Consider the following 56,981-nt stretch of genomic DNA (forward strand, 5'->3'; position numbering starts at 1 on the left):
GATGGCCGCAAGCGCGGCCAGACGCCGTTCACTGTGCTTCAGCACACGATCAGCGGCTCCGGGAACCTGCGATACGAGAACCGCGAACTGCGGGTGAAGGAGGGCGAAACCTTGCTGGTCCTCGTGCCCCACAATCACCGCTACTGGCTGGACGATGGGGATCGCTGGGAATTTTTCTGGATCTCGATGAACGGGGAAGAGGCGCTACGCATCCATCGTTCGATCCTCGCGGTGACCGGTCCGATTCTCAAGCTGCAGCCAGAGACGATCGAGCATCTGGCCGATTGCAGCCTGCGCCTGATCACCGGCGCGGAGACGCCGGGGCTTGCATCGGCGATTGCTTACGAGGCGGCAATGGCGCTCTATGACGACGTGTTCGGCTCGCACCCAGTGTTCAGCGAGGAATACCGGACGATGCAGCATGTGATCGACTACATCATGAGCAATCTGGAGCGTCCGCTGCCCGTGGAGGATCTCGCCCGGGTCGCGGGTCTCAGTCGCGCGCATTTCTCGCGCATGTTTGCCGCAAACGAAGGCCTGCCGCCTGCGGAATTCGTTCTGCAGAAACGCCTGAAGCGCGCCGTCAAGCTGCTGACGAAAACCGCCAACATGCCGGTCAAGGAAGTCGCGATCCGCTCGGGCTTCGAGGACGCGAATTATTTCTCCAAGGTTTTCCGTCGTGTTTACGGCACCAACCCGACGGAATTCCGCACCACCGGCATGTATGCGAGCGTCGGCAGGCAGCGCTGAAGCGCTGCCTCGAAGTATGGGGATGCTATGGCGCGGTGCCGTAAGACAATTTGGGATACCAGGTCGGTGGACGTCCTTCCGGCGTGGTGTCGAGCACCGTCCATAGCGGCATGAAGTCGGGCGCGCCGCGCTGATCCTGCCCCGGGTCGGACGTCTCCGGTCCCATTTCCTGGCTCCAGAAGTGGCGAATCGATCCGTCCTTGCGGGTAAAGACGTTATAGGCCGCATCGTCGCTACCGCCTTCACCGATTGCGTGGTAGTCGCGACTAAACTCGTCTTCGGTGTCGGAATAGAGCGGCAGATGATGCCAGCCACGTTCCTTCTTGAAGGCAAGCAGCCGTTCGATCGGCGAGCGGGCGACGACGGCGAAGGCGGCCTGCTGGCTGATGTCGGGAACTTCGCCGTCCAGCGCCGATAGCATCGACGTGCACATCGGGCATGGGCGCTCACGCTCCGGACCGAACATGTAGCTATAGATGACCAGCGTGTCCTTGTTTCCGAAGAGCTCCTCGAGACTGACCGGTCCGTCAGGGCCTTGGAATTGGTAGGTCTTCGTCACCTCGCCGCCCGGCGGCAAGGCACGCCGCATTTCTGCGACGCGTTCGATATGACGCCGCAACTCGATCTCTTCTGCAAGCAACGCTTCGCGGGCGCGGCGGTAACCCGCGCTTTCATTGGGAATGCGCACGCCATTGCGTCTTGCAAGTTCCATCGCGGAAACAAGGCTGGGGGCATCCATGGCAAGTCCTCCTTCTTGATTGGTCAGTTCCAGCAGACATGACCGCCCCTGCCCGGTGCGGCATGTTCTTCTAGAACGTTTGGGAAGCGAGAAAATCGACAGGGCCTGAGAAAAAATCGGCGCTCGATGCGCGTGCAGCTCATCTGTCCTGCTACAGTGAGACGCCAGCCGTTGCCGGTTGCCTTTTTCGGCCGCGGCTGGCGTTGCCGGGCGATAATCGTCGCCCGGTATGCATACTGTGGTCGGAACGTTAAAAGTTCATGAGTCGTCCCTAATTGTCAAAGATGGAATAAAGAATGCGCCCATCGCCCACCACTTTGTGCAAGGGATCGGGCGGACCATGAACTCCATCAGATCGCAGCAGGCTACGCGCTTCTTGTGAAGCTGGAATAACCGCAAGTCGCTCGTTTCGCGCAATCCGGAGGTTAGCTCGTTCGTGCTTGCTGCTGCACATCGATGCTCTGGTCACTTTTCTCTCCGGTCAGTTCCCAGATGCCGACCTGTTCCGCACGCCCCTTGAGGTGGACCATGCCCAATGGCCGTAGATCGAAGCGATTGGTCACGGCATCGCGTACGGCTGCGCTGACGAGGATCGACGTCTGGTAGTCCTTGTTCAACCCTTCCAGCCGCGAGGCGACGTTGATCGTATCGCCCATCGCCGTGTATTGCTGCCGCGAGATTGCTCCGAAACTACCGACGACCGCCGGCCCGCTGTGCAATCCAAACCGAGTGAACAGTTCCGGGCGGCCATCCTTTCGATTGGCGTCGTTCAAGTCATCGATCGCCTCTTTCATCGCAAGCGCACATCGACAGCCGTGTTCGGCATGGAGGGGGTCTTGAACAGGGGCATTCCACATGACGAAAATGGAATCGCCGAGATATTGGACGACTGTGCCGCCGTGCCGCTCGGCAATCGTGTTCAGCAGTTCGAAATAGGCCGACAGGATATCGACCACTTCTTCCGGCGAGTGCTGCTCGGATATGGTCGTGAAGTCGCGGATGTCGGTGAAGAGAACGGTCAAATCCTGCCGCTTCGCCTTGACGAAAGCCCCGCCGCCAGGATTGACGATACGGCGAACGACTTCGCGCGGGACATAGAGCGCGAACTGACCGATCGCACGGCGGCTTGCCGCCAGCGCACCCGCCAGTGTGTTGATCTCGGTGATCCAGGAATGCGAGACGGGTTTCTGGGTGATATCGAGATCACCGATCCTGCGCGCTTCCTCCGCCAGCCGGTTGAGAGAGCGACTGACCATGCGGGACAACAAGACAGATGCGGCGACACCCGCAACTAGCAATGCGGCTGCAATGAGAAGGTTGTGAACGAGTAGGCGATTTGCCTGCGCCACGAGATCCTCGAGCGGGACGACGATTGCGGCCACGTTTCCCTTGAACAGGCCTGACACATCGACGGGCGCAATCTGGACGAGGTAATTTTCACCATCAAACTGGAGCCGTGCCAACCCGCCACTTGCAAAGGCGGGATCTCGCCTCAGCCTGGCCACGGTTTCGAGGCTCGTATCGAGATTGCCTGCCTTGGTATCGACCGGGCCGTCACTTCGTGACCAGATATCGAGGAGCTTGGCCATGATGGTCGGATCAGAATGGGCGACGAGATTGTCGGCGTCATCCATGAGGTAGGCGCGCGCACGCGGCGAAATCCCCTGCGCGTCCAACAGGCGGCCGATGGTCCGCAGGTGGATGTTGATGCCGACGACGACCTTACCGTTTTCCTTCATCGGTGCGGCGACCGTCAGCGTTGGGACCTTGAGCGTGCCGGTGACATAGGGGCCAACCGAAACCGCTGCGCCTTCGCGTATAACGGATTGATACCAGGGTCTTTGCCGGGGATCGAACGAGCCATTTTCGACATTCCGCTCCTCTATCAGTCTCGCCCGGCTATCGAGAAAGCCAAGCGTAGAGATAGCGTCTGCGCTTTGTGGCCGCGCGATGGTTCTGATGGCGAAGGCCGTGCCATCTGGGGCGGCAAGCGTTTGGCGCACGTCACGCCTGGCGGCATTGATGACCTGCAGGTACGAACCATCGGGATAGCCCGCGTAGATGCTCGTCGCGTCGGGGAGGCTTCGCAGGACTTCCAGAAAGAAATCCTGCTTTGCCTGCAAGTCCTGTGGTGGTGGCGACGTGATCTGCGGCAAGGTGGCTGCCAACGCCACCGCTTCGGTGCCCCCTTGCAGCGTGTTGCGGTATCCTTCGATCAGCCGCAGGCTCATTTCGCGCATCTGCTGGACGCCGGCGCTTACCGCGGCCTCCCGCCCATGGCTGAATGCCATCCAGATGATCGGCATCGACGTGCACAATAGCGATGCGACAATCAGAACGCCGAGATGCAATCTTAGGGGCTTCGACCAATGCACGGGGTTTGCCTCGAAATGCGAACGCTTCACTATGCCATATACCTGTATTGCCGAGTAGAAACGAGAGTAACCCGGCGGAAGACTTGAGGCGCCCAGACGAACGGCACGGCAGACCGATGTCGTAGTCATTCAATACTCGACCTGCCTTCGCTTGAGTGGTATTTTAGAGAAATCTTTTGCAACGATTTTCGGTTTGCGTGTGGGGAGCTGCCGAGATGACCATCGTTTGCAGTTTCTGTGCGCTTGTGGATTTTCACGTCATCGGTTGTGCGCCGCGACCGCGGGCGGTCCGCCGCACCTCGGAGACCGTGACCTCGAGCCCCTATGCACGACAATTCCTCGGGTCCGCTATCTGTTTCCAAGCGACATCATTCAATTGGTCGAGGCGATCTCCGAATTGCAGAACGCAATCAAAGGCATCGATTTGGGGGAAGAAGATTCTGCGGCGACACGGTTCAAAGAAGACGTTTAGAGACAAGGGAGGAACCAACATGAAGCTATTACTTGCAGTGACATCGAGCCTTCTGACCCTTGCGGTCTCGCATTACGCCAATGCACAACAGATTACCGGCACGCCCGGAACACCGGGGGCGACGACGACCGTCGACGGGCGCTACCTGCCCAATCCTCCGGCGGCATTTGGCGGACAAATTGGGCTGACGGCAAAGGATTCAACGCCTTACTGGCCGCCGCAGGTCGTTCCACCCAAAGGTGCACCGAACATCCTGCTGATCATTACAGATGACGCCGGCTACGGAGTCGCGGGCACCTTCGGCGGTGTCATTCCGACGCCCGCTCTCGATCGAGTGGCGCAAACGGGGCTGCGCTATACGCAGTTTCACTCCACGGCACTTTGTTCGCCATCGCGCGCCGCCCTGATCACCGGGCGCAATCATCACTCGGTGGGTTATGGAGTCGTGTCCGAGCAAGCTACCGGATACCCGGGATACGATTCCATCATTGGTGTCGATAACGCTACGGTCGCCGAAATCCTGAAGCAGAACGGCTACGCCACGTCCTGGTTCGGCAAAGAACACAATACGCCCACCTTCCAGTACAGCTCGGCCGGCCCGTTTGACCAGTGGCCATCCGGCATGGGTTTTGACTATTTCTATGGGTTCATGGGTGGGGACACCAATCAGTGGCAGCCTTACCTGTTCGAGGATCATACGCAGATATTTCCCTGGGTCGGCAACCCTAAATACAATCTGATTACGGATGAAGCCGACAAGGCCATCGACCATATCCGGCAGCTCGACGCGGCTGCGCCGGACAAGCCGTTCTTCGTCTATTACGCACCGGGAGCAACACACGCGCCGCATCATCCGACGCCCGAGTGGATCGACAAGTTCAAGGGCAAGTTCGACATGGGCTGGAACGCAATGCGCGACCAGATTTTTGCCAATCAGAAACGTCTCGGCGTCATCCCTCCAAGCGCACAGCTCACGCCATGGCCGGACGACCTGCCGAAATGGGATACGCTGGACGCCGACAGCAAGAAGCTGTTTGCGCGCCAGGCCGAAGTCTTTGCCGCTTACGTCGCCTACTCTGACCATGAGATCGGGCGTGTCATCCAGGAAATTGACGACCTCGGCAAGCTCGACAACACGCTTGTCATCTACATCGAGGGCGATAATGGGACCAGTGCCGAAGGTTCCACACTGGGCACGCCAAGCGAGTTATTGTCAATCCAGGGCATAAACGTTCCAGTCGCGGATCAGCTCAAGTTTTATGATGCGTGGGGATCGGACAGGACCTATCCCCACATGTCCGTAGCCTGGTCCTGGGCGTTTGATACTCCCTTCAAATGGACCAAGCAGGTCGCGTCGCATTTCGGGGGTACGCGTCAGGGTATGGCTATGGCATGGCCGGCCCGGATCAAGGATGTCGGCGGTATTCGTACTCAATTCCACCACATGATCGATATCGTGCCGACAATTCTCGAAGCGACGCAAATCTCCGCACCGACCATGGTCAGTGGCGTGGCGCAAAAGCCGATCGAGGGCGTCAGCATGGCGTACACGTGGGACAAGGCGAACGCCAACGCTCCCTCGACGCGTCATACCCAGTATTTCGAGATGTTCGGCAACCGAGCCATCTACCATGATGGCTGGATAGCCTCGACAACGCCGCCGGCTGCACCCTGGTTGTTGGGGCTCGGCAAGATGCCGGACGTCGTGAACGGTTACAAATGGGAGCTATACAACCTCAACGACGATTACTCGCAGGCAAATGACCTAGCTGCGACCAACCCCGACAAGCTCCGCGACCTACAGGATATGTTTCTTATGGAGGCGGCCAAGTATAACGTCTTCCCGCTCGACAATGACGTGTTGAACCGCACCATGACGCCGCGGCCAAGCGCGACGGCTGGCAGGACAACATTCTATTATGCCGGCACTATTTCTGGCATTCCAACCGGAAACGCACCAAGCATCATAAACAAGTCCTACACGATCACCGCTGATATCGATATCCCTCAACCAGGTGCCGACGGCGTACTCGTCACTGAGGGTGGCCGGTTTGGCGGCTACGGGCTTTACCTTCTGAAGGACAAGCCGATATTTGTTTACAACCTGCTTGGAATGGCCCGCTTCCGCTGGGAAGGAGCGGATGCGCTCAAGCCTGGAAAGCATACGATCGTCTTCGACTTCAAGTCTGAAGCACCTGGCATGGGTAAAGGCGGGACTGGCGTGCTGACGGTGGATGGAAACCAGGTCGCCAGCGCGAAGGTGCCGCACACCATTCCCTTTGTGATGCCATGGGACGAAACCTTCGACATTGGCAGCGATACCCGCACGCCGATCGAAGATAAAGACTACCAAGTGCCGTTTGCGTTTACCGGCACCATCAACAAGCTAACCGTGCAATTGAACTGATCGCAAATGAGCTGCCGCGAATAACTCGGGGCAGTTCATGCACGGGGACGCTCTAAACTCCGCGCTATTGCTTGCAGGCTATTGTTGTCTGCCGGATGAGGCTATTGCGACCGTTGCCTCGTCGCACGCCACGCCCCGCGTGCGCAGATTCCGGCGTCCCTAGCGCGAGCCGAGATCGTAGACTTTTCCTGTCAGCCATGCTGGCCAGTCGCGTTCGAAGAAGGACTTCGCGGTTTCGTCGAATTTCCGGTTCGGGCGTGTCTCGACCGCCATGCGCTCGCCATCCAGACGGACGACGATCTGTTCCTCGCGGTGAGAGCCCCTTTCCTTGCGGAAACGGAACGCCTCGAGCGGACCCGTGCTGGATTGTGGAAGGGATTCACCCGCCGCATCGCAGATGGCACGGGCGCCGCGACTGCCGCCACCGTTGCGGATGAAATAGTCCAGCGCCTCAAGGACGGCCTCGGATGCGAGTGCCATCTGTTGCCATTGGAGCGCGCGGCCAGCTTCTGCCGCACGATCGTATGCAATACCGTGCTGGCGGATCTGCGCATTCAGGCGCCTCGCTTCCGCCAGGGCCGCCGACACGCTTTCTGCATCGCAGATGAGGCCGGCCTTGTCGCTCATGCGGGCCTGAACATCTGATCTGATGGCCTTCACGGTCAAGGGACTGTGGGTCTTGAGAAGGGCGAGCAGTTTGAGCACGCCCTCACCCGCCGAGGCACGAAGGTCTCGCCGCGAGGCGACTTTCGCCCGTCCGCTCGCGCCGATGTGTTCTCCGACGCGGGTGCCGAACACCTGGCCCGCATTCAACGCCGCGCCGCCGGGACGCGTGACACCGTGCGTCCCAGCAGCCTCGCCGATCGCGTAGCAGCCGGCGAGGCTGCTGCGCCCCCACGTGTCGACCATGATGCCGCCGTTCATGTGCTGGTTGTTGACGGCGAACTCCAGCGGTTCCGCGGCAATATCCACCTTGTAGCGTCGGTAGAGCTCGATCGCGAGCGGGTTCATGTGGCGCAGTCGCTGGATCGGGAGCGCCTGCCTTGCCCCGGCATTGGCAAGGTAGTGCTTCACGTCGTCATCAAGCCGTTCAAGATCGAACGGCAGGTCGCCGGGCACCGCCAAGGGATTGCGGTTGAAGTCCATGAACACGCGCCGCCCCGCCGCGCTCTCGCGGAAGATAGCCAGGTCCACCAGGCTCGATCCGAAGTCGAGCATCCGTGTCGAGTGAAACGGCCACTGGTAGCCTTTGCGAAAGACGTTCGACGCCATCTCCTGGGTCGTACGGTAATAGGAGGCGAGGAAATGATGCTCTCTTCCCTCGGCGTCGAGCGAATAGATATGCGGGATCGCCTGGACATAGGTTCCGGACAGATTCCAGGGAAACCCTTCCCTGCGCGTTCCGATACCAAACTGGCTTTCCGTCAGGTTCACGAGCGCGATACCTGCCTCAAGCGTGAGACCGAGCGATCCGAAACAGCCGTTGGGATAGACACTGTCACGATAGAGTTCGCCCGGACCACCTGCTGCAAGCACGAGCACCTCGCAGGCGAAGAGCGCGAGGCCAAACTGGTTGGTCTCGGTGCGATCACTCGCTCGGATGGCGAGGACGCCGACAATGCGACGATGCGCACCGTCGCCCTCGGTCAGGATCTTGACGGCGGTGGTGTGGTTGAAGAAAGGGATGCCAAGCCGGATCGCCTCTTCCGCCAGCACCTTCACCATAAGGCGAGATGTGCGCGGTCCGCAGCTCGTCGCCCGGCCGACCTCGTCATGGTCGGTCTGGTAGCGAAGCGTGCCGCCGAGGCTGTCCTGAGGGAGCGGCAAGCCGAGAAACTGCAGGGAGGCCATCATCCGGGCCGATCCCACGGCCTCCACATAGGCTGTGTCTTCATCCATGGCGCCGCCGGCGCGTATCGCACGCGCCATCGCCTTGAAGTTATCGCCCTGATCGGCGGTGTTCGCCGTATGCAGGGTCTGCTTGTCCGAGCCAGAACATGCCGAGGTTCCGCCCCAGGCGCTCTGGCTCATCACCACCACCTCATCGCCGCGACGCTTCAATTCCACGGCCGCGCGCAGCCCTGCCGCACCGGAGCCGACGACGACACAGCCGGCCCTGTAGATGGGAAGGTCGATGTCCGCCACCCGGATCGTCTCCGAAGATGCCGTTTCCGGAGACAGCCGTGGCATATCGACATCGGTCAGGGCGTCGAGAATATGTTGCGGTACATCGATGGTCATTGGTCCGGGTCCTTGGGCGTCGTTGTCAGGCGAGCGGAATGTCGACCCAGCGCTTGGCGCGCGAGGATTCCATGCAGGCATCGACGATCTGGCAGATGTGGTGGCCATTCTCGAAAGTCGGCCACATCGGCGTGTTGGTGGTGATCGACTTGATGACTTCCGCGGCCTCGATGATCTTGCTTTCATTGTAACCGAGCGCGAAGTTCGGCAGCGGTAGGAAAGCTCTGAACGTCGGGTTCTCCGGACCCACATCGATCTCGCGGAAGCCGGCACGGCCGGTCCGATCGTCGTTCGTATAGAAGCGAAGACGGTTCACCTCGTCGTAGGTGTAGGCGATGCTGCCCTTGGTGCCGTAGATCTCGTAGGTCTGCATGAACTTGCGACCAGTCGCCACGCGGCTGAAGTCAACGATCCCCGCCGCGCCATTCTCGAAGCGGCACAGTAGGTTGGTAGCGTCGGGATTGGTGATCTCCGCCCACGTCTCGTCGCCCTTCAAGGCGACCTTCTCGCCGTAGCCAAGTCCGCCGACGACGGGGCGCTTGGGAGTGATAATCAGGTTGTCCGCAATCAGCGAGCTGACCCTTCCGACGAGAAACTCCATGAAGCTGAAAATATGCGAACCGGTATCCCCGACGATGCCGGTCGGGGCAAGCTTGCCGTCGGCGCGCCACATGTAGGGGGCCATCGGATCGCCGTACATGTCGATGTGCTGGCAGCCCTTGAACATCTTGATCTCGCCGATCTCGCCTGCGTCGATGATCTCCTTGGCGAGGTCGTGAACCGGGTTGCGCGGGAACGCATGCCCGACCCTGGTGATGACGCCTTTTTCCCTGGCGATGTCTGCCAGTTCACGGGCTTCCGCAGCAGTGTTCGCGAGCGGCTTTTCGCAGTAGACGTGCTTTCCGGCGAGCAGCGCGGCTTTCGCCACCTCGTAGTGCAGGCCGTCAGGCAAGCAAATATCCACCAGATCGACGTCGGGATCATTGACCGCCAGCTTCCAGTCTTGAACGATCTTCGCGCCCGCAGCGCGTCGAGCCAGATCCTCCGCCACTCCAGGATTGGGGTCAGAGATCGCGACGACCCGCGCGGTTCCGCCGGAGGTGCCGAGGAAATGTGGGAATGTCTGGTAGGCCATGGTGTGCACCTTGCCCATCCAGCCCGAGCCGCCAAGAACAGCAACCTTTACTTCGGTCATTATCGTAGCCCCTTTGGAATTCGGCCCTCCTGGGACCGATGACATGTCGTCGCTCATCGGATGTCGACCCGCGCTCTCGGCCGGGTATCGTTTCGCTCGTAGGAGAAGATTGCCGACGGTAGCGGCGGAAGGCCCCGAATGATGTCGGCACCTTTTTCTCCGACCATGATCGTCGGGGCATTGGTATTGCTGGATGGAACGCGTGGCATGATCGAGGAATCGCAGACACGCAGCCCTTCGAGGCCATGAACCCTCAGGTCGAGACCGACCACTGCCTCCGGCCCGGTTCCCATCTTGCAGGTGCCGACGGGATGGTGATCAGTCTTTGCGTTGGCGCACCCGTACTCGAAAAGCTCCTCGTCCGACATCACCTTCGGGCCTGGCAGCCGTTCGGCGAGAACGAACGGTTTCAGCGCCGCCTGCTGCATGATCTCGCGAGCGATCTTCAGCCCCTCGAGAGACATCGTCTTGTCATGTGGATCGGACCAGTAGTTCGGATCGATCAGGGGAGCGGCGGAAGGATCCGACGATGATAGCCGCACCGTCCCCCGCGATCTCGGATGCAGATAGGCGGAGTTCAGGGTGACGCCTGCATTTTTCAGGCGTTCGACACCGGCCTCGATGCCCGAGCCCAGGCCTAGGTGGAACTGGATGTCGGGTGACCTCGCCTGCGGATCCGCGTACCAGAAGCCCCCGGTTTCAAACAGCGAGGATGCGACCGGACCGGATCGGAAAAGGACGTACTGCAGCCCAGCCCAAAGGGTACGGTGAAGTTTCGCGACGCCGTCGTAGGTGTGGTCTCCGGTGCATTCGGCGATCACGAAGAGATCGAGGTGATCCTGAAGATTGCCGCCCACACCGGGCAGATCGTGCAACACCTTGACGCCGACGGACCGAAGATGATCGCCCGGCCCGATACCCGATTGCAGGAGAAGCTTGGGCGAGCCGATGGCGCCTGACGAAACGAGGACCTCCCGCTCGGCCCTGACATTTTCCAGGCCATTCTTGCCGACGATTTCAACACCGACGGCGCGATTGCCTTCGAGCACGATGCGCGAGACGCGCGCGTTCATGCGAACCGTCAGGTTCTTCCGATCCCTGATCGACGACAGATATGCGAGTGACGCGGACGAGCGGCGACGGTTGCGCTGCGTGAGCTGATAGAAGCCGACGCCCGCCTGCTGCCGGCCATTGAAGTCGTGGTTATACGGAATGCCGAGCTCCTGGCCGGCACGGATATAAGCGTCGCAAATGGGGAGGGCTGAGACGGGCATCGATACGCCGAGCGGTCCACCGTAGGAGTGGTAGTCGTCGGCGAAACGCTGGTTGTCCTCCGCGCGCTTGAAGTAGGGAAGGATGGAGCGGTAGTCCCAGCCGTCGCATCCGTCCTCGCTCGCCCACATGTCGTAGTCGGCCGCATTGCCACGTGCGTAGAGCTGGGCGTTGATCGACGAGCCTCCGCCGATCACCTTTGCCTGGGTATAGCGAAGGACCCTGCCTTTCATGTGCTTCTGCGGGACGGTGGACCAACCCCAGCTGGCTACACCCTTCGTCATCTTCGCAAAGCCTGCGGGCATATGGAACAACGGGTTCCAGTCGCCGCCGCCCGCTTCGAGAAGCAGGACTTTGACCTCAGGATCTTCGCTCAATCGGTTCGCGAGCACGCATCCGGCCGGACCGGCACCTGTGATGATGTAGTCGAAACGCATTTTGCTATCCTGTCGAGGCAATGAACCGATGGAATGAAGAGAGCCGCTCATGATCGCAGGTCCGTGGATGCGATATGGTCAGCCACGCGAAGAGCCTGGCTGGCCACCGTGAGGGCGGGATTGACTGCTGCAGACGTCGGCAGGAAACTGGCGTCCACCACAAAAAGATTGCGGTGCTCGTGCGAGCGGCAAAAGGTATCGAGCGGCGCTGTCGCGGCGTCGTTGCCGATGCGGATCGTCCCGCACTGGTGCGAGGGCGTACGTTTGTCGAAGGCTCTTGCCAGGACGATCGGGAAGCCGATGGACTTCAAAATCTCCTTCAGTTTGGCGACCAATGCCAGATGCGCCGCCCAGTTGGTGCGCTGCCATTGCAAGATGATCCTGTCGCCATCCACCATCACACGGCTCTCGGGATTGGGGATGTCCTCGCTCATTGCGTAGAAATCAATCGCGTGGCCGGTAACGAGGTCGAGCATCCACTCTGGAACCTGCGGAAGCGAACCCTTGAGGATCCGGCCGGAGACGCGTCCAAGAAGCTGGACGTTGCCAAGCGGCGGTCCGCCCTTGCCGTCGGACAGGTAGAAGTCGTTGAAGGCAAATGTCTTCTGGTAGATCGCACTGTTCTTGAACCTCGGCGAGACACCGATCACGGCCGAGGCGTTGTGGTTCATGAAGTTTCGGCCGACTTGGTCGGAAGCGTTTGCAAGACCGGTCTTGAAGCGATCATTCGCCGACCGCAGCAACAGCACCGACGACTGAACGGCCCCGGCGGACAGAATGACGATCTTCGGGGAAACCGACCGCGTCTCGCCATCCTTGATATAGATGACCTTCGCCACCTCGTCCTTCGGTCCCGTCTCGAGCCTGACGACACGGGCATTCGTCTCGAGGATGACATTGGGATGCTTCATGGCGACCGAAAGGGCCGCTGTTTCGGCATCCATCTTGCCGTCGTTGGAATTCGGATGGGCGTCCCACGGAGTTTGCGCCTTGGCGAGCCAGGCGTCGATATCGATGCCCAGTGGCAGCGACGCCGGGTGGAGCCCCTTTCCCTTGAGCCGCGCGCGCACGGCAGCGATCGGCGCTTCGTCTGGGACCGGAGGATACTCGTAGCCCATCGAGTGAAATGGCTCGGTCGGATCTTCGCCTAGCGTCCCGCGCACGTTGAAAAGCCGTTCCGCGCGACTGTACCACGGCTCGAGGACCTCATAAGCGAACGGCCAGGCCGGCGAGACGCCTTCCTGGTGCTCGATCACATCGAAGTCTTCCTTGCGATATCGCGACAGCACCGCACCGTAGAACTTCGAATTTCCTCCGACATTGTAGTAGTTGCCAGGGTTGAAGCCGTTGCCGCTGGCGTCGTACCAAGTCTCTTTCGGCCGGAAATGTCCCCGTTGAAAGATCGCGCGCTGATCGCGATTGACCGGAAGGTCGGCGATATGATCGCCGGCCTCCAGGATCAGGATCCGTGCGTCGGTCGAAGCCAGCCCCGCGGCAACCGACGAGCCGCCAATACCGGATCCGATAATCACGATGTCAGGTGTGACGCTCATGTCTGCCATGCCTCAAGCAATCCGGACCTGGGTCTGGGGATCGAAGAAGACCGCCTTGTCGAGGTTGAACGCGAGTCGGGCGTTCTCGCCCGCCCTGATGCGCGCATCGGCTCGAAGCCGCGCCACGACTTCCTTTCCGCCGAGCTTCGTTACCGCGAAGGTGTCGGATCCTGCCGGTTCGACGACCTCGATCAGGCAATCGTTCTCGGAAAGGGAACGGGCGTTGCGGTCCGCTCCCTCGGGGTCCGTCAGCGCTTCCGGGCGAATGCCGAAGACGACATTGCGGTCCGCATATCCCGCAAGCGAGGCCATGCTCGGTGCGACCGGGAGGTTCAAGATTTCGCCGCCGGCACGTTCCAGCGCCACGTTGAGACCGCTGCCGTTCCTGGTGATCCTTCCGGAGAGCAGGTTCATGGCAGGAGATCCCATGAAGTCCGCGACGAACATGTTCGCCGGATTGTTGTAGATCTCGGCTGGCGTTCCGAATTGCTGAACGATGCCATCCCTCATGACGGCAATCTTGGTGGCGAGCGTCATGGCCTCGATCTGGTCATGCGTGACGTAGACGATCGTCTTGCCGGTGGTCTGGTGCAGGCGCTTGATTTCCGTGCGCATGTCGACGCGCAGCTTGGCGTCGAGGTTGGACAGCGGCTCGTCGAACAGGAAGAGTTTCGGATCGCGCACCAGCGCACGGCCCATGGCGACGCGCTGGCGCTGGCCGCCGGACAACTGGCTCGGCTTGCGGTCAAGGAGGTGGCCGATCTGCAGTACCTTGGCAACCTTGTCGATCGCCTGCTTGCGCTCTTCAGGCGGGACGCCGCGCATTTCCATGCCGAAGGCGATGTTGCCTGCCACCGTCATGTTAGGATAGAGCGCGTAGCTCTGGAACACCATGGCAATGTCGCGCTTCGACGGATGCAGGTCGGCGATGCTTCGATCGTCGACGCGGATGTCGCCCTCGGTGATCGTTTCCAGCCCGGCGATGGTGTTGAGCAAGGTGGACTTGCCGCAGCCCGACGGACCAACGAGCACCAAGAAGCCGCCCTTTTCCAGTTCGAGATCGATGCCCTTGAGGATTTCGAGCGCGCCGTAGCGCTTTCTGAGACCTGAGATGTTGAGAAAGGCCATTTGATTTATCCTTTGACAGCACCCGCCATCAGTCCGCGCACGAAGTAGCGGCCGGCGAGAATGTAGACGAGGAGGGTCGGCGTGGCGGCGATCATCGCGGCCGCCATATTGACGTTGTATTCGACGACACCGGTCGAGGTGTTGACGACGTTGTTCAGCGCCACCGTCATCGGCATGGATTCGCCCGAGCCGGCGTAGGCCGAGGCGAAGAGGAAGTCGTTCCAGATGTTGGTGAACTGGTAGATGACGGTGACGACGATGATCGGCAGCGAGTTCGGCAGCATGATACGACGGAAGATCTGGAAGAAGCTCGCGCCGTCGACCTGCGCGGCCCGCACCAGTTCGTTCGGGAAAGCCTCGTAGTAGTTCCGGAAGAACAGCGTCGTGAAGCCAAGGCCATAGATCACGTGGACGATCACCAGGTTGACCGTGGAGTTCCCGAAACCAAGCGAGACGCCGATCTCATTGCGAAGCGTGTTGCCAAAACGCCCGAGGCTTCCAAGGATCGTCGCCATCGGCAGCAGCACCGACTGGAACGGAATGAAGCAGGCAAACAGCATCAAGCCGAAGACCAGCGTGTGGCCCGGGAAGCGCCATTTTGTCAGCACGTAGCCGTTGAGCGCGCCTAAAATGGTCGAGATCGCAACGGCGGGAACCACCATCTTGATCGAGTTCCAGAAGTAGCCCTTGATCCCGGCGCAGGTCAGGCCGACGCAGGCCTCACCCCAGGCCTTGAACCAGGGCTCGATCGTCGGCGATTGAGGCAGCGACAGCATGTTGCCGTTCTGGATCTCGTCCATGGTCTTGAACGACGTGACCAGCATGACGAAGAGCGGCATCAGGTAGATGATCGCGAAGAATACGAGCAGGCCATAGATGATGGTGCGGCCGATCCAGCGCGAGTTTGCGCCACCTTTGGAAGGCGCGACCGAGGCGGAGATAGAGGTCATCGCGCCTTCTCCTTCAGTTCGGAATAGAGATAGGGAACGATGATGGCGGAGATCGTCATCAGCATGATGATCGCGCTCGCCGATCCGACGGCCATCTCGTTACGCTTGAAGGTGTACTCATACATGAAGTTCGACGGCAGCCAGGCGGAACCGCCGGGGCCGCCGGAGGTCAAGGCAACGACAAGGTCGTAGGACTTGATCGCCATGTGCGCGAGGACGATGAAGGCCGAGAGAAACACCGGGCGCAGGAGTGGAATGATGATGCGCCGGTAAAGCTGGCCCGTGGTCGCGCCGTCGATCTGCGCGGCCTTCATGATCTCGCCGTCGATACCCCGCAGCCCTGCGAGAAACATCGCCATGACGAAGCCGGAGGCCTGCCAGACACCGGCGATGACCACCGTGTAGATCACGAAATCCTTGTTCTTGATCCAGTCGAAGTGGAAGCTCGTCCAGCCCCACTGGTGCAAGGTCTGTTCGAGCCCGAGGCCCGGATCGAGGAACCATTTCCAGGCAACACCTGTGACGATGAAGGAAAGCGCCATCGGGTAAAGGTAGATCGGTCGCAGAAGCCCCTCACCGCGGATCTTCTGGTCGAGCAGAATGGCCAGGAACAGGCCGAGCGCCAGGCAGATGCCGATGTAAAGGAAGCCGAAGATCCCCATGTTGGTGATCGAGGTGTACCAGCTCGATGGCGGATCGTTCTCGAAGGTCCAGTGCCACAGACGCTGGTAGGCGCGGGCTCCCGTCAGGGTGTAGGACGGGAACGTCTTGGAGTTGGTGAAGGACAGGTAGGCCGTCCAGACGATGAAGCCGTACACGAAGATGATCGTGACGGCGAAGCTTGGCGCCAGCACGATTTGCGGCAATGCGTTCTGCAAGCGCGTGCGCATCGGCACCGATTTCGCGGACGTAAGAATGGGTTCGCTGGTAGCGACACTGCTCATGGTCGAGGTCCCTTCGAGGGAAGTAATCGATCGGGAATCTTCCCCGCCAATGCCGCGGGGAAGACTGTCATCCGGTCTTAACGTGCGTCGTCGATTGCCTTGACGAGTTCTTCGACAGCCTGGTCGGATGTCTTGATCTGGCCGTGCACGAACTTGGACACGACGTCCTTGTAGGCGTTGGCGACAGCAGGAGGGGCGCCGTAGCCCTGGGCGAGCGAGCCGAACAGCGTGCCGCCTTCGTTGGCAGCCTTGAGATCAGCGATACCCTTCTTGCCGCAGGCGTCGAAATCGGTATCCGGAACGTCGGTACGGGCCGGAACCGAGCCCTTGACGACGTTGAACGCCGACTGGAAGCTCTTCGACAGCGTGGCCGTCGCGAGCGCCACCTGGGCCGCCTTGCGATCGTCAGGCACGTTGAACATGCCGAACATGTCGGAGTTGTAGATCACGCTGCCATCCGTGCCGGGGAAGCGGTAGCACAGGAAATCCGTGTTCGGCGTCTTCTTCGCCGCTACGAATTCGCCCTTGGCCCAGTCGCCCATGACCTGCACCAGCGCGTCACCCTTGATGACCATGGCGGTCGCAAGGTTCCAGTCGCGGCCGGAGAAGTTCGGATCGACGTATTCCTTGATCTTGGCAAGGTTGTCGAAGGACTTCTTCATCGTGTCCGACTTCAGCGATTCTTCGTCGAGGTCGTTCATTGCCTTCTTGTAGAACTCCGGTCCACCGGTCGACAGAACGATGGAATCGAACATCGTCGCTTCCTGCCAGTTCTGGCCGCCCAGCGCGAGCGGAATGACGCCGGCTGCCTTGGCCTTGTCGAGCAACGCGATCAGGTCATCGAAGGTCTTCGGCTCGGTGCCGCCGATCTTGTCCATCACCGCCTTGTTGATCCACAGCCAGTTGACGGAGTGGACGTTGACAGGGGCTGCGACCCACTTGCCGTCATAGACGGAGAACTTCTGCAGGGCCGCCGGAACGGACTTGTCCCAGCCTTCCTTCTTGGCGGTCTCGGTGAGGTCGCCCATGACGCCGGCCTGGGCGTAATCAAGCACGGTATAGCCGAGCATCTGTGAAGCCGTCGGATAGGTGCCTGCCGCAACCATCGCCTTCAGCGCGGTCATTGCCGCGTCGCCGCCGCCGCCAGCGACCGGAACGTCCTTCCAGGCGTAGCCTTCCTTGGCCAGATCACCCTTCAGCACGTTCAGTGCCGCAGCTTCGCCGCCAGACGTCCACCAGTGCAGCATCTGCACTTCCTTGACGTCGGCAGCGCGTACCACTGTCGTCGCGCTAGCAATCGCCAGTGCGATCACAGCGGTAGATGTCAGAAACTTGCCCATTAAAACCTCCCAGTGCAAGTTTGAAGGTGCGAGACCATTCCCGCACCGATTACCCGCCCTCCTCAGGCGTAGTCTTGTGGCCGGCCATGCCGGTATTAGCTCTTCGGCATCCACCAGTTCGTGCGAGCGCCGATATGCATGTTGAGCGTCTTCGTCTCGGTGTAGTCCTCCACGGCGTGGCGCCCCAGTTCGCGGCCGAGGCCCGACTGTTTGTATCCGCCGAACGGCAGCTCGGAGGCGCCGTCCATGAAGGTGTTCATCCACACGGTTCCGGCGCGCACCTTGCGGCCGATCGTCAGGCAGGTATCGAAGTCACGGCTCCAGACGCCGGCCGAAAGGCCGTAATCGACGGCGTTGGCGATTTCGATCGCATCTGCGGCGGTTTCGAAGGTCAGCACCGAAAGGACCGGTCCGAAGACCTCTTCGCGCGCGACCGCCATGGTCGGCGTTACCGCTTCGAGGATGGTCGGGGCCATGAACTGGCCCATCCCGAAATCGAGCGCTTCCCCTCCATGGGCGACCTTCGCCCCATTGCCTTTCGCTGCAGAGACGTAGGCGCTGATCTTTTCGAGATGCTGCGGCGTGATGATCGCGCCGACCTGGGTAGTCGGGTCGAGGGGATCGCCGACCTTCACCTCCCTGGCGAGTTCGGCGACGCGCTTGACGACGTCGGAGGCGATGCTCTTGTGAAGGATCAGGCGGGAGCCGGCGTTGCAGCATTCGCCAGCATTGAAGTAGGCGCCGAATACCGCAGCGTCGATGAAGGCATCGAGATCCGCATCGGGAAATACGATCTGCGGGTTCTTGCCGCCGAGTTCGAGCGACACTTTTTTCAGCGTCTGGGCGGCATTGGTCATGGTTAGCTTGCCGACGCCCGTCGAACCCGTGAACGAGACCATGTCGACGTCAGGATGGGTCGTCATGATCGCACCGACTTCCGGCCCAGTCCCGGTGACGATATTGACTGCACCGTCGGGGAGCCCGGCTTCCTGCAGGATTTCGCCCAGAAGAAGCGTCGATCCCGAGGTGAGCTCGGACGGCTTGACGACTGTGGTGCACCCGGCTGCGAGCGCGAACGGCAGCTTCTGTCCGACGATCAGGAAGGGGAAGTTCCAAGGGGTAATGATCGACACGACGCCGATCGCCTCGCGAAGGACAACACCCAGAGTTCCATCGCCGAGCGTGTTGTAGCTCTCGCCGTGCAGATCGCGCGAAAGGGCTGCCGCATAGCGCCAGATGTCGACGGATCCCGCGATTTCACCGCGCACCTGGGAAATCGGCTTACCTGCCTCGATCGCATCGAGATAGGCGAGTTCTTCCGATCGAGCGGCGATAAGATCGGCGGCCTTGAGCAGAACGTTCGCGCGTTCGGAGGCCGTCATCCGAGGCCATGGGCCATGGTCGAAGGCCTTGCGGGCAACGGCGATTGCGCGTTCGGCGTTAGCCTTCGTTCCCATCGGGTAGCGGCTGACAACGACGCCGTGGCTCGGTGCGACGCGTTCGATGGGCTGGGACCCGCCGGCTTCCCATTTGCCATCGATAAACATCTTGAAATCGCGCGCCTTGTGGTCGGCAAGGGCCTTCGGCGTAACCAGAACCGTCATTACCATTCTCCTTTAAACTGTGCGGCACGCTTCTCCGTGAAGGAAGCAACGCCCTCCCTGAGGTCGCCGGTCTTCGCGACGAGGATCGATCCCAGAGCCTCGACGGCCGTGCCGTTGTCCTCGCCATTGGCGCAGGCAATCATGAGCTTGACGACTTCAAGCGCCGCTGGACCACGTGCCGCGATCCGTGCGACATAGTCGTTTGCAGCAGCAAGGGCGTTGCCGGTCGTGGTGACCGCATCGACAATGCCGAGCGCCTGCGCTTCATCCGCGCTGAAGATTTCGCCGCCGAGGGCCATGCGACGAACGACCTGCGCGCCGAAGCGCCTGACCAGCCGCTGGGTGCCGGACCAGCCCGGCACCATGCCGAGCCCGGTTTCCGGAAGCCCGATCTTGATCTGCTGTTCGGCGATGCGAATGTCTGCGACGCCGGCAAGTTCAAGGCCGCCACCAAGCGCATGGCCGTTGAGAGCCGCAATAAGCGGGACCCGAAGCGTGGCGAGGCGCTCGAAAATGCGGTGGCCGTGGCGCACCCACGCATGGCCGAATTCTTCCGGACGCATGCCGCCCCACGCCCTGATATCGCCGCCGGCCGAGAACCCCTTCCCCTCGCCCGTCAGGATGGCTACCCGGATTTGGGCATTGGCTTCCACCTCGTCCGCCGCGTCAGAGAGTGCGCGCAGCATGTCCAGATCGAGTGCGTTCAACTTCTCCGGTCGGGAGACCGTCATCGTTGCAACATGACCGTCGATCTCGACTTTTACGGTGCCGCTAGCCATTGAAGACGCCCTCCAGAACGCGGGCAGCCTTCTTGGGAAGCGAAAGGCCAATGGTCGCCTCGGCAAAGAGGCTTGCGTCCATGGTCTTGAGATTTTCGGACACAATCAGCGGGAATTCGGATTGATCAAGAATGTGTTGCTTGAGGTCGACGCCCGGAGCGATCTCCGTGAGCACGATCCCCTTCGGCGTCAGCTTCATCACACAGCGTTCGGTGACGTAGGTGATGTCCTGTCCTTGCTCCACCGCCCGCTTGCCCGAGAAGGTGACGTGCTCGACCTCGTTGACCAGCTTCTTGAGCTTGCCTTCCTTCTCGATGGCGAGCGTCCCGTTTTCGATGGCAAGCTTTGCGCCGGCGTTGAACATGCCGGAGAAGACGATCTTCTTCGCGCGTGCCGTGATGTCGACGAAACCGCCGGCGCCTGCGGTGACATGCGGGCGGAAGGAAAGCTTCGACACATTGACCGAACCGTCTCGGCCGATCTCGAGGAATGACAGAAGCGAGGCGTCGAAGCCGGCGCCCTGGAAGTAGGTGAACTGATAGGGTGATGGCATGTAGGCGTCGGCATTTGATGCGCAGCCGAACGCGAAGTCGAGCAAAGGCACGCCTCCCACCGCACCCTGCTCGATGACCCACGTCACGGCGCCATGTAGCCCCTCCTCCATCAGAATGCGGGGTACGTTTGCCGAAATGCCGAAACCGAGATTGACGCAGCTGCCGTCCTGCAATTCCTGCGCGACGCGGCGGGCGATGACTTTCTGTATGTTGAATTCAGGTACCCTGAACGTGTCCAGCGGCCGGAATATCTCTCCCGATATCGCGGGGTCGTAGAGGGTCTGGGTGGTCTGCTTCTGGTCGGGATCGACGACGACGTAATCGACAAGCATGCCGGGCACGCGAACATCGTGCGGCTTCAGGGAGCCTTCCTTGGTTATGCGCTTGACCTGGGCGATGATGATGCCGCCGTTGTTGCGGGCCGCAAGCGCCTGATCGAGGCCGCCGAGATAGGCGCCCTCATGTTCGTAGGTCAGGTTGCCGCGCTCGTCGGCGGTGGTGGCGCGAATGATCACGACCTGCGGTATGATCGACGGGAAGAAGAGATAGTCGTCACCCTCGAAACTGACACGCTTGACGACCGGCTCGCCTGCGCCGAGCTCGTTCATCGCGCAGCCCTGCCTGTTCGGGTCGACGAAGGTTTCCATGCCCACTTTCGTGAGAACGCCGGGGCGCTTTGCCGCTGCCTCGCGGTGGATATCGAACATGATGCCGGACGGAATGTTGTAGGCCGGGATCTCGTTGTTGGTGATCATCTGCCAGATCAGGGGCGGCTCGGCGCTGGACGGGCCGGACGGGTAGGAGCCGCCGATGATCTTCGTGAGAAGGCCCTTTTTCGCGATGTAGTCGACGCCCTTGATGCCGCTCATGTCGCCCGCGGCGATTGGATGAAGCGTCGTCAAGTCGCGCGGATGGCCGGTCGTCTCGAAACGTTCGCCGATCGCCTTCAGCATCAGATCAGGGCAGCCGAGGCCGCTCGAAGACGAAACGGAAACGATCGCACCGTCGGGAATGAGAGCTGCGGCCTGCGCCGGGGTGATATGCTTGCTCATGTCGCTTAAAGTCCTGTTTCAACTTTGATCGCCGCACCGCTCGCAACCGCTTTCTTGACCGCAAGCGCGGTGGCAAGCGACCAGATCCCGTCCTCGGCCGTGGCCGATGGCGATCCCTCGTTTATTGCGCTGTGGAAGGCCTTGATGACGCCTTCGTAGAGATTGCCGCCGTCGGTCGGCAGCTGGCGCTCGCCGTCGCCGTTGCGAAGCACGACGGTACCGACGGGGCGCTGGGTCATGACATTTCGGCCGATGAGCGAACCTTCGGTGCCGTGCACTTCCAATCCGGTTTCGACGAACCTGGTGGTGAAGCCATCGTGGAACTGGGCGATGACGCCGTCCTCGAAACGAATGACGCCCATCACGCTGTCTTCCAGACCCTCGCTGCCCATCCCGCCGGATTGCGCGATGGCTACGACCTCGGTCGGATTGCGGCCGAGCACGTAGCGCAAAGCGTCAACGTCATGCACGGTCAGGTCGAGGATCGCCCCTCCGCCTGCCGCAGGCTTGTCGAGCCGCCACCCCTGTAGGTGCGTCGGCAGATAGCCGGCATGAAAGACCCGTGCTGAAAGCGGGCGTCCGATCTTGCCCGCCGCGATGGCATCGCGGATCGCCGTGTGGGTGGCAGCGTTGCGCAGATGGTGGTTGGTCGCGAGAACAACGCCGGCGCGTGCGGCTGCGTCGCGCATCGCTCTCGCATCCTCGACGGTGAGTGCGAGCGGCTTTTCGCACAATATGTGCTTGCCGGCACGGGCGGCGGCGACCGTCTGGCCATGATGAAGGTCATTGGTCGTGGAGATGTATACGGCGTCGATGTCGGCGTCCGACAGTATGTCGTCGATGTCGGTCGTAAAGCTTGCGATGCCGTTGTCGGAAGCGTAGTTGCGCGCCCGCTCGGCGTTTGAGCTCATGACAGACGAGACCGTGCCGCCTGCAGCGCGGATCGCGTCAATGACCCATTCGTGTGCGATCGTGCTTGCACCGATCAATCCCCAACGGACGGTCATGCCTGCTCCCTCCCAACAGGGGTGCTGCTGCTTGCGCCGCAACTGTCCCGGACCACGAGCCGTACCGAGGAGACGATCGTCTCCGCTTCGGCCTTGCCGGCGCTTATCTGCTTCAGAAGGAGTTGCGCCGCCCGCCGCCCCATCCCCTGCGGATCCACCGAGATTGTCGTGAGAGCAGGAACGGCCGTCCTCGCCTCAATCACGTCGTCGAAGCCGACGATCGAAAAGTCCCTGCCCGGTTCGATGCCCTTCGCCCGAAGGCCGTCGCATACGCCGAACGCAACCGCGTCATTGAAGCATACGGCGGCGGTCGGCTTGTTGCCGATCGACAGCGCCCGCCCAATCGCCTCGGCACCGCCTGCCCTCGATGGCGCGGCGTCGACGATCAGATCATCGTCCTCTTCGACCCGGCACGCAGCCACTGCGGCGCGATAACCCTCCAGGCGCTCGTTGAAGACGGCGGTATCGCGGAACCCCCCAAGGAACGCGATCCTGCGATGGCCGAGCGATACCAGATGCTGGACGGCTGCAAAGACACCCTCGCGATTGTCCGATGCGATCGACGAGACTTTTGCGCCTGGTACGTTGCGAACCGCAACGACGACGGGGATGCCCGAGGCAACGATCGGTTTCAGGTCCGATGCTTCGGTGCCGCGCGCCGGTGAGAGGATGAGGCCGGAAATGCCGTGCTCGCGCATCGAGGCGATGACTTCGCGCTGGCGGTCCGGGCTTTCGCTTGTGTTGGAGAGGAACTGCACGAAGCCGGCCGACTGGACGACCATATCGACGCCGACGGCCAGTTCGGCAAAGAAGCCGTTGGTCAAATCATTGACGACGACGCCGATGATTTTCGATTTCGAGCCGGACTGCCTGAGGTTGGCGGCGCCGCGATTGTAGACGTAGCCAAGCTCGCGCATCACCGCGTTGACTTTCGTCCTCGTCGCCTCGTTGACCAGGGAAGAGCCCTGCAGGACCAGCGAGACCGTCGACTTCGACACCCCCGCAGCCTTCGCAATATCGATGACGGTAACCCGCCCTTTTGTCATCAGATCCTCCCATGGCCTTGGCCATTGCGCATCTTAATAATTGGAACGTTCCAAATTTGCAATGGAGATTCTTGTATGGAAGCCTATGTGGACGGAACTAAAATAGGTAAATGCCTGACAATAAATGTTAAAATCTTCACGCAGAAAATTCTGGCCTAGCCACTTCCGTCCAATTTTATTTGGAACGGTTTAAATTTGTGATGCGCCGATCGGGTTCCTGCGGCCGCGTGCGACCGACGGCCTTCGGTGTTTAACTCGGCGCTTTCCAGATGTTTTGTCCGCAGGGAAGCATCGCGATATGCGATCGGTGCCAAGGCAAACCATTGGCAGGTAAGCGATCGGTGGTCAGTTGGCTGCTGACGAGGTGAATTGACCCCACACGCTCTCGGAGATGTGGTCGGCAAGGCCAGCGGCGGCCGCGGTGATGCGCTGCGTTCGCGTCGATCCGAAGATGGCCGAAACGACCAGGGGGTCTCTCAGCGGGAATTGTACGGCCGCGGTCGCGATGTCTACTCCCGCGTCGCTTGCGATCCGGCGAGCGAGCGCGGCGTAGGACATGGTGTCTTCGGTTTCCGTGTCGTCTTGCGAGAGGATGCCGCCGTTGAAGAGGCTTCCGACGATGAGTGGCGTTCCCGATCGTCTGCACATTCCAAGCACGCGCGTCCCCGCCGTTCTGTCGAGCAGCGTGTAGCGGCCATTCAGCAGTAGGCAGTCGAGCTTGACGCGATGCATCACGTCGATGCATGCACCGACATCGCTGACGCCCAGCCCGAACGCGGCAATATCGCCGGCGGAACGCAACTCCTCGAGAGCTCGCATGCCGCTGTCGAGAAACTTCGGGAAGTGCTGGCGGTAATTCGCAAAGCCCAGCGTGGCTGGTTCGAGATCGTCCACGAACAACAGGTGGACCTTGGCGAGACCGAGCCGTGCCAGGCTAAACTCGTATGAGCGCATGATGCCGTCATAGCTATAGTCGAATTCGACTTCGAACGGCATCACGCCCGAAGGAGCCGACAGGGACGGGCGAAGCAGCTTCCCCACCTTGGTCGACAGGACATAGTCCTCAGATGAATGTCCTCGAAGAAAATCGCCAAGCAGACGTTCCGCAAAACCAGCGCCATAGGCCGGCGCGGTGTCGAAATAACGGATCCCGACCTCCCAGGCAGCGGACACCGCGGCCTCCGCTTCCGGTCGCGTTATGGGGCGATACATGCCGCCGATTGCCGCGCAGCCGTAGCCGAGTTCCGTGAGGTCCAGCGAGATGCTGCCCAGTCTGCGTCTGGCGATCAATGTTGTTTCCTCTTCCCGCGTCGAGGTCCTCGAGATAGCAGAATGATCTGCTGGTCCTCCAGAGCAATCAGGATTGAGATGAGTTTAAATTTCAATCCGTGCATCTGCATGGGGCAATCGCTTTCTTCATGGAAGCATTGAAGCGGCCGGTAACGATCGTCGCGGCGAGTGCTGGAACGCCACGCGCCGCCGAAGGGCTTCGCGCTGGCGCCCGCCCTGATCGCCTGATTCTGACGTCTGGTTTTCTCAGCAGGAAATCAGGCTCCGGCTTGAGCGTTGCGAGTATCCTGGGGTCACCGGCGGCGCTGCCGCCAACGCTGGTCATCCATCATCGCCAGGATGCCTGCCGGTTCACCAGCCCCGCAGGGGTCGCGCCCTTTATCGCCTGGTCAAAGGGTCGCGCTACGGTCGAGTGGTTGAGTGGCGGGACGGAGAATGACAAGCCCTGCCGCTTTGATGCGCACCACGGTTTTGCAGGGCAGGACGCGGAATTGGTGGCGCACATTGTCGACTTCGCCAGCCCCTGACGATAGCTGGTTCCGGTGCTTGGAGGAGAGGTTAGAGTTCTTCCAGCAGATCGCCGACGGCTTCGATACCACGCAGGCGCTTTCGACCGGCCGTGCTGCTCTTTTCAATGGCTCTTGTCACGAGCAGGTGGCATAGCGCCATGACGGCGACGTGATTGAAGAGCGGGCCCGGTGCCAGGGTCTGGCATCGGAGGTGCCATGTCGCGGTCGAGCGAGGCGAGACGCCTTCGTCGGTAATGTAGAGAAGCTTGGCGCCGCTCTTTTCGATCATTGCCAGAATGGCATCCATCTTGGCGATGCGGCGGCGCAAGCCGAACACGATGAAGACGTCGTCCGGTGTGACGCTGATCAGGTACTCGCCCAGGGTTTCCCCGCCGCCGGGTAGCGACACGATGTTTTCGATCACCTGGGTCATCTGCCAACGCAGGTAGTCCGCGAAGGCGTGGCTGCTACGAAAGCCAAGAACCCACGTTTTGCGGGCAGTCAAAATGGCATCCACGGCGGAATTGATTTGCCCATCCGTGATGGCCAGGAATGTGCCCTCTATATTTTCCATGCTTTGAGCGACGTGGGCCTGCAGCGACTGGATGCCTGCACTGTCGGCTGCCTTGGACAGAAAAAGTCGGGAGCCGGTCTGCGTCTCGGCGCGGGCGTGGCGGCGCGCTTCCTCGTAGTTCTCATATCCCAGCCGCTTGACGAAGCGCGAAACGGTCGCATTCGAAACCTGGGCCAGTGTTGCCAACTCGGACGCGGAATAGGCGGCAAGCTCTCCCGGAAAGTCGCACACGAACTCCCCGAGCCGGCGCTCGGCCGGATGAAGCGAGTCGAGAGCCTCGCGTGCGCGAGCCAGAAATGAAGGAGCATCTGCGTTCACGACATGCCTCATGAAAATGCATTTTCACAAAAATAGGACAAAACGATCGGATCTCGCAAGCGCCTTCAGCGCCTGAACTTCAGCCGAATGGCGCTTATTTGTGCATTGTGATAATTGCTGATTTTTTAGCAGAAAATCGTTGGACGAAGGGAAGATTTTATGTTTTCGTTTAATTCAGCATGAAAATCGATTTTCACAATAACAATAAGGTGGAACTCAAATGGCAGCGGAAACCATAGTGCAGGCGGGCAATTCGTCGCCTGCCGTCAAGGAACTGGAAGGTGCTCTCAGCCGTATCGGCTTGACCACGGCTCACAAGCAAATCATCGCGCTTATTCTTGTCGGATGCCTGTTTGACAGCTTCGAGCAGAACACCATTGGCGTCATCGGGCCAATGCTGAAAAGCCAATGGTCCCTGACGGGAACCGATATCGGCTTCCTCAACACCATCACCTTTGCCAGTGCGGCGTTGGGGCGGCTAATGTCCGGGATCATCGGCGACCGCTACGGTCGGCGTGTGATGCTTGCAATCAACCTTCTGCTTTTCACCATAGGCTCGGCTGCCTGCGCAATCGCACCCAGCTTCACCTTCCTTTGCTTTGCCCGCGCAATCGTCGGCTTTGGTGTTGGCGGTGAAATATCGACGGCGGTCACGATGCTTGCGGAGTTCTGCTCCCCGAAGTTCCGCGGGATGGCGGCCGGCATGGTCAATGTCGCAGCCGGCGGCTTCGGAAATTTCCTCGCTCCGGCATTCGGCTTGCTGGTCTTCACCATCTTTCCGGGCAATGACGGCTGGCGCTGGCTATTTGCATCCCTCGCGCTTCCGGCACTGCTCGTCGTCTTCTATCGGCGACTTGTTCCGGAAACGCCGCGTTTCCTCCTCTCGCAGAACCGGATCAAGGAAGCCAACGGCGTCTTGTCGCGCCTTGCGAGTGGTTCACTCGCCAATCGCGATGTTGCCGTGACCGCCTACCTCACGGAGACAGGGACGACCTCTCCTGCTCCGAAAAGCGCCTGGCGCGACCTCTTCAAGATGCCCTATCTCGGCCGCACGATCTCGGTCGCGATCGCCATCCTCATGAGCTATGGTGCGCAGCTCTCGGTCCTCACGCTGATGCCAAGCATCTTCGTGTCCATGGGCTATACCTATTCCGGCAGTCTTCTCTATTCGATGATCATCCAGAGCGGCAGCGTTCTCGGTGCGATTGCTGCGTCCTGCTTCGGATACTATTTCCCCCGCAAGAAGGTACTGACCTTGGGTGCGATCCTGGCCTGCCTTGCCGCGCTTTCCATCGTCTATCTGGGCGTCAACATCTACCTCGTGCTTCTCTTCGGCGCGGTGTTCCAGTTCTTCGTCCTGCTCCTCAACACCTCGATCTGGGTTTACGCACCGGAGCTTTATCCGACCCGCATCCGTGGCTTCGGTGTCGCCTTCATCCTGGCGACGGGATCGGCTGCGGGCTCGATCTTCCCGACGATCGCTGGTTCCTTGTTCGATAGCCATGGTCTGGTCGGCGTCTTCGTCCTTGCCGCGGTCATGTATGCTATCTTCGCCTTCTGCATCCAGCTTGGTCCAGAAACTTACGGCAAATCCATGGAGGACGTCACCAAGCCCGCCGAAGGGGACAATGCGCCTCTCGACGTGGCTCCGGCTAACGCATGATGAAACATATTCTGCTTATCAATCCGAACAGTTCGCAGGCGACAACGAGCATGATGCTTGCCATCGCCGAGACTGCAGCGGAGGGACGCGTCGCCGTGGTGGGAGCCACGGCGACGCGCAGCCCTTCGATGATCGTCATGCCGGCAGAGCTCGAGGCCTCTGCGGCCGAAGTGGTCGAGATCGGCCAAGCCCACGCCCCCGATTGCGTGGGCATAATCGTCAGTGCCTTCGGCGATCCAGGAGCGGTAGAACTGCGCCGGCGCGTGTCGGTTCCGGTCGTTGGAATCTGCGAGGCGTCGATGCTTGAGGCTGCTGCCGGCGGCCGGCGGTTCGGGGTCGCAACAACGACGCCCGACCTGCTCGATGCCATCGATCAGCACGCCTATCGGTTGGGCCTGGATGCGCAGTATTGTGGCATACGCTGTACCGCCGACGACCCGCGAACGCTTGTCGGTGATCCCCGTGCGCTCCATGACAACCTCGCAATAGAGGTGCAGAAATCCTTTGAGGAGGATCGAGCCCAGGCCGTCATCATTGGAGGCGGGCCGCTGGGACATGCCGCGGAAGTCTTGAAGGCGACGTTCGAGCATCCCGTATTGTCGCCGATCGCATGTGCCGTCCGGTATCTGCAAAATCGGGCAGCCTGATTGGCATGTTTCGACAACGGGCTTGCGAGTGGTCGTGGATGACCTGCGTGGTGTCCAGCTAGGCCGCTCGCCCCCGGGCGATGCCCTATTCGTCGCTGTCGTGCGTCTTGGGTGTTGTGCTGAACAGGTTCTTCAGAGCATTGGTCTTGGTCTTCTGCGCCTTGCTCATCTTCAGCGCCCGGTTCGCCGCCTTGGCCTGTTCCAGCATCATTTCGATCTGGATCTGCTGGATTTCGGTCAGTCGCTCCCACTGCCGGTTCAACAGGTGATCGACCTTTTCGTGCAGGTGGCGGATTTCCAGCTCGGCCTTGAGATTGACCTTGTAGTCGTTGAGCGCGCGCAACCGATCCTTCGATTCCTGGCGGCGCTGGCTCATCATGATGATGGGCGCCTGCAGCGCCGCAATCGTCGACAGGATCAGGTTGAGTAGGATGAAGGGATAGACGTCGAAGGCGCTTTTTTCGCCAAGCGCCAGATTGATCCCCATCCAGACGGCAAGGAACAGGCAGAAGGATATGATGAAGGTCCAGCTTCCGCCGAAGGTTGCGACCACATCGGCGACACGGTCGCCGAGCGAGCGGTGTTCCTCGTAGTCCTCCTCGATGTTCTCGGCGAGCGTGTCATGGCTCTTCAGGCTCTCGACGACTTCGTCTTCGAGGTTGGAAAGCTCGCCGCGTTCGTCGCGCAGGAGCTCGGCAATGTATTGGCCGCGATAGTCATCGACCACCTTGCGGCTGATGTAGTCGTCCGAGCGAAGACCGGGATGTTTCTGTCGCACGAAATCCGCGAGCGCGGGGCGCATATCGTCAAAATGGATGGCGTCTTTCTTCTTCAGCACCGCTCCCGTGATCGCGTCCACCAGCTTGACCGACTTTGCCTTCGCCTGGGCAAGGCTCTTGCTGTAGTCGTCCATCTCGACGGTTGCTGCCTCGCCGTGCCCGGCGTCGAAGTCCACGATTTCTCCCGCGAAATCCAGGGGCTTCTCTTCTGCCATCTGCCGATCCTCGTTGCCGATTTTTCGCCCGTCTAGCCGTCAATTCGAACAGGATTGTGACATTCATCTCCCCGCAAAATTAGGGGAGTATTGCTCCCGTTGCCGAGGCTCCGAAAGACCCTCGGCAGCGTGTCTTGTCGAACGAGGAAGGTCGAGCGATCGAAGATTGCCGCCAGCGTCCGGCTTGGTTAGTTATTGCGGAAAACAGTACGGTGGATTGATAATGAGCGACGAGAGACAACAACATGATGCAGCTTGCCACTGTGGTTCCGTAAGGTTCCGAGTTCGGCTGACCGATGAATTCAACACGATACGCCGTTGTTCATGCTCTTACTGCCGGATGCGGGGTGCAATCGCCGTCTCTGCTCAGCTCTCCGACATCGAATTTGTCCAAGGTGAAGACAAGCTGACGCTTTATCAGTTTCACACTGGCACCGCTAAGCATTATTTCTGCGGCACCTGCGGCATCTATACTCACCATCAGCGCCGCTCGAATCCGAGCCAGTTCGGTGTCAATGTCGCCTGCATCGCGGGCGTCTTTCACGAAGTCCAAGTGATGGATGGAATTTCCCATCCCTCGGATTCCGCAGCCGGCCCACGGGTGGCGGGAGTGCTGCGCTTCGAGCCGATCTAATGCTCGGCTTGGCCCGGGACACGGACAGATCACGTCCATGGGGCGATATCGGGCCGTGTTCCGGATCCAGCGCCCGTATGGGTCGCAGTACACGTTAGTGGATTCTAAATCGAGGATGACTAATATGGCCGCATGCGCGGTTTGCTTTTCGTTGTCGGTCTGTTGGCTGGCCTCTCTGTGATCGATCAGATTGCATGCAGGGGGCAATATAGTCATGCCGCCTGGTTGGAAACGCGCGAGCAGGCTAACGACTTCAGGCATCGGGTGGCATATTGGGTTGACGGCATCATGCCGCTCTAGGCGCCCCGGCGGCGGCGGCGGTAGATGTCAAACCCAGCCGCCGATTGGAACCCCGAATGACACAGGTGCTTGAGGTCGAGCATTGGATCCAATGCTTACAGGGCCGGCTCTACTCCAAGCAATGGACACCGACCGACCTCGCGTCCGAGCAGACCATCTTGTTGTTTCACGACTCTCTGGGATGTGTCGCTCTTTGGAGAGACTTTCCGAAGCAACTGGCCATCGCGACTGGCCGGAGGGTTTTGGCCTACGACCGATTGGGCTTTGGTCGCTCCGCAGCGCGAACCGACTCTCTCAAAGAGGGTTTCGTGCGCGAAGAAGCGGTGAGTTTCATTCCGATCCTGCTGAAGGAACTGTCGATCGGCGACTTCGTCGCCTGCGGTCATAGCGTTGGCGGCGGAATGGCTGTGGAGACCGGCTATGCTTTTCCCGAGACGTGCAAGGCGGTGGTTACCATAGCCGCTCAAGCCTTCGTCGAAGATCGGACGATCGAGGGAATCAAGAAAGCGCAAGCCGAGTTTTCCTCCACGGAAAGCTTCCGCCGTCTCGCGAAATACCATGGTGAAAAGACAGGCTGGGTTCTGCAAGCCTGGATCGATACGTGGCTCGCTCCCGATTTCGCCGGCTGGAGCCTCGACGCCGCGTTGGATGCTCTCAAATGTCCTGTGCTCGCGATCCATGGCGAACTTGACCAATACGGCTCAGCCGCCCACCCCGAGCGGATCGCAGGTCGTCATGGGATCTCCAAGATCCTCAGAGGGGTTGGGCACAACCCGCACCGGGAATCTGCAGAACTGCTTGGCAGCATCATTCGCGAGTGGGTTGCGCCCGGACTCAGCGAGCGTTAGCGGCGTAGACGCAATCCCGTTGCTCCCGACGAGTGCCTGCCCAAAGTAAGCTAACACGTCGTCCGATATGGGTTTACTGCTTGAGGCGTTAGGTATCAGCGCGATACCCGAGCGGGCCAAAACGTCTCCTGCCGATGCCTGCGACTAGCTGTGCGTAAGACGTCGACGCGCAATGCCGGCGTGGAAGCGCATGCCATGGACGAGGCCTTCATCGTTGAAGTCGTAGGTCGGATTGTGAAGCGGCGCTGAGTCCTTGCCGTTTCCGAGGAAGACGAAACATCCCGGAACCCGACTGAGAAACCGGGCGAAATCCTCGGATCCCGTCATGGGCTTGTCGGTGACCCGAACGTTTGCGTCTCCGAGAAGTTCTGCCGCAACGGTCATGGCCTCGTCGGCGAGGACGGGGTCGTTGAGCAAGGGCACAAACTCCCGTGTGTAGGTGACGTCTGCTTCGACATTGTAGGCGAGCGCAGTGCCTTGTGCGATCACACGCATCTGCTTTTCGATGCGCTCGCTGATATCGCTCTTAAAGCTGCGGGCGTCACCCAGGATCCTTGCAGTGCCGGGCAGCGCGTTTCTGGTACCATCGGTGATAAGCTCTGTCACCGAGACGACGCCGATATCGGCAGGATCTATGCGTCGTGCGACAATCGTCTGGAGGTTCGTGACCAGGGCGCACGCCGCGACCAGAACCTCGTTGCCCCAATGCGGACGGGCCGAATGGCCGCCGACGCCTGTAAGGGTGATCTCGAAATTGTCCTCTGCGGACATGAAGGCGCCTGCCTTGGTTTCGAAATGTCCAATTGGGAGGCCCGGCATATTGTGGATGCCGTAGACTTCATCGAAGGGAAACCGTTCGAAAAGGCCATCAGACATCATGGCGAGCGCGCCCCTGCCCCATTCCTCCGCTGGCTGGAACACAAACCGGACAGTGCCATCAAAACCACCTTCCTCGGCCAGCAGCTTTGCCGCGCCCAGGAGCATCGCGGTATGACCATCGTGGCCACAGGCATGCATGACGCCGGCGTTCTGGGACTTGTATTGCGAGACGCCTTGTTCTGTGATCCGCAGCGCGTCCATGTCGGCACGAAGCGCAATGGCGCGGTTTCCCGTGCCGCGCTTGAGCGTGCCCACGACCCCTGTGCCGCCAACGCCTTCAGCGACCTCGTCCAGACCGAATTCCCTGAGCTTGGCCGCAACGAACGCTGACGTCGCCTGTTCCCCGAAGCCGAACTCCGGATTGGCATGCAGGTGCCGGCGCCACTCGGTCATTTCTGCGTGAAGCTTCTGGATGTCAGTCATCGGTTCAATCCTCGGAGGTCGTCAGTTCGCGAACCACGTCCAACAGGATGTTGGCACCCGCGACCAGATCTATATCGGGCGTATGTTCTTTCGGGTTATGGCTGATGCCGCCGATGCTCGGGACGAAGATCATCGCGGATGGTGCGATGCGTGCGATCATCTGGGCGTCGTGCCCCGCGCCGGATGTCATTCTTCTCGATCTCAATCCGCGCATGCCTGCCGCCTTCTCGATCCTGTCGACGATGCCGCTGTCGAACGTCACCGGCTGAAATCGCGCCAAACGCTCCGTCGAGATGGTGACGCGTTCGTCGATCGCGAGCTTGCGGATATAATCTGCCAGAGCTTTCTCCTCCGTCAGCAGACGTTCCTCATCCGGATCGCGAAGGTCGATGGTCAACGTTGCCTTGGAAGGAATGACGTTGATCGCGTTCGGTTCGAATTCGATGCAGCCCACCGTCGCAACGGTCGGGGTATTCGAGGCGTGAGCCCGCTCGCGCAGGAAGGTAATGATGCGCGCTGCCGCAAGCCCGGCATCTCGACGCATCGAGATCGGGGTCGTGCCGGCATGGTTGGCGTCTCCTTCGATCGTCACCTTCTGCCAGGAAATTCCCTGGAGGTTCTCGACCGCGCCGATCGATGCGCCCTCGCGCTCCAGCACCGGGCCCTGTTCGATATGCAGTTCCAGATAGGCGTGAGGCTGCAGGAAGCCAGGTTCGTGCGTCCCGGCATAACCAATCCGGGCGAGTTCGGCGCCGAGGGTCGACCCGTCGGTGCCAACGGTTGCCAGCGCCTCCTCGATGCCCAATCCTCCCGAATAGACGAGAGAGCCCATCATGTCAGGCGCGTAGCGCACGCCCTCCTCGTTGGTGAACGCGCCGACCGCGATCGGACGTTTGGGAGTTACACCGCTTTCCATAAGGGTCTCGATGACCTCAAGTCCGGCAAGAACACCGTAGCATCCGTCGAAGATACCGGCGTTGATAACTGTGTCGATATGCGAACCCACCATCAGAGGTTTGACCGAGCTGTCGGCACCCGGCGGTGTCCAGATGCCAAAGATATTGCCGATGCGATCGACCGCGATCTCCAACCCGGCATCTTGCATCCAGCCGACCAATCGGTCGCGGCCGAGCTTGTCTGCATTCGTCGCGGCAAGCCGGACGAGACGCCCGGTGTCGTCCCGGCCGGTGGAGCCCAGTTCGCTAAGGCGTGCCAGCAGACGCTCTGTGTTCACCGATGATCCGGTCATGCCATCACTTTCGCATTTTGTTTCAGTACGTCGTCAGGGGCTTGCCCGACGATTTCTTCGTATTTGGCCGGATCCGTCGCACCCTCGGTGTTGATGACGAGAACCCGTGAACGCGGCCCGAGCTCCAGCGCAGCCTTGCTCACTGGATCGCTGATTGCCCTGATCAACCCCGCCAGGCCCACGCCGCCGCTTTCGCCCGCCACGACCGCCGGATCTCCCGGGGCTGGAAAGGCCAGCCGTTTCATCACGGCGATCGCATCGTCCTCGTCCACGGTCATGAAGGCGTCGGCTACCCGCGAAAGGACGCGCCAAGCCACGAGCGAGGGCTCGTAGCACTCCAGCATTGCCATGATGGTCGGTTCGCCATGCGCGATGACGACAGGATGCCCCGCCTTGGCGGTTTCGACAATGCAGGCGGCGCGACCGGGATCCACGACGGTGAACACCGGCCGCTGGTCGCCGAGGGCGATTGCGAGGTGACCTGCGGCCGCCGCGGCGATACCGCCGACGCCCGATTGAACGAAAACATGCGTCGGAGGTTCGGACATCTCCCGAAGCGCCTCCTGCACGAGGGCGGTGTACCCTTGCATGACAAGGCCCGGGATTCGTTCATAGCCCGACCACGACGTATCCGACACGATCGTCCAGCCACGTTCCGTGGCAACCCTCGCCGCTTCTTTCACCGACTCGTCGTAGGTTCCCTCAACTCGGATCATGTCGGCGCCGAACCGGGCAATCGCGGCGATCCGCTCGGCGCTGACGCCGGAATGAACGAAGATCGCAGCCTTCGCACCCACGAGCTGGGCGCCTTGGGCGACGGAGCGCCCGTGGTTGCCGTCCGTGGCACAGGCGACGGTCATGGTCTTTGCGACAGCGGCGACCTCAGGGGTGTGAAGTTCGGAGACATCAACCGACCGCGACAACCGTTTGCTGGCCTCTTCGAGGACAAGCCGGATCACGGCATAGGAACCGCCGAGCGCCTTGAAGCTGCCAAGGCCGAGCCTGAATCCCTCGTCCTTCATGTGAATGCTGGAGACACCAAGTTCGCGAGCAAGCGCGGACAAGGCGACAAGTGGCGTCTCCGCGTTGTTTTCCCGGAAGGAGAGGAAGCGCTGAACCGTTGCAACAGCGTCCATACCCAGCGTTTCGGCATCACGCGGATCGAGGGGAGCCTTGTATGCCGCATTCGAATTCTTGAGAAACATGGTGGACCTCGCTCTGTTCGAGTGGAAATATATTGCAGTCGGCATGCAAAGTGCGCTGTATTTCGAGGCTCAATTTGCAAGTTTGTTTCATCGAGGTTCGAGAAATGGCTGAACCAGCGCGCCGGTGGGCATTGGATGATTTCGATCGCCAGATCCTCGCCATCCTGCAAAAGGACAATCTGACGCCACAACGGAAGATCGGGGAAGCGGTGAACCTGTCTGCTCCGGCGGTTCAGCGTCGGATAAAGAGGATGACGGAGACCGGCGTGATCCAGGCGAACGTCGCGATCGTTGATCCGGCCGCGCTCGGCCACCCGATCACCATCTTCGTCGAGGTCGAGGTCATAAGCGAAACGGCGGAGCAGATCGAAAACGCAAAGCGCGAGTTCGCGGCCATCCCCGAAATCCAGCTCTGCTACTATGTGACGGGAGAGGCAGACTTTGTACTGGTCATCACCGTACCCTCGATGACGGCGTACGAAGCCCTAACCAGAAGGCTCTTTTTAGGAAACAACAATGTCAAAAAGTTCCGGACGTTTGTCGCGATGGACCGCATCAAGGCGGGCCTTGAGGTTCCCGTTTGATGCAACCTGCCAGACTGGCAGCGGGCATGGTCGCCCCATCCAAGCGAGTGGGCGCTGTCGGCGCAAAGCGCAAATCGAATGCAATTGTCCAATGCTGGCCGTTTGTCAGCGTTGTTGCTGATCGTGATTGGACTTCTGCCTGCGGCGCGGTCACCATTCTCACAGGGACCGCGAGGCATGGGCAGCAACCAACGTCTGAACGGAGTCCAAAAGATGAAACATCACACCATTGATGAATTGCGGACCGTCGCAGAAGTCCAACCCTGCAGCGCTCGGCCGATGTCCCGAGAGGAGCGGCTTGACCGCTGGGCGGAACTCCTGGAACGGAACCCTCATTGGCGTCTATCGACGTTGTTCGAGACCGAATATCAAGCGCCGGACGTTCTCGCCGCCATGCGGAACGATCACTCGCCGCTGTCGGTTGCTTTCGGCGATCCTGTCCTTCGCGCTGCCGGCCTGAGCGACGACACCTTTGGCGAAGCGAAGCGGTTCTTCGAGCTGGAAGACGCTCAGCTTCACGACGTCATCTGCTATTGCCATTTCGGAGCAACCGTTCCTGCCGCGTCTGCGGCGCGCCAAATCCGCGCGATGCTGGCGCCACCGCGCATCGGCCTCTTTGCAATGCTGCGGCAAGCGGTGTTCGGCTAACGGCCGCATGATGGTCGGCATCATCACGTGAGGGATACACACGCGCCTGATGCCGGCCGCCAAATCTCCTCTTGGGCCTCGCTGTTGCCGCACCGGGTAACCTGGGGGCGGTCTTCGTGCGTCTGGAAGCCGTACTGTGGCACAGAGTGTCATCACCCTACGCTGCCCATGGCACGAAAGGCCGACCGTCGATGTCGTCTTTCGGCGCTCATAGCGGACATTGACAGCCACCGTTGCTGATCACCGATTGCTGTCCAATTTAATGGCGGCTAATACCTCAGAAGCAGCGTACATCGATGATCAAGGCGAATATGTCGTGTCCATACTTCTCGTACCCGGCTTCATGCTCGATGCTGATCTCTGGCGTGATGTTGAGCCTGGCTTGGCCGACTTCCAGCCGATCGTAAGCGTGGACCTTTCGAAGGACAGCTCGATACAGGACATGGCTCGGCGCGCACTTCTTGGTGCACCGGAAGCTTTCATACTCGTGGGGTTCTCGATGGGGGGTTACGTGGCTCGGGAAATTGTCCGCCAAGCTCCCCATCGGGTGAAGGCTCTTGTTTTGGTCGCCACATCTGCCAGAGGAGACACTGACCTGCAACGGCAGCGAAAGGCTGCGATCACAGGGCAGCCGAACGGCCTCATTTTCAAGGGCCTGAGCACCGCCGCGGTAGCGTCCTCCCTGTATCCAGATAATGCCAGCCGACTCGATCTGATCGATCGTATCAAATCGATGGCGCAGCGGCTGGGCGGCGAGGTCTTCCGTCGACAATCTCTGCTCGACCGGGAAGACGAGCGAGCGTCGTTATCGGCAATCACATACCCCTGTCTCATTGTCGCCGGCGAGGATGACAAGCTCAGAAGTCGAGCGGAAGCAGAGGAACTCCATCGCGGCATCGTCGGATCGAGCTTACAAATCATCGAAAAGACCGGGCATATGATTCCGTTGGAAGCTCCGGATGCTCTTGCCACCATCGTCCGTCGATGGCTCAAGGCAATTGAAGCGTGATGGCCGCTTGTGGTGCTTTGCGGACGAGGCGCTCTCGTTTGGCTCCGCCCCTTTGCAGACACATGAATCGGCCTGTAGACTAACCAGTGCATATCGACGCAGCGGAGACTTGCATGAGCGAAATTGCCCTGACGTCCATCGTCCCGATCCTCTTTGTGCGTGATGTGCCGGTAAGCGCCCAATTCTTCAACGAGAAACTCGGATTTGACGTCGATTTCCTCCACGGTACGCCGCCGTTTTACGGCGCTGTGTCGCGCGGCGCGGCCTGCCTGCATCTTCGCTGTGTCAGCAAACCGAATTTTGCCAATCTGGCAGCACACGAGGTCTCGCTTATTCTCGCTACAATTGAGGTTTCGGACGTGCACGGGTTGTTTGAGGAGTTGCGGGGCCGCGGCGCGGAGTTTGCGCAGGAACCAACCCGCCAGCCCTGGGGTGGAACGGACTTCCATGTCCGTGACCCGGACGGGAACGTGATCTCGTTCGTCGCCTACGAGTGATGGAACCATAGCAGCAGTAGGGAAACGTCCGCTTCTGACAGTGGGTTCAATTGATCGCCGCAACACACTCTGCAAATCTTTCCGCGGGCGTCTGATAAAGCAAGGTCTTCCTTGGACGTTCGTTGAGCTGCCTGGCGATTGCATTAAGCTGGGCTTGGCTGTGTACGGACAGGTCAGTGCCGCGCGGTAGATATTGGCGCAGCAATCGATTGGTGTTCTCATTTGAGCCGCGCTGCCAGGGTGATCTGGGATCGCAGAAATAAACTTCGACGTCAGCGACTATGGCCAATCGTTGATGGTCAGCCAACTCCTTGCCCCGATCCCAAGTCAGTGATTTGTAGAGCTCGCCCGGCAGTTTCTGCGACTGCTTTATCAGCGCCGAGACCACGCTTTCGGTGTCCTTATTTGCGACCTTGATCAGCATGACGTAGCGGGAGTGTCGCTCGACCAACGTTGCGATGTAACTGTTCTTCGACCCGCCGATAAGATCGCCCTCCCAGTGACCCGGAACTGCACGGTCTTCAGCGGACGCGGGTCTCTCGCTTATGGAAATCGCGTCCTTGATCTGGCCTAAGCCACTTCGTTTCATGCTGGCGTGCCGGGAACGAAGGATTGTTCGGTTTGCCCTGAGGTGTTCACGCAACTCTTTCTTCAGCACCCCGCGAGCTTGGATATACAGGCTGCGATAGATCGTTTCGTGCGACACCTGTTTGAGTGGCTCCCCTGGGTAAGTACGTTTGAGCCAGGCAGCAATCTGCTCTGGCGACCATTTCCGGTTTAGCTTGGCAGACACTGTGCGGGCCAAGGACGGATAGCAAGCCAGCTTGCATGTCTTGGGACGCAAGGAGCGGTCCCAGGCAGCTTGGTCTGAGCGTGCGGCCCGATATCGGTCAGCTCCGCCGTTGCGACGAACTTCACGGCTGATCGTAGATGGAGATCGGCCCAATGTGTAGGCAATCGATCGTAGGGATCGTTGGCGATCTTGAAAGTCGTTTCTATGATTTGTGGCCAGCGCTCCACATCTCCATCCAGATAGGACACCAGATGGAATGTCATGCTGAGATCCGAGGTGCGGAAGATGCGGTCGCCCACGCGGTACCAGGCCCCCAATAGCCGGTCGAGGGGTCTTGCCAGGCATTCAGAAACTGGCGCACGTCGGCGCGAATTTGGGTGATCCCGCCGCTATCGCGGTCGCGCAGCAGCCCCTCCACCTGGTCTTCCAGATATGGTTGCCACTTTGCCTTGAACCCAAACTGCGTAGCCCCGTCGCTCAGAGCCGTCAGTTCGGCGCGATGGTCTACGCCGTCGCGTGCAACATCCGAGACTAGGTATGCGGAGATCAAGGCCACTGCATCCTTGCCTGAACGAAGGTCCGGAAACAGGTCGATCGAATAGTTTGGTGGGGTTTTGCGATGCGCGAGTTCCTGGAGGCCAAGGGTGGTCGCTTCCAGTTTCAAAACTGTCGAGTCATAACAGGCGCCCCAGCTGCCGTCCGACGGCGACTGTTGCATTGCATAGGTCTGATCATCCTTGCCCAGGCTCGTCTCAAGATCACGGAGGCGCTGCTCGATCTTTGTGAAATCGGCGGAGTAGATGGCGCGCCACTTCGTCTCCAGAAGGATCTGCGTGCTGCATTCGCGGCTCAGTCCCGCATTCTGGTCTTCCGCAAGGCGTCTGCCCAGCTCCTGGATGCGCGCCAGCGCTTGTTCGCGGCGTTCTAGCACATCAGGATCGAACTTCAGCCACTCCTGGGCAAGCATGGCTTTAGCGTCCGCGCCTGAGATGGGGGTACTCGTCTCGCTTAACCGGCGCACGTCATCAGCTATATCCGCCTTGGCGGATGTTATGCCGGCGGCGAGGCTTGACAGCACCAATAGACATGAACCTCTCATGGGAGAATCCTTTCTGCCGGCGCACCGTCAGCTCTCGGCGTGAGCCGACCGCTACTAGCAGCCTATGCGCGGCTGATGGCAAAGGCTACCCTGCAAAGATGTTCGATTTTGGCGGACAGTCGTGCGTCTATCTCGGGCGACTAGCTCGTTGCAGGCGGTTCGCAAGTGTCATCAAGGCATCGCACAGCGGCTTAATGCGTCGTCAACCATATTTCGCTAATTTGAGGGAACGGCGCGGGCCAGGTGCGTGGCATTAACCGCGAGTGCGAAGCGAGCGCCGACGCGAACACATGACTACTTGAAATGACGCATGCCGAAAAATCCTGCTGGCGACAGATCGCCCTCTACGCCCTTCTCTTTGCCGGTCTATTCTTCGGTGCGCTTTCGCTGCCGCGCGGGCCATTCGTCCTGGTGGTGACGGATCCGCGTCTGCCCCCCTCTCATATGATGGATGTTGTCGGCCAGGCGGGAGGAGCTTTTGTCCTCGCTGGTGCTCGACCCTGGCTCGCTGTTGCCTATTCGGACACCGCCGGCTTTCCCGCGCGCTTGCGTCGCGCCGGCGCCATTCTCGTTCTCAATCACATTCTGGCAGTCGGCTGCCGGGCAGGAGCCTAAGATGGATGCTTTGGAAAAACTGCGCGCGCGCGCCTCGTTCGGAATTGTTGGTTTGCTCTGGATCAACCTTGCCGCGCTGACTGTCAGAAATCTGGTCCGGCCGGAAGGCTTCGACCTTCCTTCGGTGGTGGCTGCCGCAATTATAACGATCGCCGCCAGCTTCACCTGGTGGCGCGACCGCTCCGGGCCAGCAACCCGAATTATCACCTCCCTGGCCATGGCCACCAGCGTCGGCTTTCTCGTCTATGGCTTCGAAGGCTCGTCGCTGCAGATCGACCTGCATATGTATTTCTTCGCGGCGTTGGCGATTTGCGCGGCGTGGGTCGATTGGCGCGCGATCGTCGCCTTTGCCGGGCTCGTGGCGCTGCATCACCTCGTTCTCTATGTCGCCGTTCCCCTCGCTGTATTTCCCGGGGAGTCGCATTTCAACAGAGTGGTTCTCCATGCCATCGTTCTCGTGTTGCAGGCGGGCGCGCTGATCGCTCTCACGTCGGCCATGGTCTCCGCCTTCGCGATAGCGGAGCGGTCCGTTGCGCAGGCCCAGGCGGCGGGCCGCAAGGCGACAGAAATGGCGGAAATGGCTCGGCACGCTGACCACAAGGCGGCAGTTGCGCGCGAAGCTCAGGAAGAGTTGCGCGCCAAGGCGCATGATTCTGTCACCTTCGCGGTTGCCTGCCTGCGCTCGGCGCTCTCCAAGCTGTCCAAGGGCGATGTGACCGTGCGTATCGCGGAGGAGCTCGAGGGTGATTTGAACGACTTGCGTCATGCCTTCAACGAATCCGTCGAACAGCTCGACGCTGTTTTGAGACAGGTGGGTGAGGTTGCAAATTCCGTGCGCAACGGTTCGGCGCAGATCAACCATGCCAACTCGGATCTCTCGCAGCGGACGGAAAATCAGGCGGCCTCGCTATCCGAAACCGCGACATCTCTTTCCCATGCGGTGGAAACGGTCCGCCAGACTTGCGCACTTGCGGAAACTGTCGGTTCAATGGTGCGCAAGGCGAAAGACGGTGCCGAAGATTCAAGCGCGATCGTTGCCCACGCCGTTGACGCAATGCTCAAGATCGAAGGCTCTTCGCAGGAGATCACCCAGATTATCGGCGTGATCGACGACATTGCGTTCCAGACGAACCTTCTCGCGCTGAATGCAGGCGTGGAAGCCGCGCGCGCAGGAGAGGCTGGCAAGGGGTTTGCCGTGGTTGCCCAGGAAGTCCGGGAGTTGGCCCAGCGATCTGCTTCCGCTGCCAGCGAGATCAAGACGCTGATCAGCTCATCGGCCGATCACGTCAAGCACGGCGTCGCCTTGGTCGACAAGACGGGCCAGGCGCTTCACGGAATTGCTGGAGATGTGGCGGCCATCAGCGGCCACATCGCGGAGATCGTTGAGCGTTCGCGCCAGCAGTCCACCGAACTCAACGGCATCGGCAATGCGATTTCCGACATCGACCGAAACACCCAGAAAAATGCGACAATGGTCGAAGAATCGGCGGCCGCGATTGGCTTCGTCGCCGGTGAGGCGAATGTTCTCGAGCAGCTCATCCGACGCTTCAAGGTCGGCGCAACCACATCTCACAACCGCATCCGCGCCGCGGCATAGCCGTGGCGGAGGCGCGCATTTGGGTCGCGTCCAGGCAAGTGTCCCCACTATCCATGGTGACACGACGCTGTCCGCTGGCGCAGCTGACGTCGATGTCTGACTCTTTCCGATTATGGTGGGGATGAGCGGCACATTCCGATCGCCCGACGGAATCTTCCGGCGGCCAACCAAATCCGAGCAAAGAAATGTCAGCGAGCGTCAGCCACCGATTGCATCGCTCACGCATTTCTTGGTGTAGGCGGTCTTTGCAGCGCCAGCCAGTGGCTTGCCGTTCTTATCCTTGGCGGACAGATCGCAGGCGGCAGCCGCATCCTTCTGACACTTGTTGACCGATGCGGTAAGAGCGGCTCCAGCAAGTGGCTTGCCATTCTTGTCGATTGCTTTCGCCGTGCATGTATCAGCGGCGTGAGCAGCAGCGGCGGACAGTACCACAGCTGCCGCAATGAAAACCATCTTCATCGTCTCGTCCTCACCGATATTGCCTTCATCGCCAAGCGGCGACGTAGGGCCGCCGTTTAACTCATTTTCAGGGAAATGGTTCCCTCGGGCCGCAAAGAAATGAGCGTTGCCTTCAGCGGAGGCTGCTGGCAGCGGCGAGTATTTCCGCCGCGTTTGGAAAAACGCAGAGGCCGTCAGGCCCGTCACGCGCTTCGATTTGTACCCAGCGAACAATGCCACTGCCATCGACGAGGAAGTGCCCAACAAGCTGTGTGGGGTGACTTGCGAAGATGGCATGATCGACTTCCGTAAACTGGAAGCCGTCTTGGGCGTTGAGAACGACATTGGCCGCCATCGGGTGTAACGCTTCCGGCAATTCCCCCGTCGGGTTGATGCGCGCGCCCTCGAATTGCTCCATGCTTGCCCGATAAGGCCATGATGGCTCCTCGCGGCTGCCCTCGGGTTGGAACTCGCCATGCGGCACGCCGAAGGCCCGGTGCGTGGAGCAGTCCTGGTCACATAGGAGCACGGCTGGCGTCGGCCGGTGCTCGAAGTATATGCGGGCGCGCTCGACCGGCGTGTTGATCACGGCAATTGTTTCCACCCCCTCCGCACGCAGGGCAGGCTGCAGACTGCCGAGTTGTCCCACCTGGCGCCGGCAGAACGGACAGTGCAATCCGCGGAAGAAAGCGATCAAAAAAGGGTGGCCGTGGAGGCTCGCGAGAGAAACCGTCCCAGCTTGGTTTGCCGACGGAAGTGCGAAGGCAGGTGCATATTGCCCTGGTTGGAGCGGGCGCTTCTGGTCTCCCATCGCACATGTCCTTTGTTAGGAGTTCAGGTGAATGCTGGGCTTGATCCAAGTCCAAGACCTATCACGCCACGGCACCACTCGCTATCTTCACGGTGCAATCGGCAGGAGAGCGAAGCTCCAGTCTTGCGACGGCGATATGTCCTCTTTTCGGCGTAGAGGCGGGCCAAAGGTGCCGATCTGACATCGGGTGAGCCAGATCGCAGGGGCGTCGCACGGGGCCCGCGACCTCAAGAGCAGCTATATGAGTTTACGACGTAGTCGAGACCTTGTAGGTCTTCCCTATGGCGCTCAAACGGATGGACAACATAGGGATTGTCGTCGCGGACCTCGAAGCGGCGATCGATTTTTTTCGCGAGCTTGGCCTTCAGCTCGAAGGGCAGGCCATGATCGACGGGGAATGGGCCGGACGTGTCACCGGGCTGGCCGATCAGCGGGTCGAGATTGCCATGATGAGGACGCCCGACGGCCACAGCCGGATCGAGCTTTCCCGCTTCCTGACGCCGGCGCCAATGGTCGATCACCGCGACGCCCCGGTTAACGCTCTGGGTTACCTCCGCGTCATGTTCGCCGTTGACGACCTCGAGGAGACGCTTGAAAGGCTGCGACTGCGCGGCGCGCAGCTCGTCGGCGAAGTCGTTCGGTATCAGGACGCATATCTGCTCTGCTATATCCGCGGGCCCGAAGGTATTCTCATTGGCCTTGCGCAAGAACTGAGCTGAAACCGATAGAGATCGGGCCGATGTGTTCGGTGCGAGGCCGCCAATGTGGTGATCGTCTCTCAGCCCAACTGAAGTCGACATGTCCGTGAGCACTTGTCGGGAATCACATTGCGCTCCAACTTGTTGCAATGAAGAATGGTACAACCCATTTGTCGCGCCTCGGTAAACCTATAGGGGCGATCCTGGATGGTGATGTCGCCGAGCAATGTGGTGCGCTTTGCATCCGCACGACAGCCGACGGTCATCTGGAAGTTCTGCTGATAACCACGCGACAGACGCGCCGCTGGTCGATTCCCAAGGGATGGCCGATCAAAGGGCTGGCGCCTCACGAAGTCGCAGAGCGCGAAGCTTGGGAGGAAGCGGGCGTCAAGGGACGAGCGAAGAGGCGCGTTTTTGGCTACTACACCTATATCAAGGTTCTCGACGATGGCCGCAAATGCCCCTCCGTCGTCGAGGTTCATCTTGTCGACGTTCGGCGCATGAAAAAGATCTTCCCCGAAAGCAAGGAACGCAAGCTGATCTGGCTGCGTCCTTATGATGCCGCGTTGCTGGTCGATGAACCGGAACTGAAAAGCCTGATACGAAGCCTCGAGAGGCACTCTGCGCTCAAAGCCCCCGGCCAAATCGGCATCGTTGGTTGACGGCGATGGGCTGGGGTCGCGCAGTCGTCAAACCGAAATGACAGCCACGGCCGGAGTTGCCGGTCCCAATCCCAAGGCGTCGCGCGGCAGTTGGTCCGTTGCGGCCAATGACCCGACGAAAGGAAGTGGATATGGCCAAGCTGGTGTTTGGAATGAACCAGTCGCTCGACGGCTACGTCGATCACATGGCGTTTGCACCGGGCCCCGTGCTCTTCCGCCACTTCATCAAGGAGGCCGAGCAGCAGGCGGGCAGTGTGTACGGTCGCCAGATGTATGAGATCATGCGTTATTGGGACGAGGACCACCCTGAATGGGATACCGACGAACTTGCCTTCGCGCGAGCGTGGCGAAACCAGCCGAAATGGGTCGTCTCGCGCACCTTGACGTCCGTGGGCCCGAACGCCTCGCTCGTCGAGGGTGACCTCGAGCGCGCGATGCGGCAGCTGAAGGCCGATCGCGACGGGGAAATCGAGGTTGCCGGGCCGGACCTGGCGCATAGCCTCACCGGGCTTGGGTTGATCGACGAGTACCGCATCTATCTTCATCCAGTGGTGCTTGGTCACGGCAAACCCTATTTCGCCGGCCCCCGGCCGCGGCTGCGCTTGGTCGCCAGTGATACGATTGACGTGGATGTCTTGCGGTTGACCTACGTGCCCGGCTAATGCCGCTCGCCGCTGACGTGTCCGACTAGGAGGCGGGCGTGAAGCGTGCCACGAGCGCATGTTTGTCGCCCGGATAGGTGAAGCGGACTTGGGTGACCGGCCCGAAGTTGCTCCACGTGCGGCGTTCGACGACGAGGCATGCTGTGTTTTTGGGGATGCCCAGCGCGGTGGCTTCCTCGGTGCTGGCGGACACGGCGTGAATGCGGTGTTCGGCCGTGCTCCACGGGATCTGGTTTATCAGCCAGGCGCCAGGCGCAATTTCCGAGAAATCGGCATCAGCCGCTTCGGGCACGGCCGTGAGACTGATCAGGCGTTCTTCCAAACAAAATGGCAGGCCGCCGGCGTGGTGGATGCAGACCACGTCGATGATCGAGGAATCCGGGGGGACATCGAGGCGACGGACATCGTCTGCCTTTGCCTTGCGCACCATTCGTTTGGCCACGGTGTAGGAATAGGCGAGATTGAGCGACTGCACCTCGGCCTTGATGTCGTGGATCTCGAGGATAGCCGATTGCGCCTGAGGCTGGCTGACGAAACTGCCCGATTTCTTCCGGCGCTCGATGAGGCCGGCCTTGGCCAGCTGCGTCAACGCCTTGTTCACGGTCATCCGCGAGCAGTCATATTCCCTTGTCAGGTCGATTTCGAACGGGATGCGGTGACCCGGCGGCCACTCGCCCGAGACGATGCGGCCTTCGATGTCGTTGAGGATACGCTGATGCAAGGTTGCGTCCTTGCTCTGGTTCATCGTCACGCTCCGGTTCCACCTCCCGCTCTAGCGGCAATATGCGATCGAGGAAAGCCCCATCAGCCTGCGAGCAGCTCGCCCATGGCCTTGAGGAAGCGGCGATTGATCGCGTCGCGTTGGATGTGCTTGCCTCCTTCGACCTGCTTTCGGCCTCGGGCCCAGACACTGTCGACCGCCACCCCGCCGGCAAAGATCCAGTGATCGAGCAACTGGTCGCCGGAGAGATACGGCACGGCGGAGATGTTGAGGGACGCGATGTCGGCATGATTGCCGACGACCAGTCCGCCCGCGGCTTTCAGAGCCGCACCGCCGCCAATGATGGCATGGTCGAACAGGCTGCGGGCGGTCGAGCCGCCCGGTGTGGCGATGACGTTGCGTGCCCTAAGCGCAAGGCGCTCGGAATATTCGAGTTGGCGCAGTTCGTCCGGGAGCGAGATCAGCACGTTGGAATCGGAGCCGACGCCATAGCGGCCGCCTTCCTCGAGAAAGAGCGGCGCCGGGAACGTGCCGTCGCCGAGATTGGCCTCGGTGATCGGGCAAAGGCCGGCAATAGCGCCACTGCGCGCCATGCCACGCGTTTCCTCGTCGGTCATATGGGTCGCATGGATCAGGCACCAGCGGCCGTCGACCGGGGCGTTGGCGAGCAGCCACTCCACCGGGCGCGCGCCGGACCAAGCAATGCAGTCCTCGACTTCCTTGACCTGTTCAGCGACGTGGATGTGAATCGGGCCGTCACCTGCCATCGGGATGACCTTCGCCAGTTCATCCGGCGTTGCCGCCCGCAGACTATGTGGCGCAAGCCCGAGTTCGGCGCCATCGAGCCGGCCAGTGACGGCGCGGCAGCCCTCCATCAGCCTGGCGAAGCTGTCGAGTGAATTGATGAAGCGTCGCTGTCCGTCGATGGGGGCGGTCCCTCCGAAGCCCGAATGCGCATAGAAGACGGGCAGCAGCGTCAGGCTGATACCCGTTGCGCTGCTTGCCGCGCCGATGCGCTCGGCCAATTCCGCGATGTTGGCATAGGGCGTTCCGTCCTTGTCATGGTGGAGATAATGGAATTCGCCGACGCGCGAAAATCCGGCTTCCAGCATTTCCATGTAGAGCTGTCCTGCAACCGCCTCGACATGCTCGGGCGTCATCGACAGGGCGAACTTGTACATCACCGTGCGCCAGCTCCAGAAGCTGTCGTTGGCAGGTCCCCTCACCTCGGCAAGGCCCGCCATGGCGCGCTGGAAGGCGTGGCTGTGCAGGTTCCCCATCGCAGGGACAAGTGTGCTGTGGCGCTCGTCCGTGGCCTGTGCCGCCACGCCCGTTTCGATCGCTGCGATACGGCCGCCGTTGATCGTCAGGCGCACATCCTTGTGCCAGCCATGCGGCAGGAGTGCCGCGCCTGCGTGAAGTGTGGTCGCAATCGTTTGGGCCATGACGCTTTTTCTCCTCTTTGGCGCCGCGCATCTTTCTTTTCCATGGAGACGCACAAATTTTCACTTGTCACCTGTTTATTATGTATATACATGTTTCCACATAAGGAAAGGCGCAAAGCTGATGAATGGGAACAATTTTTCAAGCGATGAGGCATCCGGCGAGGTTCGCCCGCACCTGTGGCGCAACGCCCGTCTGGCGACGCTCGACCCTGAAAAGCAGGGCCTTGGCATCATTGAAAAGGGTGCCGTCGTTGTTGAGGGCGGTCGGATAAGCTTCGTCGGTCCGGAAAGCGATTTGCCTGTCCTGGCGATCGAGCGGGCCGAAATCACTGATCTCGAAGGCCGCTGGGTGACTCCTGGTCTGGTCGATTGCCACACCCACATCGTCTATGGCGGCAATCGCGCCCGTGAATTCGAGATGCGCCTTGAGGGCGCCACCTATGAAGAGGTTGCCCGGGCCGGCGGCGGCATCGTCTCCTCGGTCAAGGCGACGAACGCGCTTTCCGTGGATGGCCTTGTCGAGGCCGCCCTTCCCCGTCTCGATACGCTTTTGGCGGAAGGCCTGACGACAATCGAGGTCAAGTCGGGTTACGGCCTGAATGTCGAGGCTGAGTTGAAGATGCTGCGCGCTGCCCGCCAACTCGAGCGCGTCCGTCCGGTTCGTGTCGTCACGACCTATCTCGGGGCTCATGCGACGCCGGTCGAATACAAGGGGCGCAACGGCGACTATATAACCGACGTCGTGTTGCCCGGCCTTGAGAGGGCCCACGCCGAAGGCCTCGTCGATGCAGTTGATGGTTTCTGCGAAGGCATCGCCTTTTCAACGGCGGAGATTGCGCGTGTCTTCGACAAGGCTGAAGCGCTCGGCCTGCCTGTCAAGCTGCATGCAGAACAGCTCTCCAATCTCGGTGGTGCAAAACTGGCGGCATCCTACGATGCCCTGTCGGCCGACCACCTCGAATATCTCGACGCGGAAGGTGCTTCGGCCATGGCTGCCGCAGGCACGGTCGCTGTGCTGCTTCCCGGCGCCTTCTACGCCATCAACGAAAAGCAGAAGCCACCGGTCAAGGCCCTGCGCGAGGCCGGCACCCATATTGCCATCGCGACCGATTGCAATCCCGGCACATCGCCGCTGACCTCGCTGCTGCTGACCATGAACATGTCTGCAACGCTGTTCGGCCTGACCGTCGAGGAGTGCATCGCGGGCGCCACCCGCGAAGGCGCCCGAGCGCTTGGCCTGCTCGATGAAACAGGCACGCTTCAAGCGGGCAAGTCCGCGGATTTCGCCGTCTGGGATGTCGAGAGCCTCGCAGAGCTCGTCTACCGCATTGGCTTCAACCCACTTCATGCACACGTCTTCAAGGGCGAAAGGATCGACCGTTGACCATTACCCTTCATCCCGGCTCCGTATCGCTCAAGGATCTGGAAACGATCTACTGGACCGGCGAGCCAGCCAAGCTCGATGCATCGTTTGACGCAGGCATTGCCAAGGCTGCCGCGCGCATTGCCGAAATCGCCGCAGGCAACGCGCCCGTCTACGGCATCAATACCGGCTTCGGAAAGCTCGCCTCGATCAAGATCGACAGTGCCGACGTTGCCACCCTTCAGCGCAATCTCATCCTGTCGCACTGCTGTGGCGTCGGCGCGCCGCTGCCTGAGAATATCGTGCGACTGATCATGGCACTGAAGCTCGTTTCGCTCGGGCGCGGTGCCTCCGGCGTCCGGCTGGAGTTGGTGCGGCTGATCGAGGGCATGCTGGAAAAGGGCGTCATTCCCGTCATTCCGGAAAAGGGATCCGTCGGCGCCTCGGGTGACCTTGCGCCGTTGGCTCACATGGCTGCGGTCATGATGGGCGAGGCCGAAGCCTTCTTCGCGGGCGAGCGCCTTTCGGGCGCGGCAGCCCTTGCCAAGGCCGGCTTGAGCCCGGTCGTGCTCGCCGCCAAGGAAGGTCTTGCGCTGATCAATGGCACGCAGACCTCGACGGCGCTGGCGCTTGCCGGTCTTTTCCGTGCCCATCGGGCAGCGCAGGCAGCTCTTATCACCGGCGCGATGTCGACGGACGCTGCGATGGGCTCGTCCGCTCCGTTCCATCCTGATATCCATACCCTGCGCGGTCACAAGGGCCAGATCGACACCGCCGCTGCCCTGCGGGCGCTTCTCGACAACTCGATCATTCGCCAGAGCCATATCGAAGGCGACGAACGTGTGCAGGACCCTTATTGCATCCGTTGCCAGCCGCAAGTCGACGGCGCCTGCCTCGATCTGCTGCGTTCGGCCGCCCGCACGCTGGAAATCGAAGCCAATGCGGTTACCGACAACCCGCTGGTGCTCTCCGACAACTCGGTTGTCTCCGGTGGCAATTTCCATGCCGAGCCGGTGGCATTTGCCGCGGACCAGATCGCCATTGCGATCTGCGAGATCGGTGCCATTTCCCAGCGTCGTATCGCGCTGCTGGTCGATCCTGCCCTGTCCTACGGACTGCCGGCATTCCTTGCCAAGAAGCCGGGCCTCAACTCCGGCCTGATGATCGCCGAAGTCACCTCGGCGGCGCTGATGTCGGAAAACAAGCAGATGTCGCACCCGGCATCGGTCGATTCCACTCCGACCTCCGCCAACCAGGAAGACCACGTGTCGATGGCGTGCCATGGCGCCCGTCGTCTGTTGCAGATGACCGATAATCTGTTTGCGATCGTTGGCATCGAAGCGCTGACGGCCGCACAGGGCGTCGAGTTTCGCGCACCGCTCGCAACCAGCCCCGAACTGCAGCAGGCGATCGGTGCCATTCGCACCGTCGTGCCGACGCTGGAGGTCGACCGCTACATGGCCAACGACCTGAAGGCTGCGAGCGATCTGGTTGCTGCAGGCGGACTGAATGCCTCCGTCTCCGCAGGCATCCTGCCGGTTCTGGAGGCCTGACATGGTGGTGTTCGACGTCAAGCGGGGCAACTCGCCCGTCATCCTCGGCTTCCCGCACACCGGCACCGACGTGCCGGCAGCGATATGGGACCGGTTGAACGACAACGGGAAGATCCTTGCCGATACCGACTGGCACATCCATACGCTCTATGATGGGCTGCTGGACAATGTGACGACCGTGCGAGCCACCTTCCACCGCTACGTGATCGATGCCAACCGCGATCCGGAAGGCGTCAGCCTCTATCCCGGCCAGAACACCACGGGCCTCGTTCCAGAAACCGACTTCGACGGCAAGTCGATCTGGAAGGATGGCGAGGCGCCGAAGGAAGAGGACATCGCGGAACGCTTGCGCGAATTTCATGCGCCCTATCACGCAGCGCTTGCCGCCGAGATCGAACGCGTGAAGGCGATCCACGGGGTGGCGATCCTTTACGATTGCCATTCCATCCGTTCGCACATTCCGTTCCTATTCGAGGGCAAGCTGCCGGATTTCAATATCGGCACGGACCTCGGCAAGACCTGCGATGCCTCGATCGAGAAGGCCGCAATCACGGTTGCTTCGTCCGCTGAGGGCTACGACAGCATCCTCAACGGACGGTTCAAGGGTGGCTGGACGACGCGCCACTACGGCCAGCCGCAAACAGGCGTTCACGCCATCCAGATGGAACTGGCGCAATCGACGCATCTGCAGACAGAGGCGCCACCCTTTGCCTACGATCCCGCAAGAGCCGAACGCCTTCGCCTTCACCTCAAAGACATTCTGGTGCGCATCGCGGAGATCGCACCCGGCCTGAAACGATAAGCACAACCGAACAGGGGGAACCCGCATGACCTCGAATCCACGCCACAACATTCGCGAAATCCGCGCGCCGCGCGGCAACGAGCTCAACGCTAAGAGCTGGATGACAGAAGCGCCTTTGCGCATGCTGATGAACAACCTCGACCCTGATGTTGCGGAAAACCCGCACGAGCTGGTGGTCTATGGCGGCATCGGCCGCGCCGCCCGCACCTGGGCCGATTTCGACCAGATCGTCGCGACGCTGAAGACGCTGACCGAAGAAGAAACGCTGCTGGTCCAATCCGGCAAGCCGGTCGGCGTGTTCCGCACCCATAAGGATGCGCCGCGCGTCCTGATCGCCAACTCCAACCTCGTTCCCCATTGGGCGACCTGGGACCATTTTAACGAGCTGGATAAGAAGGGCCTTGCGATGTACGGCCAGATGACGGCCGGCTCGTGGATCTATATCGGCACGCAGGGCATCGTTCAGGGTACCTATGAAACCTTCGTCGAGGCCGGTCGCCAGCACTACAATGGTAACCTCAAGGGCAAGTGGATCCTGACCGGCGGCCTCGGTGGCATGGGCGGCGCGCAGCCTCTCGCAGCCGTCATGGCCGGCGCCTGCTGCCTCGCCGTCGAAAGCGACGAGACCCGCATCGATTTCCGCCTGCGCACCCGCTATGTCGACGAGAAGGCGAAGACACTGGACGAGGCGCTTGCCCTGATCGACAAGTGGACCAAGGCCGGTGAAGCCAAGTCCGTCGGCCTGCTCGGCAACGCAGCTGAAATCTTCCCGGAGCTCGTCCGCCGCATGAAGGCCGGCGGTCCGCGCCCCGATATCGTCACCGACCAGACGTCGGCCCACGATCCGCTCAACGGTTATCTGCCGATCGGCTGGACCGTCGCCGAACACCGGGCCAAGCGCGAAAGCGATCCGAAGGCCGTCGAGGCCGCCGCTCGTGCCTCGATGAAGCAACATGTCGAAGCCATGGTCGCCTTCTGGGATGCCGGCGTACCCACGCTCGACTACGGCAACAACATCCGCCAGGTGGCCAAGGAGGAAGGCTTCGAGAATGCCTTCGCGTTCCCGGGCTTCGTGCCAGCCTACATCCGGCCGCTCTTCTGCCGCGGCATCGGTCCGTTCCGCTGGGCGGCACTTTCCGGTGATCCGGAGGATATCTACAAGACCGACGCCAAGGTGAAGGAGCTGCTGCCCGACAACAAGCACCTGCACAACTGGCTCGACATGGCTCGCGAGCGCATCGCCTTCCAGGGTCTGCCGGCGCGCATTTGCTGGGTTGGTCTCGGTGACCGTCACCGCCTGGCGCTTGCCTTCAACGAAATGGTGAAGAACGGCGAGCTCTCGGCACCTGTGGTCATCGGCCGCGACCATCTCGACTCCGGTTCGGTCGCCTCGCCCAATCGCGAGACCGAAGCGATGAAGGACGGTTCGGATGCCGTTTCCGACTGGCCGCTACTCAATGCGCTGCTCAACACCGCATCGGGCGCCACCTGGGTTTCGCTGCATCACGGCGGCGGCGTCGGCATGGGCTTCAGCCAGCACTCCGGCGTCGTCATCTGCGCCGATGGCTCCGACGATGCCGCCAAGCGTCTCGAGCGGGTGCTGTGGAACGACCCGGCCACCGGCGTCATGCGTCATGCCGACGCCGGCTATGACATTGCGCTGGATTGCGCCAAGGAAAAGGGCCTGCGCCTGCCGGGTATCCTCGGCAACTAAGATGTTGTACCGGGCCTCAGAACGTCATGAGGCCCGGATACTGCAAGACAGCCTGGTCGACGGTCACCAGCGGCACGCCTTCGATGATAGCCTGCGCAATGAGGATCCTGTCGAAGGGATCCTCGTGGATCTGCGGAAGGCCGGCGATCGCAATGGCATGCTCGCTGTTGATCGGTAGCTCGGTATAACCGTTCGCGAGCAGGCGGTATCTGAGGACATAGGGATCGGCGCGAAAGTCCGAGCGTGCCTGCGCGTGTTTGATTGCCGTTTCCCATATACTGGCAGGACTGAAGAGGAGTTCGTTCTGTTCGTCTTCAATCAGGCTTCTGATGGGAGTGGTAAACCGAGCGATATCGCCGGCGGCCCAGATCAGGATGTGAGTATCGAGAAGAAATCTCATTCCGGAAGCAGGTCGCCGCCATAGAACATCTCTTCGATCTCGTCGGCCATCATGGTGTCGAAGTCATCCGGAACGGAGATCTCGCCCTTCATGAAGCCGATCCGGCGCTTCTTCGGCATATCCGCCTCGTCGATCGGTACGACTTTCACCATCGGCTTGCCGGCTTTCGCGATGATAAAGGACTCACCTTTCGCGGCCGCGACAGATGCGTCTTCGCTTCATGTATGTTCACGGTCTGCATGACGGCCTCGGTATGGACTTAGTCCACTAAACTTAGTTCACTTGGCCTTGTTTTATAATGTTGGAGACACAATGCCTCACGCCCGCGTCCTGAAAGCCAGTTCCTACCGCCGGATGCCATGGAAGAACGGCGGTGGCGAGACCGTCGAGATCGCCGTGTCGCCTCCGGAGGCAGCGCTTTCGGATTTCGACTGGCGCGTCAGCATGGCGACGGTTGCGACCGATGGGCCGTTTTCTATATTCGCCGGGATCGATCGGACACTGTCAATCCTTGAAGGAGACGGCATGGCGCTTGCGATTGAAGGCGCCGAGCCGCTGGTGTTGACGACGGCGAGCGAGCCCCTCCCCTTCCCCGCTGACGTTGCTGTGTCAGCCACCCTTCCCGGCGGCCCGATCACGGACCTGAACGTCATGACGCGTCGTACGCGTTTGCGCCATCGAGTCGAACGCACAAAGGTCGATGGTTACTCCAGTGTTGAGACGGCCGGAACCTGGCTTGTCCTGTGCCAGCAAGGCGCGCTGTCGTTGCAATGGGCGGGCGAGTCCGTTGTTCTCGACGCCGGCGACGCGTTTCTTGTGGAAGGCGCTGCCAATACCGTCCTGCCGCTCACGGGCCAGGCGCTCTGCTACCTTGTCTCCATAGATGCGGCCTGACCGGTGACAATGCGAGGCATATTGGTCGTCTAGGTCGCAACCGCCGGCGTAGAAATGAGGTAGAAAACAATATTGTCTCTGTAGTCTATAAAATAGATAGTTTTATCTGTGTGCGGGCTGACCGCCGCCGTAGTGTTTCCCCGTTGAAATAGTTCAAAGCGCTGACGCTGAAGCTCAGTCGCAAGGGGGCGAAACATGAATATCAAGAGTCTATTTGCAGCGCTTACGCTCGGGGTCGCCAGCCTGGCGGTTCCTTTTGTTGCCGAGGCGGCCGACAAGAAGGTCGTGGTTGCCTATCAAACCGACGCTCTGCCGTCGTCCGTGGCCATTGCCAACGGCGAATTCGCCAAGGCGACCGGCTACGACATCGACTTCCGCAAGTTCAATTCCGGCGCGGAAATCTTCGCTGCGATCGCCTCGGGTGACGTTCAGGTCGGTTACGTCGGCTCGAGCCCGTTTGCGGCCGCCACATCCCGTGGCCTTGCCGTCAAGGCGTTCTATCTCTCGTCGATCTCGGGCATCGACGAAGCGCTGGTCGTTCGCAACGGATCCGGCATTGAAAAGCTCACTGACCTGAAGGGCAAGAAGCTTGCTGCGGCCCCTGTCTCTACCGACCACTATCAGCTGCTTGCGTTGATCAAGTCGCTCGGTCTGACCGAGAAGGACGTCCAGGTCTTCGCAATTCCGCAGCCGGAAATCGTCGCGAGCTACAATCGCGGTGACATCGACGGCGGTTTCGTCTGGGATCCGGCGCTGACCGAGCTGAAGAAGAACGGAAAGGTGCTGGTCACTTCGAAGGACGTTGCCGACAAGGGCGCGCCGACATTCTCGGCCTGGGTCGCTGCATCGAAGTTCGCTGACGACAATCCGGCCTTCCTCAAGAGCTTTGCCGGCGTCATCAACAAGTACTATGCGTCTTTCGCGGACGACAAGAAGGCCTGGCAGGCTGACAGCGAAAACGCCAAGCTCCTCGCCAAGGCGCTCGGCGGTACGCCTGATCAGCAGGCCGCCGCATTGAAGAACCTCACCTTGTTGACCCCGGAGGTCCAGGCATCCGACGCGTGGCTCGGCGGCGGTGAGAAGTCAGGCGCTGCGAAGATACTCAAGGACACGGCCGCGTTCCTGAAGGATCAGGGCAAGGTGACCGAAGTGTTGCCGAGCTACGCAGCCTTCGTCACGCCTGACGCCCTTACCAACGCAAGCAACTAACAGGAAACCTTCGGGCACGCTGGCGCGATATCGCGCCGGCGTCCCTGTTTGTGAAGAGACAGCCCATGCTCAAAGTCGATCACGCAAGCGTCTATTTCAGGGCGAGAGACGGCCGGACCGTCCACGCCCTCGATCGTGTTTCGCTCGATATTCCCGACAACAGCTTCGTGGTCGCGCTCGGCGCGTCCGGTTGCGGCAAGTCGACGCTCCTGAATGCGATCGCCGGCTTCCTGCCACTCTCCGAGGGAGCGATCACGCTCGATGGACGGCCAGTCGCGGGTCCTGGTGCAGATCGCGGCGTGGTATTCCAGAAGGACACGCTGCTTCCCTGGAAATCGGTGATCGACAATGTTGCCCTCGGGCTGAAATTCGCGAGCGTACCCCGGGCGATCCGACAGGCGCGCGCCGAAGAGCTTCTTCATCTGGTCGGTCTGAAGGATTTCGCCAGGTCCTTCCCCTATGAGCTGTCGGGTGGCATGCGCCAGCGGGTCGGCATTGCCCGTGCGCTGGCGACGGAACCCGACGTGCTGTTGATGGACGAGCCCTTCGGTGCGCTCGACAGCCTGACGCGCGAGCAGATGCAAGAACTCCTGGTGTCGGTCTGGAGCAAGACAGGCAAGCGCATCTTCTTCATTACCCATTCCATCGAGGAGGCGCTGTTTCTCGGCACGCAGGTCGTGGTGATGTCTCCGCGTCCAGGACGGATCGTGGCACGCTTCGATCTCGATTTCGTTCGCCGCTTCGCCGAAACGGGTGACGCAAGTTCGATCAAGACATCGCCCGAGTTCGGCGCGCTGCGGGAAGAGATCCGCAACATATTGCATGGGTCAAATGAGTTGAGGAGCGCTGCCGAATGAGCGAGTTGGCACAGACCGGACATGTTATCGTCGGCGCACCGACCGACCACCCGAACCCGGTAAAGATGAAGGGCTTTGGCGTCGGCGAGCGGCCAACTGTCCTGATCAGCATCGCAACCGCCGTCGTATTGCTTGCTGCCTGGTGGCTGGTGGCGAGACTGGCGCTTGTTCCGCATCTGTTTTTGCCGACGCCGCAAGAGGTCTGGACGCAGATTGGAGCGGTCTATCGCGACGGCTATGCCGGTGCCTCCCTGTTCGAGCATGTTTCGGCAAGCCTGTTCAGGATCGTGACGGCTGCCGCTATTGCCACCGCGGTCGGCATTCCCGTCGGCCTCCTGATGGGGCTCAATCGTTGGGTCAAGGGCATCCTCGATACGCCGATCGAGTTCTATTGGCCGTTGCCGCCGCTTGCCTACCTGCCGCTGATGATCATCTGGCTCGGGATCGGCGAGACGTCGAAGGTGACGTTGCTGGTTCTCGCAATGTTCGCGCCCATCTGCCTCTCCGCGCAGGCCGGGGTACGTTCGCTCCC

At 60.7% G+C, this 56,981-nt stretch carries 51 protein-coding genes and 2 pseudogenes (2 of these 53 cut by a window edge); 24 read left to right on the top strand and 29 right to left on the bottom strand.

Annotation, left to right across the window (positions count from 1 at the left end):
- A protein-coding gene (locus tag QTL94_RS22355) for an AraC family transcriptional regulator (RefSeq protein ID WP_289803136.1) crosses the window boundary here: on the top strand, positions 1–750 show its 3' portion. It extends 141 nt beyond the left edge of the window; only the last 750 of its 891 coding nucleotides appear in the window; the start codon falls outside the window, past its left edge; it ends in the stop codon at positions 748–750.
- A 25-nt stretch (positions 751–775) separates the two neighbouring features.
- On the opposite strand, the gene QTL94_RS22360 is transcribed toward QTL94_RS22355, so the two are convergent.
- Both QTL94_RS22360 and QTL94_RS22365 read right to left on the bottom strand, forming a co-directional pair.
- Positions 776–1,489, bottom strand: coding sequence for a DUF899 family protein (locus QTL94_RS22360; RefSeq protein ID WP_289803137.1), 714 nt, complete (start codon positions 1,487–1,489; stop codon positions 776–778).
- Positions 1,490–1,914: 425 nt separating this feature from the next.
- Entirely contained in the window at positions 1,915–3,864 is a 1,950-nt protein-coding gene (locus QTL94_RS22365) for an adenylate/guanylate cyclase domain-containing protein (RefSeq protein ID WP_289803260.1), read from the bottom strand.
- 491 nt (positions 3,865–4,355) lie between these two features.
- Here QTL94_RS22365 and QTL94_RS22370 point away from each other — a divergent pair, with 491 nt between their 5' ends.
- Positions 4,356–6,743 (top strand): arylsulfatase, encoded by a 2,388-nt coding sequence (locus tag QTL94_RS22370; protein ID WP_289803138.1) that lies wholly within the window; start codon positions 4,356–4,358, stop codon positions 6,741–6,743.
- 159 nt (positions 6,744–6,902) lie between these two features.
- Here the strand turns inward: QTL94_RS22370 and QTL94_RS22375 are convergent, their stop codons facing one another.
- From QTL94_RS22375 to QTL94_RS22440, 14 genes are all read right to left on the bottom strand, one after another.
- Positions 6,903–8,984 carry an FAD-dependent oxidoreductase gene (locus tag QTL94_RS22375; protein ID WP_289803139.1) on the bottom strand — a complete coding sequence of 694 codons (2,082 nt, stop codon included), beginning with the start codon at positions 8,982–8,984 and terminating at the stop codon, positions 6,903–6,905.
- Positions 8,985–9,009: 25 nt separating this feature from the next.
- Complete coding sequence (locus QTL94_RS22380) at positions 9,010–10,179, bottom strand: Gfo/Idh/MocA family protein (RefSeq protein ID WP_289803140.1); 1,170 nt, start codon at positions 10,177–10,179, stop codon at positions 9,010–9,012.
- Between the two features lie 53 nt (positions 10,180–10,232).
- Positions 10,233–11,888, bottom strand: a complete 1,656-nt coding sequence (locus QTL94_RS22385) for a GMC family oxidoreductase (protein ID WP_289803141.1) — start codon at positions 11,886–11,888, stop codon at positions 10,233–10,235.
- A 47-nt stretch (positions 11,889–11,935) separates the two neighbouring features.
- Positions 11,936–13,441, bottom strand: coding sequence for a GMC oxidoreductase (locus QTL94_RS22390; protein WP_289803261.1), 1,506 nt, complete (start codon positions 13,439–13,441; stop codon positions 11,936–11,938).
- Between the two features lie 12 nt (positions 13,442–13,453).
- Positions 13,454–14,569, bottom strand: a complete 1,116-nt coding sequence (locus tag QTL94_RS22395) for an ABC transporter ATP-binding protein (RefSeq protein WP_289803142.1) — start codon at positions 14,567–14,569, stop codon at positions 13,454–13,456.
- Positions 14,570–14,574: 5 nt separating this feature from the next.
- Positions 14,575–15,519: a carbohydrate ABC transporter permease gene (locus tag QTL94_RS22400; protein WP_289803143.1), complete on the bottom strand. Its 945-nt coding sequence runs from the start codon at positions 15,517–15,519 to the stop codon at positions 14,575–14,577.
- Positions 15,516–16,463, bottom strand: a complete 948-nt coding sequence (locus tag QTL94_RS22405) for a carbohydrate ABC transporter permease (protein WP_289803144.1) — start codon at positions 16,461–16,463, stop codon at positions 15,516–15,518. The genes QTL94_RS22400 and QTL94_RS22405 overlap by 4 nt, the downstream gene beginning before the upstream one ends.
- Before the next feature lie 77 nt (positions 16,464–16,540).
- Positions 16,541–17,803 carry an ABC transporter substrate-binding protein gene (locus QTL94_RS22410; RefSeq protein WP_289803145.1) on the bottom strand — a complete coding sequence of 421 codons (1,263 nt, stop codon included), beginning with the start codon at positions 17,801–17,803 and terminating at the stop codon, positions 16,541–16,543.
- Positions 17,804–17,898: 95 nt separating this feature from the next.
- Complete coding sequence (locus QTL94_RS22415) at positions 17,899–19,407, bottom strand: aldehyde dehydrogenase family protein (protein ID WP_289803146.1); 1,509 nt, start codon at positions 19,405–19,407, stop codon at positions 17,899–17,901.
- Positions 19,407–20,186 carry an enoyl-CoA hydratase/isomerase family protein gene (locus QTL94_RS22420; protein WP_289803147.1) on the bottom strand — a complete coding sequence of 260 codons (780 nt, stop codon included), beginning with the start codon at positions 20,184–20,186 and terminating at the stop codon, positions 19,407–19,409. Before QTL94_RS22420 ends, QTL94_RS22415 begins: the two co-directional genes overlap by 1 nt.
- Positions 20,179–21,792: an acyl CoA:acetate/3-ketoacid CoA transferase gene (locus QTL94_RS22425; RefSeq protein WP_289803148.1), complete on the bottom strand. Its 1,614-nt coding sequence runs from the start codon at positions 21,790–21,792 to the stop codon at positions 20,179–20,181. Before QTL94_RS22425 ends, QTL94_RS22420 begins: the two co-directional genes overlap by 8 nt.
- A gap of 5 nt (positions 21,793–21,797) precedes the next feature.
- Positions 21,798–22,799, bottom strand: a complete 1,002-nt coding sequence (locus QTL94_RS22430; protein ID WP_289803149.1) for a Gfo/Idh/MocA family protein — start codon at positions 22,797–22,799, stop codon at positions 21,798–21,800.
- Positions 22,796–23,845, bottom strand: coding sequence for a LacI family DNA-binding transcriptional regulator (locus tag QTL94_RS22435; protein WP_289803150.1), 1,050 nt, complete (start codon positions 23,843–23,845; stop codon positions 22,796–22,798). The genes QTL94_RS22430 and QTL94_RS22435 overlap by 4 nt, the downstream gene beginning before the upstream one ends.
- 345 nt (positions 23,846–24,190) lie before the next feature.
- Positions 24,191–25,135, bottom strand: coding sequence for an aldo/keto reductase (locus QTL94_RS22440; RefSeq protein ID WP_289803151.1), 945 nt, complete (start codon positions 25,133–25,135; stop codon positions 24,191–24,193).
- A gap of 128 nt (positions 25,136–25,263) precedes the next feature.
- Between QTL94_RS22440 and QTL94_RS22445 the strand changes: the two genes are divergently transcribed.
- Entirely contained in the window at positions 25,264–25,662 is a 399-nt protein-coding gene (locus QTL94_RS22445) for a hypothetical protein (RefSeq protein ID WP_354666070.1), read from the top strand.
- Between the two features lie 31 nt (positions 25,663–25,693).
- Here the strand turns inward: QTL94_RS22445 and QTL94_RS22450 are convergent, their stop codons facing one another.
- The gene (locus QTL94_RS22450; RefSeq protein WP_289803152.1) at positions 25,694–26,536 is read right to left on the bottom strand and encodes a MurR/RpiR family transcriptional regulator; all 843 of its coding nucleotides are present in this window, start codon (positions 26,534–26,536) and stop codon (positions 25,694–25,696) included.
- 220 nt (positions 26,537–26,756) lie between these two features.
- Here QTL94_RS22450 and QTL94_RS22455 point away from each other — a divergent pair, with 220 nt between their 5' ends.
- Together QTL94_RS22455 and QTL94_RS22460 are read left to right on the top strand one after the other, a co-directional pair.
- Complete coding sequence (locus tag QTL94_RS22455) at positions 26,757–28,199, top strand: MFS transporter (protein WP_289803153.1); 1,443 nt, start codon at positions 26,757–26,759, stop codon at positions 28,197–28,199.
- Positions 28,196–28,846, top strand: coding sequence for an aspartate/glutamate racemase family protein (locus QTL94_RS22460; protein ID WP_065691827.1), 651 nt, complete (start codon positions 28,196–28,198; stop codon positions 28,844–28,846). Before QTL94_RS22455 ends, QTL94_RS22460 begins: the two co-directional genes overlap by 4 nt.
- Positions 28,847–28,931: 85 nt before the next feature.
- Here the strand turns inward: QTL94_RS22460 and QTL94_RS22465 are convergent, their stop codons facing one another.
- Positions 28,932–29,840 (bottom strand): DUF1003 domain-containing protein, encoded by a 909-nt coding sequence (locus tag QTL94_RS22465; RefSeq protein ID WP_065691826.1) that lies wholly within the window; start codon positions 29,838–29,840, stop codon positions 28,932–28,934.
- Positions 29,841–30,063: 223 nt separating this feature from the next.
- Between QTL94_RS22465 and QTL94_RS22470 the strand changes: the two genes are divergently transcribed.
- Positions 30,064–30,474, top strand: coding sequence for a GFA family protein (locus QTL94_RS22470; RefSeq protein WP_289803154.1), 411 nt, complete (start codon positions 30,064–30,066; stop codon positions 30,472–30,474).
- A 356-nt stretch (positions 30,475–30,830) separates the two neighbouring features.
- Positions 30,831–31,622, top strand: a complete 792-nt coding sequence (locus tag QTL94_RS22475; RefSeq protein WP_289803155.1) for an alpha/beta fold hydrolase — start codon at positions 30,831–30,833, stop codon at positions 31,620–31,622.
- 144 nt (positions 31,623–31,766) lie between these two features.
- Here QTL94_RS22475 and QTL94_RS22480 read toward each other — a convergent pair whose 3' ends face one another.
- The 3 genes from QTL94_RS22480 to QTL94_RS22490 are packed head-to-tail and all read right to left on the bottom strand — an operon-like array spanning position 31,767 to position 35,378.
- Positions 31,767–32,924 (bottom strand): M20 aminoacylase family protein, encoded by a 1,158-nt coding sequence (locus QTL94_RS22480; RefSeq protein WP_289803156.1) that lies wholly within the window; start codon positions 32,922–32,924, stop codon positions 31,767–31,769.
- A 4-nt stretch (positions 32,925–32,928) separates the two neighbouring features.
- On the bottom strand, positions 32,929–34,173 hold the full coding sequence (locus QTL94_RS22485) for a Zn-dependent hydrolase (protein ID WP_289803157.1): 1,245 nt from the start codon (positions 34,171–34,173) through the stop codon (positions 32,929–32,931).
- On the bottom strand, positions 34,170–35,378 hold the full coding sequence (locus QTL94_RS22490; RefSeq protein ID WP_289803158.1) for a diaminopropionate ammonia-lyase: 1,209 nt from the start codon (positions 35,376–35,378) through the stop codon (positions 34,170–34,172). The genes QTL94_RS22485 and QTL94_RS22490 overlap by 4 nt, the downstream gene beginning before the upstream one ends.
- 104 nt (positions 35,379–35,482) lie before the next feature.
- On the opposite strand from QTL94_RS22490, the gene QTL94_RS22495 reads away from it, so the two are divergent.
- The 4 genes from QTL94_RS22495 to QTL94_RS22510 all read left to right on the top strand — a co-directional run bounded on the left by QTL94_RS22495 (position 35,483) and on the right by QTL94_RS22510 (position 38,116).
- Positions 35,483–35,962: an Lrp/AsnC family transcriptional regulator gene (locus tag QTL94_RS22495; RefSeq protein ID WP_289803159.1), complete on the top strand. Its 480-nt coding sequence runs from the start codon at positions 35,483–35,485 to the stop codon at positions 35,960–35,962.
- A gap of 213 nt (positions 35,963–36,175) precedes the next feature.
- Positions 36,176–36,610, top strand: a complete 435-nt coding sequence (locus QTL94_RS22500) for a hypothetical protein (RefSeq protein WP_289803160.1) — start codon at positions 36,176–36,178, stop codon at positions 36,608–36,610.
- Positions 36,611–36,830: 220 nt separating this feature from the next.
- Positions 36,831–37,619, top strand: coding sequence for an alpha/beta fold hydrolase (locus QTL94_RS22505; RefSeq protein WP_289803161.1), 789 nt, complete (start codon positions 36,831–36,833; stop codon positions 37,617–37,619).
- A gap of 86 nt (positions 37,620–37,705) precedes the next feature.
- Complete coding sequence (locus QTL94_RS22510) at positions 37,706–38,116, top strand: glyoxalase superfamily protein (protein WP_289803162.1); 411 nt, start codon at positions 37,706–37,708, stop codon at positions 38,114–38,116.
- 46 nt (positions 38,117–38,162) lie between these two features.
- Here the strand turns inward: QTL94_RS22510 and QTL94_RS22515 are convergent.
- Positions 38,163–39,086: pseudogene (locus QTL94_RS22515) on the bottom strand (IS30 family transposase); the annotation flags it as partial.
- A gap of 82 nt (positions 39,087–39,168) precedes the next feature.
- Complete coding sequence (locus QTL94_RS22520; RefSeq protein WP_065691818.1) at positions 39,169–39,876, bottom strand: hypothetical protein; 708 nt, start codon at positions 39,874–39,876, stop codon at positions 39,169–39,171.
- Positions 39,877–40,311: 435 nt separating this feature from the next.
- Here QTL94_RS22520 and QTL94_RS22525 point away from each other — a divergent pair, with 435 nt between their 5' ends.
- Together QTL94_RS22525 and QTL94_RS28500 are read left to right on the top strand one after the other, a co-directional pair.
- Positions 40,312–40,623, top strand: a complete 312-nt coding sequence (locus tag QTL94_RS22525) for a hypothetical protein (RefSeq protein WP_065691817.1) — start codon at positions 40,312–40,314, stop codon at positions 40,621–40,623.
- A 988-nt stretch (positions 40,624–41,611) separates the two neighbouring features.
- On the top strand, positions 41,612–42,220 hold the full coding sequence (locus QTL94_RS28500; protein ID WP_502944176.1) for a methyl-accepting chemotaxis protein: 609 nt from the start codon (positions 41,612–41,614) through the stop codon (positions 42,218–42,220).
- A gap of 198 nt (positions 42,221–42,418) precedes the next feature.
- On the opposite strand, the gene QTL94_RS22535 is transcribed toward QTL94_RS28500, so the two are convergent.
- Together QTL94_RS22535 and QTL94_RS22540 are read right to left on the bottom strand one after the other, a co-directional pair.
- Complete coding sequence (locus tag QTL94_RS22535) at positions 42,419–42,679, bottom strand: hypothetical protein (RefSeq protein WP_289803163.1); 261 nt, start codon at positions 42,677–42,679, stop codon at positions 42,419–42,421.
- Between the two features lie 112 nt (positions 42,680–42,791).
- Complete coding sequence (locus QTL94_RS22540; RefSeq protein WP_289803164.1) at positions 42,792–43,469, bottom strand: redoxin domain-containing protein; 678 nt, start codon at positions 43,467–43,469, stop codon at positions 42,792–42,794.
- A gap of 281 nt (positions 43,470–43,750) precedes the next feature.
- Between QTL94_RS22540 and QTL94_RS22545 the strand changes: the two genes are divergently transcribed.
- From QTL94_RS22545 to QTL94_RS22555, 3 genes are all read left to right on the top strand, one after another.
- Complete coding sequence (locus tag QTL94_RS22545) at positions 43,751–44,188, top strand: VOC family protein (protein WP_289803165.1); 438 nt, start codon at positions 43,751–43,753, stop codon at positions 44,186–44,188.
- Positions 44,189–44,316: 128 nt separating this feature from the next.
- Positions 44,317–44,829 carry an NUDIX hydrolase gene (locus tag QTL94_RS22550; protein WP_065691812.1) on the top strand — a complete coding sequence of 171 codons (513 nt, stop codon included), beginning with the start codon at positions 44,317–44,319 and terminating at the stop codon, positions 44,827–44,829.
- 131 nt (positions 44,830–44,960) lie between these two features.
- A complete protein-coding gene (locus QTL94_RS22555; RefSeq protein WP_065691811.1) occupies positions 44,961–45,491 on the top strand; it encodes a dihydrofolate reductase family protein in 531 nt (176 codons plus the stop codon).
- A gap of 25 nt (positions 45,492–45,516) precedes the next feature.
- On the opposite strand, the gene hutC is transcribed toward QTL94_RS22555, so the two are convergent.
- Together hutC and QTL94_RS22565 are read right to left on the bottom strand one after the other, a co-directional pair.
- Positions 45,517–46,236 (bottom strand): histidine utilization transcriptional repressor HutC, encoded by a 720-nt coding sequence (hutC, locus tag QTL94_RS22560; protein ID WP_289803166.1) that lies wholly within the window; start codon positions 46,234–46,236, stop codon positions 45,517–45,519.
- A 59-nt stretch (positions 46,237–46,295) separates the two neighbouring features.
- Positions 46,296–47,657 carry a formimidoylglutamate deiminase gene (locus tag QTL94_RS22565; RefSeq protein WP_289803167.1) on the bottom strand — a complete coding sequence of 454 codons (1,362 nt, stop codon included), beginning with the start codon at positions 47,655–47,657 and terminating at the stop codon, positions 46,296–46,298.
- A 121-nt stretch (positions 47,658–47,778) separates the two neighbouring features.
- Here QTL94_RS22565 and hutI point away from each other — a divergent pair, with 121 nt between their 5' ends.
- From hutI to hutU, 4 genes are read left to right on the top strand one after another with little or no spacing between them, the layout of a single operon-like run.
- Positions 47,779–49,041, top strand: coding sequence for an imidazolonepropionase (hutI, locus tag QTL94_RS22570; protein ID WP_113524104.1), 1,263 nt, complete (start codon positions 47,779–47,781; stop codon positions 49,039–49,041).
- Positions 49,038–50,573: a histidine ammonia-lyase gene (gene hutH, locus QTL94_RS22575; protein WP_065691807.1), complete on the top strand. Its 1,536-nt coding sequence runs from the start codon at positions 49,038–49,040 to the stop codon at positions 50,571–50,573. The genes hutI and hutH overlap by 4 nt, the downstream gene beginning before the upstream one ends.
- 1 nt (position 50,574) lies before the next feature.
- Positions 50,575–51,375, top strand: coding sequence for an N-formylglutamate deformylase (gene hutG, locus QTL94_RS22580; protein WP_065691806.1), 801 nt, complete (start codon positions 50,575–50,577; stop codon positions 51,373–51,375).
- 25 nt (positions 51,376–51,400) lie between these two features.
- Positions 51,401–53,089, top strand: a complete 1,689-nt coding sequence (gene hutU, locus QTL94_RS22585; protein WP_065691805.1) for a urocanate hydratase — start codon at positions 51,401–51,403, stop codon at positions 53,087–53,089.
- A 16-nt stretch (positions 53,090–53,105) separates the two neighbouring features.
- Here hutU and QTL94_RS22590 read toward each other — a convergent pair whose 3' ends face one another.
- Together QTL94_RS22590 and QTL94_RS22595 are read right to left on the bottom strand one after the other, a co-directional pair.
- Entirely contained in the window at positions 53,106–53,489 is a 384-nt protein-coding gene (locus tag QTL94_RS22590; RefSeq protein WP_289803168.1) for a type II toxin-antitoxin system VapC family toxin, read from the bottom strand.
- Positions 53,486–53,730, bottom strand: a pseudogene (locus QTL94_RS22595) (type II toxin-antitoxin system Phd/YefM family antitoxin). The gene QTL94_RS22590 and the pseudogene QTL94_RS22595 overlap by 4 nt, the downstream one beginning before the upstream one ends.
- 71 nt (positions 53,731–53,801) lie before the next feature.
- Here QTL94_RS22595 and QTL94_RS22600 point away from each other — a divergent pair.
- The 4 genes from QTL94_RS22600 to QTL94_RS22615 all read left to right on the top strand — a co-directional run.
- Positions 53,802–54,383, top strand: coding sequence for a HutD/Ves family protein (locus tag QTL94_RS22600; RefSeq protein ID WP_289803169.1), 582 nt, complete (start codon positions 53,802–53,804; stop codon positions 54,381–54,383).
- 195 nt (positions 54,384–54,578) lie between these two features.
- Complete coding sequence (gene tauA, locus QTL94_RS22605) at positions 54,579–55,592, top strand: taurine ABC transporter substrate-binding protein (RefSeq protein WP_289803170.1); 1,014 nt, start codon at positions 54,579–54,581, stop codon at positions 55,590–55,592.
- Positions 55,593–55,657: 65 nt separating this feature from the next.
- Positions 55,658–56,449 (top strand): taurine ABC transporter ATP-binding protein, encoded by a 792-nt coding sequence (locus tag QTL94_RS22610; protein ID WP_289803171.1) that lies wholly within the window; start codon positions 55,658–55,660, stop codon positions 56,447–56,449.
- On the top strand, positions 56,446–56,981 hold the 5' portion of the coding sequence (locus QTL94_RS22615) for an ABC transporter permease subunit (RefSeq protein WP_065691799.1). 319 nt of this gene lie beyond the right edge of the window; 536 of the gene's 855 nt are visible here — the first part of the coding sequence; the start codon lies at positions 56,446–56,448; its stop codon lies beyond the right edge, outside the window. Before QTL94_RS22610 ends, QTL94_RS22615 begins: the two co-directional genes overlap by 4 nt.

It is taken from the genome of Rhizobium sp. S96, assembly GCF_030382195.1.
Taxonomy (GTDB): Bacteria; Pseudomonadota; Alphaproteobacteria; order Rhizobiales; family Rhizobiaceae; genus Rhizobium.

Coding starts and splice junctions, on each gene's coding strand:
- QTL94_RS22360 (WP_289803137.1), bottom strand. CDS start 1,489: ATGGATGCCCCCAGCCTTGTTTCCGCGATGGAACTTGCAAGACGCAAT.
- QTL94_RS22370 (WP_289803138.1), top strand. CDS start 4,356: ATGAAGCTATTACTTGCAGTGACATCGAGCCTTCTGACCCTTGCGGTC.
- QTL94_RS22375 (WP_289803139.1), bottom strand. CDS start 8,984: ATGACCATCGATGTACCGCAACATATTCTCGACGCCCTGACCGATGTC.
- QTL94_RS22380 (WP_289803140.1), bottom strand. CDS start 10,179: ATGACCGAAGTAAAGGTTGCTGTTCTTGGCGGCTCGGGCTGGATGGGC.
- QTL94_RS22385 (WP_289803141.1), bottom strand. CDS start 11,888: ATGCGTTTCGACTACATCATCACAGGTGCCGGTCCGGCCGGATGCGTG.
- QTL94_RS22390 (WP_289803261.1), bottom strand. CDS start 13,441: ATGAGCGTCACACCTGACATCGTGATTATCGGATCCGGTATTGGCGGC.
- QTL94_RS22395 (WP_289803142.1), bottom strand. CDS start 14,569: ATGGCCTTTCTCAACATCTCAGGTCTCAGAAAGCGCTACGGCGCGCTC.
- QTL94_RS22400 (WP_289803143.1), bottom strand. CDS start 15,519: ATGACCTCTATCTCCGCCTCGGTCGCGCCTTCCAAAGGTGGCGCAAAC.
- QTL94_RS22405 (WP_289803144.1), bottom strand. CDS start 16,463: ATGAGCAGTGTCGCTACCAGCGAACCCATTCTTACGTCCGCGAAATCG.
- QTL94_RS22410 (WP_289803145.1), bottom strand. CDS start 17,803: ATGGGCAAGTTTCTGACATCTACCGCTGTGATCGCACTGGCGATTGCT.
- QTL94_RS22415 (WP_289803146.1), bottom strand. CDS start 19,407: ATGACGGTTCTGGTTACGCCGAAGGCCCTTGCCGACCACAAGGCGCGC.
- QTL94_RS22420 (WP_289803147.1), bottom strand. CDS start 20,186: ATGGCTAGCGGCACCGTAAAAGTCGAGATCGACGGTCATGTTGCAACG.
- QTL94_RS22425 (WP_289803148.1), bottom strand. CDS start 21,792: ATGAGCAAGCATATCACCCCGGCGCAGGCCGCAGCTCTCATTCCCGAC.
- QTL94_RS22430 (WP_289803149.1), bottom strand. CDS start 22,799: ATGACCGTCCGTTGGGGATTGATCGGTGCAAGCACGATCGCACACGAA.
- QTL94_RS22435 (WP_289803150.1), bottom strand. CDS start 23,845: ATGACAAAAGGGCGGGTTACCGTCATCGATATTGCGAAGGCTGCGGGG.
- QTL94_RS22445 (WP_354666070.1), top strand. CDS start 25,264: ATGGAAGCATTGAAGCGGCCGGTAACGATCGTCGCGGCGAGTGCTGGA.
- QTL94_RS22455 (WP_289803153.1), top strand. CDS start 26,757: ATGGCAGCGGAAACCATAGTGCAGGCGGGCAATTCGTCGCCTGCCGTC.
- QTL94_RS22460 (WP_065691827.1), top strand. CDS start 28,196: ATGATGAAACATATTCTGCTTATCAATCCGAACAGTTCGCAGGCGACA.
- QTL94_RS22465 (WP_065691826.1), bottom strand. CDS start 29,840: ATGGCAGAAGAGAAGCCCCTGGATTTCGCGGGAGAAATCGTGGACTTC.
- QTL94_RS22470 (WP_289803154.1), top strand. CDS start 30,064: ATGAGCGACGAGAGACAACAACATGATGCAGCTTGCCACTGTGGTTCC.
- QTL94_RS22475 (WP_289803155.1), top strand. CDS start 30,831: ATGACACAGGTGCTTGAGGTCGAGCATTGGATCCAATGCTTACAGGGC.
- QTL94_RS22480 (WP_289803156.1), bottom strand. CDS start 32,924: ATGACTGACATCCAGAAGCTTCACGCAGAAATGACCGAGTGGCGCCGG.
- QTL94_RS22485 (WP_289803157.1), bottom strand. CDS start 34,173: ATGACCGGATCATCGGTGAACACAGAGCGTCTGCTGGCACGCCTTAGC.
- QTL94_RS22490 (WP_289803158.1), bottom strand. CDS start 35,378: ATGTTTCTCAAGAATTCGAATGCGGCATACAAGGCTCCCCTCGATCCG.
- QTL94_RS22495 (WP_289803159.1), top strand. CDS start 35,483: ATGGCTGAACCAGCGCGCCGGTGGGCATTGGATGATTTCGATCGCCAG.
- QTL94_RS22500 (WP_289803160.1), top strand. CDS start 36,176: ATGAAACATCACACCATTGATGAATTGCGGACCGTCGCAGAAGTCCAA.
- QTL94_RS22520 (WP_065691818.1), bottom strand. CDS start 39,876: ATGCTTGCCCAGGAGTGGCTGAAGTTCGATCCTGATGTGCTAGAACGC.
- QTL94_RS22525 (WP_065691817.1), top strand. CDS start 40,312: ATGACGCATGCCGAAAAATCCTGCTGGCGACAGATCGCCCTCTACGCC.
- QTL94_RS28500 (WP_502944176.1), top strand. CDS start 41,612: ATGGTGCGCAAGGCGAAAGACGGTGCCGAAGATTCAAGCGCGATCGTT.
- QTL94_RS22535 (WP_289803163.1), bottom strand. CDS start 42,679: ATGAAGATGGTTTTCATTGCGGCAGCTGTGGTACTGTCCGCCGCTGCT.
- QTL94_RS22540 (WP_289803164.1), bottom strand. CDS start 43,469: ATGGGAGACCAGAAGCGCCCGCTCCAACCAGGGCAATATGCACCTGCC.
- QTL94_RS22545 (WP_289803165.1), top strand. CDS start 43,751: ATGGCGCTCAAACGGATGGACAACATAGGGATTGTCGTCGCGGACCTC.
- QTL94_RS22550 (WP_065691812.1), top strand. CDS start 44,317: ATGAAGAATGGTACAACCCATTTGTCGCGCCTCGGTAAACCTATAGGG.
- QTL94_RS22555 (WP_065691811.1), top strand. CDS start 44,961: ATGGCCAAGCTGGTGTTTGGAATGAACCAGTCGCTCGACGGCTACGTC.
- hutC (WP_289803166.1), bottom strand. CDS start 46,236: ATGAACCAGAGCAAGGACGCAACCTTGCATCAGCGTATCCTCAACGAC.
- QTL94_RS22565 (WP_289803167.1), bottom strand. CDS start 47,657: ATGGCCCAAACGATTGCGACCACACTTCACGCAGGCGCGGCACTCCTG.
- hutI (WP_113524104.1), top strand. CDS start 47,779: ATGAATGGGAACAATTTTTCAAGCGATGAGGCATCCGGCGAGGTTCGC.
- hutG (WP_065691806.1), top strand. CDS start 50,575: ATGGTGGTGTTCGACGTCAAGCGGGGCAACTCGCCCGTCATCCTCGGC.
- hutU (WP_065691805.1), top strand. CDS start 51,401: ATGACCTCGAATCCACGCCACAACATTCGCGAAATCCGCGCGCCGCGC.
- QTL94_RS22590 (WP_289803168.1), bottom strand. CDS start 53,489: ATGAGATTTCTTCTCGATACTCACATCCTGATCTGGGCCGCCGGCGAT.
- QTL94_RS22600 (WP_289803169.1), top strand. CDS start 53,802: ATGCCTCACGCCCGCGTCCTGAAAGCCAGTTCCTACCGCCGGATGCCA.
- tauA (WP_289803170.1), top strand. CDS start 54,579: ATGAATATCAAGAGTCTATTTGCAGCGCTTACGCTCGGGGTCGCCAGC.
- QTL94_RS22610 (WP_289803171.1), top strand. CDS start 55,658: ATGCTCAAAGTCGATCACGCAAGCGTCTATTTCAGGGCGAGAGACGGC.